Origin of the sequence: Terrabacter carboxydivorans (assembly GCF_039532035.1) — a bacterium.
GTDB lineage: Bacteria > Actinomycetota > Actinomycetes > Actinomycetales > Dermatophilaceae > Terrabacter > Terrabacter carboxydivorans.
In genome coordinates this window covers 1-55,653 of record NZ_BAAARE010000022.1, presented here as the reverse complement: position 1 = coordinate 55,653, position 55,653 = coordinate 1, and the positions used below count along the sequence as shown (strand labels likewise).

53 protein-coding genes and 3 tRNA genes (1 of these 56 only partly in view) are annotated in these 55,653 nt (G+C 72.2%); 29 read left to right on the top strand and 27 right to left on the bottom strand.

What is annotated here, in order from left to right; genetic code table 11:
• Positions 1-157, top strand: partial view of a hypothetical protein gene (locus tag ABD297_RS19810; RefSeq protein WP_344256826.1) — the 3' end only. The gene continues 776 nt to the left of window position 1, outside the view; the window shows 157 of its 933 coding nt (coding positions 777-933); its start codon lies off the left edge, out of view; it ends in the stop codon at positions 155-157.
• A 57-nt stretch (positions 158-214) separates the two neighbouring features.
• Here ABD297_RS19810 and ABD297_RS19805 read toward each other — a convergent pair whose 3' ends face one another.
• The 3 genes from ABD297_RS19805 to ABD297_RS19795 all read right to left on the bottom strand — a co-directional run bounded on the left by ABD297_RS19805 (position 215) and on the right by ABD297_RS19795 (position 3,215).
• Positions 215-589, bottom strand: a complete 375-nt coding sequence (locus tag ABD297_RS19805; RefSeq protein WP_344256825.1) for a hypothetical protein — start codon at positions 587-589, stop codon at positions 215-217.
• Positions 590-699: 110 nt separating this feature from the next.
• The gene (locus tag ABD297_RS19800) at positions 700-2,421 is read right to left on the bottom strand and encodes an LTA synthase family protein (RefSeq protein ID WP_344256824.1); all 1,722 of its coding nucleotides are present in this window, start codon (positions 2,419-2,421) and stop codon (positions 700-702) included.
• Positions 2,418-3,215 carry a CDP-alcohol phosphatidyltransferase family protein gene (locus ABD297_RS19795; RefSeq protein ID WP_344256823.1) on the bottom strand — a complete coding sequence of 266 codons (798 nt, stop codon included), beginning with the start codon at positions 3,213-3,215 and terminating at the stop codon, positions 2,418-2,420. The genes ABD297_RS19800 and ABD297_RS19795 overlap by 4 nt, the downstream gene beginning before the upstream one ends.
• A gap of 83 nt (positions 3,216-3,298) precedes the next feature.
• On the opposite strand from ABD297_RS19795, the gene ABD297_RS19790 reads away from it, so the two are divergent.
• The 10 genes from ABD297_RS19790 to ABD297_RS19745 all read left to right on the top strand — a co-directional run bounded on the left by ABD297_RS19790 (position 3,299) and on the right by ABD297_RS19745 (position 14,468).
• Complete coding sequence (locus tag ABD297_RS19790) at positions 3,299-4,303, top strand: zinc-dependent alcohol dehydrogenase (RefSeq protein ID WP_344256822.1); 1,005 nt, start codon at positions 3,299-3,301, stop codon at positions 4,301-4,303.
• 12 nt (positions 4,304-4,315) lie between these two features.
• Positions 4,316-4,714, top strand: coding sequence for a 6-pyruvoyl trahydropterin synthase family protein (locus ABD297_RS19785; RefSeq protein WP_344256821.1), 399 nt, complete (start codon positions 4,316-4,318; stop codon positions 4,712-4,714).
• Positions 4,702-5,763, top strand: coding sequence for a glycosyltransferase family 4 protein (locus tag ABD297_RS19780; RefSeq protein WP_344256820.1), 1,062 nt, complete (start codon positions 4,702-4,704; stop codon positions 5,761-5,763). Before ABD297_RS19785 ends, ABD297_RS19780 begins: the two co-directional genes overlap by 13 nt.
• Positions 5,764-5,823: 60 nt before the next feature.
• The gene (locus ABD297_RS19775) at positions 5,824-6,837 is read left to right on the top strand and encodes a lysylphosphatidylglycerol synthase transmembrane domain-containing protein (protein WP_344256819.1); all 1,014 of its coding nucleotides are present in this window, start codon (positions 5,824-5,826) and stop codon (positions 6,835-6,837) included.
• A complete protein-coding gene (locus tag ABD297_RS19770; protein ID WP_344256818.1) occupies positions 6,830-7,525 on the top strand; it encodes a RibD family protein in 696 nt (231 codons plus the stop codon). Before ABD297_RS19775 ends, ABD297_RS19770 begins: the two co-directional genes overlap by 8 nt.
• A gap of 80 nt (positions 7,526-7,605) precedes the next feature.
• A complete protein-coding gene (locus ABD297_RS19765) occupies positions 7,606-8,241 on the top strand; it encodes a GTP cyclohydrolase II (RefSeq protein WP_425581203.1) in 636 nt (211 codons plus the stop codon).
• 94 nt (positions 8,242-8,335) lie between these two features.
• A complete protein-coding gene (locus tag ABD297_RS19760; RefSeq protein ID WP_344256816.1) occupies positions 8,336-9,826 on the top strand; it encodes a xanthine dehydrogenase small subunit in 1,491 nt (496 codons plus the stop codon).
• Complete coding sequence (gene xdhB / locus ABD297_RS19755; RefSeq protein WP_344256815.1) at positions 9,819-12,308, top strand: xanthine dehydrogenase molybdopterin binding subunit; 2,490 nt, start codon at positions 9,819-9,821, stop codon at positions 12,306-12,308. Before ABD297_RS19760 ends, xdhB begins: the two co-directional genes overlap by 8 nt.
• A gap of 1 nt (position 12,309) precedes the next feature.
• On the top strand, positions 12,310-13,161 hold the full coding sequence (gene xdhC, locus ABD297_RS19750) for a xanthine dehydrogenase accessory protein XdhC (RefSeq protein ID WP_344256839.1): 852 nt from the start codon (positions 12,310-12,312) through the stop codon (positions 13,159-13,161).
• Positions 13,158-14,468, top strand: a complete 1,311-nt coding sequence (locus tag ABD297_RS19745; protein WP_344256814.1) for a guanine deaminase — start codon at positions 13,158-13,160, stop codon at positions 14,466-14,468. The genes xdhC and ABD297_RS19745 overlap by 4 nt, the downstream gene beginning before the upstream one ends.
• A gap of 81 nt (positions 14,469-14,549) precedes the next feature.
• Here the strand turns inward: ABD297_RS19745 and ABD297_RS19740 are convergent, their stop codons facing one another.
• Together ABD297_RS19740 and ABD297_RS19735 are read right to left on the bottom strand one after the other, a co-directional pair.
• Positions 14,550-15,878, bottom strand: a complete 1,329-nt coding sequence (locus tag ABD297_RS19740) for a nucleotide disphospho-sugar-binding domain-containing protein (protein WP_344256813.1) — start codon at positions 15,876-15,878, stop codon at positions 14,550-14,552.
• Positions 15,875-18,106, bottom strand: a complete 2,232-nt coding sequence (locus ABD297_RS19735; protein ID WP_344256812.1) for a glycosyltransferase — start codon at positions 18,104-18,106, stop codon at positions 15,875-15,877. The genes ABD297_RS19740 and ABD297_RS19735 overlap by 4 nt, the downstream gene beginning before the upstream one ends.
• Positions 18,107-18,323: 217 nt before the next feature.
• On the opposite strand from ABD297_RS19735, the gene ABD297_RS19730 reads away from it, so the two are divergent.
• Positions 18,324-18,599 (top strand): hypothetical protein, encoded by a 276-nt coding sequence (locus ABD297_RS19730; RefSeq protein ID WP_344256811.1) that lies wholly within the window; start codon positions 18,324-18,326, stop codon positions 18,597-18,599.
• Positions 18,600-18,605: 6 nt separating this feature from the next.
• Positions 18,606-19,322, top strand: a complete 717-nt coding sequence (locus tag ABD297_RS19725) for a DUF6338 family protein (protein ID WP_344256810.1) — start codon at positions 18,606-18,608, stop codon at positions 19,320-19,322.
• Positions 19,323-19,367: 45 nt separating this feature from the next.
• Here ABD297_RS19725 and ABD297_RS19720 read toward each other — a convergent pair.
• A tRNA-Phe gene (locus ABD297_RS19720) sits at positions 19,368-19,441 on the bottom strand.
• A 222-nt stretch (positions 19,442-19,663) separates the two neighbouring features.
• On the opposite strand from ABD297_RS19720, the gene ABD297_RS19715 reads away from it, so the two are divergent.
• On the top strand, positions 19,664-20,230 hold the full coding sequence (locus ABD297_RS19715) for a YceI family protein (RefSeq protein ID WP_344256809.1): 567 nt from the start codon (positions 19,664-19,666) through the stop codon (positions 20,228-20,230).
• Positions 20,231-20,296: 66 nt separating this feature from the next.
• Here the strand turns inward: ABD297_RS19715 and ABD297_RS19710 are convergent, their stop codons facing one another.
• Complete coding sequence (locus ABD297_RS19710) at positions 20,297-20,818, bottom strand: hypothetical protein (RefSeq protein ID WP_344256808.1); 522 nt, start codon at positions 20,816-20,818, stop codon at positions 20,297-20,299.
• 146 nt (positions 20,819-20,964) lie between these two features.
• Here ABD297_RS19710 and ABD297_RS19705 point away from each other — a divergent pair, with 146 nt between their 5' ends.
• Positions 20,965-22,401, top strand: coding sequence for a GuaB1 family IMP dehydrogenase-related protein (locus ABD297_RS19705; RefSeq protein WP_344256807.1), 1,437 nt, complete (start codon positions 20,965-20,967; stop codon positions 22,399-22,401).
• A 158-nt stretch (positions 22,402-22,559) separates the two neighbouring features.
• Here ABD297_RS19705 and ABD297_RS19700 read toward each other — a convergent pair whose 3' ends face one another.
• From ABD297_RS19700 to ABD297_RS19690, 3 genes are read right to left on the bottom strand one after another with little or no spacing between them, the layout of a single operon-like run.
• A complete protein-coding gene (locus ABD297_RS19700; RefSeq protein ID WP_344256806.1) occupies positions 22,560-23,261 on the bottom strand; it encodes an HAD family hydrolase in 702 nt (233 codons plus the stop codon).
• Positions 23,251-24,531: a fatty acid desaturase family protein gene (locus tag ABD297_RS19695; protein ID WP_344256805.1), complete on the bottom strand. Its 1,281-nt coding sequence runs from the start codon at positions 24,529-24,531 to the stop codon at positions 23,251-23,253. The genes ABD297_RS19700 and ABD297_RS19695 overlap by 11 nt, the downstream gene beginning before the upstream one ends.
• Positions 24,532-24,544: 13 nt before the next feature.
• Positions 24,545-25,615 (bottom strand): ferredoxin reductase, encoded by a 1,071-nt coding sequence (locus tag ABD297_RS19690; protein WP_344256804.1) that lies wholly within the window; start codon positions 25,613-25,615, stop codon positions 24,545-24,547.
• Between the two features lie 99 nt (positions 25,616-25,714).
• On the opposite strand from ABD297_RS19690, the gene ABD297_RS19685 reads away from it, so the two are divergent.
• Positions 25,715-26,905 carry a PucR family transcriptional regulator gene (locus tag ABD297_RS19685; protein WP_486388996.1) on the top strand — a complete coding sequence of 397 codons (1,191 nt, stop codon included), beginning with the start codon at positions 25,715-25,717 and terminating at the stop codon, positions 26,903-26,905.
• A gap of 149 nt (positions 26,906-27,054) precedes the next feature.
• Here the strand turns inward: ABD297_RS19685 and ABD297_RS19680 are convergent, their stop codons facing one another.
• The 11 genes from ABD297_RS19680 to ABD297_RS19630 form a co-directional block, all read right to left on the bottom strand.
• Entirely contained in the window at positions 27,055-28,011 is a 957-nt protein-coding gene (locus tag ABD297_RS19680) for a D-2-hydroxyacid dehydrogenase family protein (RefSeq protein WP_344256801.1), read from the bottom strand.
• A gap of 79 nt (positions 28,012-28,090) precedes the next feature.
• A tRNA-Asp gene (locus ABD297_RS19675) sits at positions 28,091-28,164 on the bottom strand.
• A gap of 32 nt (positions 28,165-28,196) precedes the next feature.
• A tRNA-Glu gene (locus ABD297_RS19670) sits at positions 28,197-28,269 on the bottom strand.
• A gap of 92 nt (positions 28,270-28,361) precedes the next feature.
• On the bottom strand, positions 28,362-29,408 hold the full coding sequence (locus tag ABD297_RS19665) for a PHP domain-containing protein (protein ID WP_344256800.1): 1,047 nt from the start codon (positions 29,406-29,408) through the stop codon (positions 28,362-28,364).
• A gap of 39 nt (positions 29,409-29,447) precedes the next feature.
• Entirely contained in the window at positions 29,448-30,326 is an 879-nt protein-coding gene (locus tag ABD297_RS19660; RefSeq protein ID WP_344256799.1) for a hypothetical protein, read from the bottom strand.
• Positions 30,323-30,826 carry a SigE family RNA polymerase sigma factor gene (locus ABD297_RS19655; RefSeq protein ID WP_344256798.1) on the bottom strand — a complete coding sequence of 168 codons (504 nt, stop codon included), beginning with the start codon at positions 30,824-30,826 and terminating at the stop codon, positions 30,323-30,325. The genes ABD297_RS19660 and ABD297_RS19655 overlap by 4 nt, the downstream gene beginning before the upstream one ends.
• A 133-nt stretch (positions 30,827-30,959) precedes the next feature.
• Complete coding sequence (locus ABD297_RS19650; protein ID WP_344256797.1) at positions 30,960-31,505, bottom strand: NUDIX domain-containing protein; 546 nt, start codon at positions 31,503-31,505, stop codon at positions 30,960-30,962.
• A 106-nt stretch (positions 31,506-31,611) separates the two neighbouring features.
• On the bottom strand, positions 31,612-32,220 hold the full coding sequence (locus tag ABD297_RS19645) for a methylated-DNA--[protein]-cysteine S-methyltransferase (RefSeq protein ID WP_344256796.1): 609 nt from the start codon (positions 32,218-32,220) through the stop codon (positions 31,612-31,614).
• Positions 32,213-32,713 carry an RNA polymerase sigma factor gene (locus ABD297_RS19640; protein WP_344256795.1) on the bottom strand — a complete coding sequence of 167 codons (501 nt, stop codon included), beginning with the start codon at positions 32,711-32,713 and terminating at the stop codon, positions 32,213-32,215. The genes ABD297_RS19645 and ABD297_RS19640 overlap by 8 nt, the downstream gene beginning before the upstream one ends.
• Before the next feature lie 203 nt (positions 32,714-32,916).
• Positions 32,917-33,429, bottom strand: coding sequence for a methylated-DNA--[protein]-cysteine S-methyltransferase (locus ABD297_RS19635; protein WP_344256794.1), 513 nt, complete (start codon positions 33,427-33,429; stop codon positions 32,917-32,919).
• Positions 33,426-34,457 carry a cation diffusion facilitator family transporter gene (locus ABD297_RS19630; protein WP_425581202.1) on the bottom strand — a complete coding sequence of 344 codons (1,032 nt, stop codon included), beginning with the start codon at positions 34,455-34,457 and terminating at the stop codon, positions 33,426-33,428. Before ABD297_RS19630 ends, ABD297_RS19635 begins: the two co-directional genes overlap by 4 nt.
• A 131-nt stretch (positions 34,458-34,588) precedes the next feature.
• Here ABD297_RS19630 and ABD297_RS19625 point away from each other — a divergent pair, with 131 nt between their 5' ends.
• Both ABD297_RS19625 and ABD297_RS19620 read left to right on the top strand, forming a co-directional pair.
• On the top strand, positions 34,589-34,783 hold the full coding sequence (locus ABD297_RS19625; protein ID WP_344256793.1) for a CsbD family protein: 195 nt from the start codon (positions 34,589-34,591) through the stop codon (positions 34,781-34,783).
• Between the two features lie 180 nt (positions 34,784-34,963).
• A complete protein-coding gene (locus tag ABD297_RS19620; RefSeq protein WP_344256792.1) occupies positions 34,964-37,405 on the top strand; it encodes a phosphoketolase family protein in 2,442 nt (813 codons plus the stop codon).
• 81 nt (positions 37,406-37,486) lie between these two features.
• On the opposite strand, the gene ABD297_RS19615 is transcribed toward ABD297_RS19620, so the two are convergent.
• Genes ABD297_RS19615 through ABD297_RS19605 form a run of 3 tightly spaced genes read right to left on the bottom strand, consistent with a single transcriptional unit; the run spans position 37,487 to position 40,639 of the window.
• Positions 37,487-38,275 carry a DeoR/GlpR family DNA-binding transcription regulator gene (locus ABD297_RS19615; protein WP_344256791.1) on the bottom strand — a complete coding sequence of 263 codons (789 nt, stop codon included), beginning with the start codon at positions 38,273-38,275 and terminating at the stop codon, positions 37,487-37,489.
• Between the two features lie 10 nt (positions 38,276-38,285).
• Positions 38,286-39,293 carry a 4-hydroxythreonine-4-phosphate dehydrogenase PdxA gene (gene pdxA / locus ABD297_RS19610; RefSeq protein ID WP_344256789.1) on the bottom strand — a complete coding sequence of 336 codons (1,008 nt, stop codon included), beginning with the start codon at positions 39,291-39,293 and terminating at the stop codon, positions 38,286-38,288.
• Positions 39,290-40,639 carry a four-carbon acid sugar kinase family protein gene (locus ABD297_RS19605; protein ID WP_344256788.1) on the bottom strand — a complete coding sequence of 450 codons (1,350 nt, stop codon included), beginning with the start codon at positions 40,637-40,639 and terminating at the stop codon, positions 39,290-39,292. Before ABD297_RS19605 ends, pdxA begins: the two co-directional genes overlap by 4 nt.
• Positions 40,640-40,887: 248 nt before the next feature.
• On the opposite strand from ABD297_RS19605, the gene ABD297_RS19600 reads away from it, so the two are divergent.
• The 9 genes from ABD297_RS19600 to ABD297_RS19560 are packed head-to-tail and all read left to right on the top strand — an operon-like array spanning position 40,888 to position 49,919.
• Positions 40,888-42,516: an ABC transporter substrate-binding protein gene (locus ABD297_RS19600; protein WP_344256787.1), complete on the top strand. Its 1,629-nt coding sequence runs from the start codon at positions 40,888-40,890 to the stop codon at positions 42,514-42,516.
• 37 nt (positions 42,517-42,553) lie between these two features.
• Entirely contained in the window at positions 42,554-43,486 is a 933-nt protein-coding gene (locus ABD297_RS19595) for an ABC transporter permease (RefSeq protein ID WP_344256786.1), read from the top strand.
• Positions 43,483-44,433 (top strand): ABC transporter permease, encoded by a 951-nt coding sequence (locus tag ABD297_RS19590; protein WP_344256785.1) that lies wholly within the window; start codon positions 43,483-43,485, stop codon positions 44,431-44,433. The genes ABD297_RS19595 and ABD297_RS19590 overlap by 4 nt, the downstream gene beginning before the upstream one ends.
• Entirely contained in the window at positions 44,433-45,284 is an 852-nt protein-coding gene (locus tag ABD297_RS19585; RefSeq protein WP_344256784.1) for an ABC transporter ATP-binding protein, read from the top strand. The genes ABD297_RS19590 and ABD297_RS19585 overlap by 1 nt, the downstream gene beginning before the upstream one ends.
• Positions 45,277-46,125 (top strand): ATP-binding cassette domain-containing protein, encoded by an 849-nt coding sequence (locus tag ABD297_RS19580; RefSeq protein WP_344256782.1) that lies wholly within the window; start codon positions 45,277-45,279, stop codon positions 46,123-46,125. The genes ABD297_RS19585 and ABD297_RS19580 overlap by 8 nt, the downstream gene beginning before the upstream one ends.
• On the top strand, positions 46,122-47,141 hold the full coding sequence (locus tag ABD297_RS19575; protein ID WP_344256781.1) for an aldo/keto reductase: 1,020 nt from the start codon (positions 46,122-46,124) through the stop codon (positions 47,139-47,141). Before ABD297_RS19580 ends, ABD297_RS19575 begins: the two co-directional genes overlap by 4 nt.
• Positions 47,138-47,953 (top strand): HpcH/HpaI aldolase family protein, encoded by an 816-nt coding sequence (locus ABD297_RS19570; RefSeq protein WP_344256780.1) that lies wholly within the window; start codon positions 47,138-47,140, stop codon positions 47,951-47,953. Before ABD297_RS19575 ends, ABD297_RS19570 begins: the two co-directional genes overlap by 4 nt.
• Positions 47,950-49,176, top strand: coding sequence for a sialidase family protein (locus ABD297_RS19565; protein ID WP_344256779.1), 1,227 nt, complete (start codon positions 47,950-47,952; stop codon positions 49,174-49,176). The genes ABD297_RS19570 and ABD297_RS19565 overlap by 4 nt, the downstream gene beginning before the upstream one ends.
• The gene (locus ABD297_RS19560) at positions 49,173-49,919 is read left to right on the top strand and encodes an SDR family NAD(P)-dependent oxidoreductase (RefSeq protein ID WP_344256778.1); all 747 of its coding nucleotides are present in this window, start codon (positions 49,173-49,175) and stop codon (positions 49,917-49,919) included. Before ABD297_RS19565 ends, ABD297_RS19560 begins: the two co-directional genes overlap by 4 nt.
• A gap of 123 nt (positions 49,920-50,042) precedes the next feature.
• Here ABD297_RS19560 and ABD297_RS19555 read toward each other — a convergent pair whose 3' ends face one another.
• Together ABD297_RS19555 and ABD297_RS19550 are read right to left on the bottom strand one after the other, a co-directional pair.
• On the bottom strand, positions 50,043-50,723 hold the full coding sequence (locus tag ABD297_RS19555) for an ABC transporter ATP-binding protein (RefSeq protein WP_344256777.1): 681 nt from the start codon (positions 50,721-50,723) through the stop codon (positions 50,043-50,045).
• A complete protein-coding gene (locus ABD297_RS19550) occupies positions 50,720-51,805 on the bottom strand; it encodes an ABC transporter permease (protein WP_344256776.1) in 1,086 nt (361 codons plus the stop codon). The genes ABD297_RS19555 and ABD297_RS19550 overlap by 4 nt, the downstream gene beginning before the upstream one ends.
• Before the next feature lie 247 nt (positions 51,806-52,052).
• On the opposite strand from ABD297_RS19550, the gene ABD297_RS19545 reads away from it, so the two are divergent.
• On the top strand, positions 52,053-53,399 hold the full coding sequence (locus ABD297_RS19545) for a sensor histidine kinase (RefSeq protein WP_344256775.1): 1,347 nt from the start codon (positions 52,053-52,055) through the stop codon (positions 53,397-53,399).
• Positions 53,396-54,040, top strand: a complete 645-nt coding sequence (locus tag ABD297_RS19540) for a response regulator (RefSeq protein WP_344256774.1) — start codon at positions 53,396-53,398, stop codon at positions 54,038-54,040. The genes ABD297_RS19545 and ABD297_RS19540 overlap by 4 nt, the downstream gene beginning before the upstream one ends.
• 641 nt (positions 54,041-54,681) lie before the next feature.
• On the opposite strand, the gene ABD297_RS19535 is transcribed toward ABD297_RS19540, so the two are convergent.
• The gene (locus tag ABD297_RS19535; RefSeq protein WP_425581201.1) at positions 54,682-55,197 is read right to left on the bottom strand and encodes a magnetosome magnetite crystal formation protein family; all 516 of its coding nucleotides are present in this window, start codon (positions 55,195-55,197) and stop codon (positions 54,682-54,684) included.
• Between the last annotated feature and the right edge of the window lie 456 nt (positions 55,198-55,653).

Sequence of the window (55,653 nt, the reverse complement as noted above, 5' to 3'; positions counted from 1 at the left end):
CGGGCTCGTGCTCGGTCAGGGGGAGCCGGTCGACCTGGCGGCGGCGATCACCAAGGCCGCTGAGCTGACGAGTCTCGGCCTCGCGCTGCTCCTGCTGCGTCGCGGCACCAGGGCCGGCGAGGGCGCATCCCCACGCCACCGCGTCCGACCCTCATGACCTGACCGCCGCACGGCCTGGGCTGCCGCGTGCGCAGCGGCTCGGGCCGGGTGGGCGTCAGGACGCGTGCCGCCGGGGAGGACTCGCCAGCGGCGAGGTCGTGGGCAGCGCCCGCAGCAGCAGGAAGCCGCCGACGACGATGCAGACGACCTCGGCCGCGGCCGCGGTCCAGACCGACCCGCCGGCCCAGACCGTGTGGACGCCGAGCAGCCCGACGGTCGAGGCGATGACGAACGCCCCGAGGGTCGCCACCCCGAACCCTGCGGTGAGGAAGGCCGGGAGCCAGTGCTCCCAGCGCAGCAGCATCGCCGCGATGGCGACGCCGGCCACGACGTTGACGAGGAACATCGGCCCCACGCTCTGGTGACGCACCCCGTCGAACCACAGGTAGAGGTGGACTCCCGCCGACACCAGCAGTGCCGCTGCTCCCACGCCTCGGAGTCTCATGATGACGCTCCTGTCGTCCGGGTCGCGCCGCGTCGTCCCGTTGGCGTCGCGGTGTTGGACTCTCTCCCCGAAGACGACGTGCCGCAGTCGGGGGTTCAGCCCCGTGCGCCCCGGCCGAAGGCGGTGAGGAAGTGGTCGCGGAAGCGGTCCATCGGCCAGACGGGCGCGGCCGACCCGGGCCGCAGGCCGTCCTGCCACTCCCAGCCGGCGACGCGGTCGAGGACGGCCGGGTCCCGGGCGATGATGCTGACGGGGACGTCGTGGCTGGCGTGGTTGCCGGAGACGAGGCTGATCGGCTGGTGGTCACCGAGCACGACGGTGACGAGGTTGTCGTCGCGGGTCGCCCGGAGGAAGGAGACGACGCTGTCGAGGGAGTAGGCGACGGTCTGGCCGTATGCCGTCCGCACCCCTTGCGGGGTCGACCAGACGACGTCGCGTGGTGTCGCCCGGCCCGCCTGGGCGAGGTAGACGGAGCCGTCGCCGACGGTCTGCCAGTCGACGAGTCGGGGCAGGGGAGCCCAGGGGACGTGGCTCGACACGAGGTCGATCTCGGCCATAACCGGAGCGCGACCCCCCGGCGGGTGGCGCTGGAGCTCGAGCCGGTCGAACGCGGACAGCGTGTACTCGTCGGGCATGGGGGCGTAGCCGAACCCAGGCCCGGCATAGCCGAGGGTGCGTGCGTCGTAGACCGTGTCGTAGCCGTAGAAGGCCCTTCCCTCGGGCCAGTCGCGACGGTTGGCCGGGATGACGTCGACGGTGCGCCACCCGGCGTCGGAGAAGGCGCGGGCGAGGGTCAGCCGCGACGCGGCGGCGGTGCCGGACGAGGCGGTGTCGAGCAGCTGGTCGTAGCGCTGCTGGCTGCTGACCCATAGTCCCGACTGGAGCGTCGAGTGGGCGAGCCAGCTCACCCCGCCGAACGTCGGTGACGTGAGCCAGGCGCTGCGCACGGCATAGCCGGAGGCGCGCAGCCCGCTCGTTCCCGCCGCGAGCGCCCTTGCCACGTCAGGACTTTGGTCGACGGCGACCTTGCCGTAGCTCTCGACGAAGATGACGACGACGTCCTTGCCGCGGAGGGCCGTCAGCAGGTCGCCCGGTGGGGTGGCGCGGTAGGCGTCGACGGGGATCTGGGCGGCGAAGGCCTCACGGTCCCGTAGGCCGTCACGGACCGTCGTGACCTCGTGGGCGGTCAGGGCTGCCGCGCTCGACGACGCCACGGGCAGGTCGGGTGCCACGTGGACGCCGAGGGACGCGCAGACCGCCCACAGGAGCGAGGCGGCGACGACGACCCTCACGGCGGCGCCACGGTGCCGGTCGACGAGTCGTCCGAGCCGGCGCAGCGCGAGAGGGGTCAGGGCGACCAGGGCGACGACGAGCAGCCCTGTCGCTGCGACCGCCAGCACTGCCGTGACCGGTCCCGCCGAGTCGCCGAGCAGCTGGGTGGCCGATCCCGCGTAGCGCCAGTCGGTCAGCGGGTTGAACGGCCGGTAGAGCGTCGCGAGGAAGGCGGCGTCGAGGATGCGCACGACGAGGAGGACCCCGAGGACGAGGCCCGCCGCGGTCGCGAACCACCCGGCGGCAGCGCCGCGCAGGAGCAGCAGGACGACGGCGACGGCGAGGCCCTCGACGGGAATCCGCAGCAGCGACAGGGGCGTCGGCGACCAGCCGAGGGTGGGCGCGGGCGCGGTCAGGGCCACCCAGACGAGCAGGGCCGCCAGGACGGTCAGCGTGTGCCGGACCGCACGGCGTCGCGACGACGGGGGCGCTGAGGAAGCCGGGGACGTCGGGGGCGGCCGCGTCGTCGAGGGCGGCGAGGTCATGGCACGACGCCGGCCTCGACGGAGGGTGACGGCATACCGGCTCGGCGGACTGCGACCTCGGCGCCGTGCCTCACCGTCAGGGCGCTCCGACGCAGCGTCAGGACCTCGGTGCCGAACGACACCACGAGCAGTCCGAGCCCCGCCGCGACGGCCACGGTGACCACGGGCGTCGGCAGCAGGTGGCTCGTCGCCGCCGTCAGGACGATGCCCTGGTAGGCGGCGACCGCCTTGCGCCACCGGCGGGCCGGCACCTGTCCCCGCAACCACGAGGCCCACCGCGAGAGAGCGGCGAGCAGCAGCAGGACGTAGCGCGCGAACCCGATGCCGAGCACCCACCAGCCGAGGTCTGCGGCGACGTGCGTGCTGAGCACGAGGATGAGGAAGGCGTCGGTCTCCATGTCGAAGCGCGCCCCGAGCGGGTGGACCGTGCCGGTGCGGCGCGCGACCCGGCCGTCGACGGCGTCGAGGACCAGCGCGACCGAGGCGAGGGCGACGAGGACCCCCGGGGCGACCCCATGGCTCGGTGCGGCGACAGCGCTCCCGGCGACGAGAGCGGCCACACCGCACGAGATCACGGCTCGGGTCAGGGTGATGCGGTCGGCCGGGGTGAGCCGGTCCCGCGAGGCACCGCGCAGGCCTGCGGTGAGCAGCGTGACGAGGGTGAGGGCGGAGGCGATCCCGACGAGCCACGCTGCCGGGCCGAGGCCGTCTGACGTCGTCGTCTCGAGCGCGCCGAGCAGCACCACGACACCGACGAGCCCGACGCTGGGGCCGGGAGGGATCACCTGACGCACCGCGGGCCACCTCACCGATTGGGGTTTGACCCAAGGACGCCGTCGTCCCCGTCGGAGTTCACGGGGCGATCTAGTCTGGTCGCGTGTCCACCGGTGCGCGGGCGTTCTGGGTGGTCGAGCCCGGCAGGGGCGAGATCCGCCCGGCCGTCGTGCCTGCGCCCGGTCCGGACGAGGTGCTCGTGCGAGCCCTGCACTCGGGCGTGAGCCGCGGCACCGAGACCATCGTCTTCCGCGGCGGCGTCCCCGAGGACCAGAAATCCGTCATGCGGGCGCCGCACCAGGAGGGCGACTTCCCGGCCCCGGTGAAGTACGGCTACCTCGCCGTCGGCACGGTCGAGGAGGGGCCGCCGGACCTGCTCGGTCGCACCGTCTTCTGCCTCCACCCGCACCAGACGGCCTACGTCGTCCCCGTCGGGTCGGTGGTGGCCGTCCCCGACGGCGTGCCGCCCCGGCGGGCCGTGCTCGCCGGCACGGTCGAGACGGCTGTCAACGCGCTCTGGGACGCGGCGCCGCGCGTCGGTGACCGGGTCGCCGTGGTGGGCGCCGGGATGGTGGGCTGTTGCGTGGCTCGACTGCTCGCAGGGATCCCGGGATGTCGGGTGACGCTCGTCGACGTGGACCCGGGCCGCGCCGAGGTGGCGGCCCGTCTCGGCGTCGCCTTCGCCCGGCCCGACGGGGTCGGGGAGGGTCGCGGGGACCACGACCTCGTCGTCCACACGAGCGCGACCGGCGCCGGTCTACAGCTCTCGCTCGACCTGCTGGCGCCCGAGGCGACGGTGCTCGACCTCAGCTGGTACGGCGACTCGACGGTCGAGCTGGCCCTCGGAGGCTCGTTCCACTCGTCGCGCCTGCGCATCCGGGCCAGCCAGGTGGGTTCCGTTGCGGCAGCGCGGCGTTCGCGCTACACGTATGCGCAGAGGCTGGCGCTGGCCCTCGAGCTGCTGCGCGACGACGCCTTCGACGCCCTCCTCACCGGCGACTCGCCGTTCGAGGAGCTGCCCGAGGTCATGCCCCGGCTCGCGGACGGCTCGCTGAGGGCCGTCTGCCACACCATCTCCTACCGACCTCCCACCGACCCGACCCACTGAAGCGGAGAGCCGATGTTCAGCGTGACCGTGCGGGACCACATGATGATCGCCCACAGCTTCCGTGGGGAGGTCTTCGGCCCGGCCCAGCGGCTGCACGGCGCGACGTTCGTCGTCGATGTGACCTTCCGGGGCCCGGAGCTCGACGACGACGGCATCCTCGTCGACACCGGGCTCGCGACGGAGCACGTGCACGAGGTCGTGGGGGCCCTCGGCTACCGCAACCTCGACGACGAGCCGGCCTTCGCCGGGGTCAACACCACGACCGAGGTCCTGGCTCGCCACGTCGCCGACGCCGTCGCCGGACGGCTGCGCGGCGGCGAGCTCGGCGCCGCGACCGAGCGCGTCACGGCGCTCGCGGTCACCCTCCACGAGTCGCACGTCGCGTGGGCGACCTACGAGTGCGACCTCTGAGGGAGGTCCACGCTGTCGTCCCGGCCGGGATCGACGACCCCGACCTCGTGAGCGGGGGCAACGCCTACGACCGGCACCTGCTCGACGGGCTGCGCAAGACCGGCTGGGCGGTCGACGAGCACCCCGTGGCGGGCACGTGGCCCCACCCGGACGCCGGCTCGCTCGAGCGCCTCGCCGCCGTCGTGGCCGACGTGCCGCCGCACGGGCTGCTGCTCGTCGACGGGCTCGTGGGGTGCTGCGCCGCCGACGTCCTCGTGCCGGCCGCGGCGCGTCTGCGGCTCGTGGTGCTCGTGCACCTGCCGCTCGGTCTGGCGGATCCTGCTGCGGCACGGCAGGAACGGCGGGTCCTGAATGCGGCGTCACTCGTCGTCGCGACGAGCGACTGGACGCGTCGGGCCTTGTTCGACGCCTACGCCCTCGATCCGGACACCGTGCAGGTGGCACGTCCGGGAGTCGGACGGGCGTCGCCGGCGCTCGGCACCCCCGAGGGCGGCCGTCTGCTGTGCGTCGCCGCGGTCACCGCCCACAAGGGGCACGCCGACCTCGTCGCGGCCCTCGCGCTCGTGGCCGACCTGTCGTGGTCATGCACCGTGGCCGGGTCGCTCGACCGTGAGCCCGACGTCGTCGCCGGTCTGCGCCGGGAGCTCTCGCGGAGTGGTCTCGAGGAGCGGGTGCACCTGGTCGGCCCCCTGCACGGCGCCGACCTCGAGCGGGCGTATGCCGGCTCCGACCTGCTCGTGCTGCCCTCGCACGTCGAGACCTACGGGATGGTCGTCACCGAGGCGCTGGCGCACGCCCTGCCGGTGGTGGCCACCGCCGTCGGCGGCGTGTCCGAGGCGCTGGGCGACACCGACGACGGGCCACCGGGCCTGCTCGTCCCGGCCGGGTGTCCCGAAGCGCTGACGGACGCCCTCCGCTCCTGGCTGGGCGACGGGGGGCTGCGCGGCCGGCTGCGCCGTCGAGCCGCGCGGCGCCGGCTCGACCTGGCGCCGTGGTCACGGACGGCGGAGCAGGTCTCGGCCGCGCTCGCCGGGGTACGGGACGCCTGAACCCGACCGTGACGGCGCACGTCGTCACCATCGGGGTCATCGCAGAGAGGGGCGGAGCAGATGCAGCGCGACCGGTCATGGGTGAGCCCGCTGGTGGGCCTGTGCATCGTCGCGCTGCTCGTGCAACGCCTCGGAGCCGGACCGTTCCTCGACGCACTGCACCGTCTCGACGCGCCTTCGGTCGCGGCTGCCGCCGCCATCGCAGTCCTGACCACGGTGTGCGGGGCCTGGCGCTGGGTCCTCGTGGCCCGCGGCCTCGGTGCACGGCTGAGCCTGCCCGCGGCCGTCGCGGCGTCCTACCGCTCGCAGCTCCTCAACGTGACCCTCCCGGGAGGCGTGCTCGGTGACGTGGACCGCGGCGTGCGCCACGGCCGCTCCGGAGGCGACCTCGGTCGCGGCCTGCGCTCCGTCGTCTGGGAGCGCACGGCGGGGCAGGTGGTCCTTGCCGTCCTCACGGCCGGCGTGCTGCTCGTCGTGCCCGTGGCGGCCGGACGCACGCCCGGACTCCCTGAGCCGACAGAGGTGCTCAGCGTCGTCGCGCTCGTCGTCGGGGCTCTCGGGCTCGTCCTGGCCAGCGTGTGCGCGTGGGCCTGGGCCGCTGCTCGCCGGGGGCACCACCGCGCCGCCGACAGGACCGTCCGTCTGCTCCGCACAGCGGGAGCCGACCTCCGCGCGGGACTGCTCGCACGGCATACGTGGCCGGGGGTCGTTGGCAGCTCCACGGTCGTGGTGCTCGGGCACGCCGCCACCTTCGTCGTCGCCGCACGCGCTGCGGGCGTCACGGCCCCGGTCACCCAGCTGCTGCCGCTGGCCCTCGTCGTGCTCGTCGCCATGGGGATCCCCCTCAACGTCGCCGGCTGGGGGCCCCGGGAGGGGGCTGCCGCGTGGGTGTTCGGCGCCGCGGGCCTAGGCGCCGCCGGGGGAGTGACCACCGCGGTGGTCTACGGCGTCATGGCGCTCGTGTCCAGCCTCCCGGGTGCGGCGGTCGTTGTCCTGTCGCGCAGGGATCGCTCCCGGGCGGCGCGCTCCAGGGCGGAGCGCCTCGTGCCGGTCGGAGGTGCCGCCCGTGGCTGACCGCCCCTACACCCTGCTCAGCTGCGGCATGTCGATCGACGGCTACCTCAGTGGTGGGACCACGGACCGGCTGCTGCTGTCCAACGACGCCGACTTCGACCGGGTCGACGCCGAGCGCGCTGCGAGCGACGCGATCCTCGTCGGGGCGGTCACCATCCGTCGGGACGACCCGCACCTGCTCGTCCGGTCTCAGGAACGGCGTGCCGCGCGAGTGGCCAGGGGACTCCCGGCGTCTCCCGTGAAGGTGACGGTGACGCGCGACCTCGAGATCGACTGTGCCGCAGCCTTCTTCGCATCCGACGGAGCGGACAAGCTCGTCTACTGCCCCAGCAGTGCGGTTCCCGCGGCGCGGGAGCGGCTCGCGACCGTCGCGACCGTCGTCGATGCCGGCCAGCCGCCGACGATGCGGCGCGTGTGCGAGGACCTGGGCGAGCGCGGGATCGATCGGCTCATGGTCGAGGGTGGGGGCTCCGTCCACACGCAGATGTTGACCGACGACCTCGCCGACGAGCTCCAGCTCGTCGTCGCGCCCTTCTTCGTCGGGGACTCCAAGGCGTGCCGTTTCGTGGGGGACGGGCGCTACCCCTGGCACCCGGGACGTCGTGCGACCCTCGCCGAGGTGCGCCAGATCGGCGACGTCGTGCTCCTGCGCTATGCCCTGTCGTCCCGCTTCCGGGAGGCGCCATGACGGGCGGGAGGCAGAAGGACGTGGCTGGGGAGCCGACACCGCAACGGGGCGCTCCCAAGGAAGCCCGGATCCGCACCCAGGTGCTCGTCCCGGTCGGCTTCGCCGACGGGTTCGCCACCACCGCAAGGGTCTTCACCTTCGACGGTCTCGCCGACGGGCGCGAGCACCTCGCGCTCGGCCTCGGTGACCGCGCCGCCGTGCCGCAGCCCACGGAGGGGCAGGACGGTCCGACGCCGACGCGGCTGCACAGCGAGTGCCTGACCGGCGACGTCTTCGGCAGCCGCCGCTGCGACTGCGGCGCCCAGCTGCGCGAGTCCGTCGAACGACTCGACGCCTCAGGCGGTTTCCTGCTCTACCTGCGGCAGGAGGGGCGCGGCATCGGCCTCTATCCCAAGCTCGACGCATACGTGCTCCAGGACCGCGGGCTCGACACCTACGAGGCCAACCTCGCCCTCGGCTACGGCGAGGACGAGCGCGACTACACCGTGGCTGCCCAGATGCTCATGGCGCTCGGCGTCAGCCGGGTCTCGCTGCTCAGCAACAACCCCGACAAGGCCGAGCAGCTGCGACGGCTCGGGGTGACCGTGGCCCGACGGGTGCCCACGGGCGTGCACCTCTCCGACGCCAACGCGCACTACCTCGCCACCAAGGCCGAGCGCGGCGCCCACACCCTCGACCTGCCGGCCGAGGGGTGGTTCGGGGCGCCGCTGCGTTGACCGCCGAGCGTGCCGCGCGTCCGCCGCTGGGCGAGGGCGGCGGCAGCGAGCGCCCCGCAGTGCATCATGGTGCCGTGGACCACGGGACGATCGGATGACGGCGGAGCAGCCGCACACGGCGCAGCACCACACGGTGAGGGTCAACGGCGCCGACCGCAGCCTGTCCGGGGTCGAGCCGGCGACCAACGCCCTGGACTGGCTGCGCGGCCAAGGCCTGACGGGCGCCAAGGAGGGCTGCGCCGAGGGTGAGTGCGGTGCCTGCGCAGTCCTCGTCGCCCGGTCGGACGGCGCCACGGGCACCGAGTGGACCGCGCTCAACGCCTGCCTCGTCCCGGCCGCAGCCCTCGACGGGCAGGAGGTCGTCACCGCGGAGGGACTCGGCACCCCCACCCGGCTGCACCCCGTGCAGCACGAGATGGCCGTCCGCGGCGGGTCGCAGTGCGGCTACTGCACGCCCGGCTTCGTCTGCTCGATGGCTGCCGAGTACTACCGTGACGGCCGCGTGGCAGCGGCCCGGCCCGCCGGACCGGGGGCTCACGCGCTGCAGGCCTGCGGCCCCAACGGCTTCGACCTCGAGGCACTGTCGGGCAACCTGTGCCGCTGCACCGGCTACCGTCCCATCCGCGACGCGGCGTGGGCCCTGGGTGAGCCGCGCGCCGACGACCCCCTGGCCGTGCGACGCGCGGGGTCGCCTCCCGAGGCGACCGCGACCCGGCTCGAGGGGCGGAGCGGCACCTACGCCCGGCCCGCGGACCTCGCCGAGGCACTCGCGCTGCTCGCCGAGCACCCCGAGGCCGTGCTCGTCGCCGGGTCGACCGACCGCGGAGTCGAGGTGAACCTGCGCGGCGCCCGGTCGCCGTTCGTCATCGGGATCGACCGGCTGCCGGAGCTGCGCGGGCTCACGGTCACGACGGATGCCGTCGAGATCGGCGCGGCCCTGACCCTCACCGAGGTCGAGCGCGCCCTGGCGGGACGGGTCCCGCTGCTGGACGAGGTCTTCCCCCAGTTCGCCTCCCGGCTGATCCGCAACGGGGCGACCATCGGCGGCAACATCGGCACCGGCTCACCCATCGGTGACCTGCCTCCGGCGCTGCTCGCTCTGGAGGCCGTGGTCGTGCTCGTCGGCGCCGAGGGGGAGCGGGAGGTCGCGATGGCGGACTACTTCACCGGCTACCGGCAGAGCGTCCGGCGAGCCGACGAGCTGGTCCGGGCGGTCCGCATCCCCCTCCCGCTCGCCGGCACGACGGCCTTCCACAAGATCGCCAAGCGCCGCTTCGACGACATCTCCAGCGTCGCCGTCGCCTTCGCCCTCGACGTCGTCGACGGCGTGGTGCAGCGGGCCCGCATCGGGCTGGGCGGCGTGGCGGCCACCCCGGTGCGCGCCCTGGCCACCGAGGCGGCCCTCGAGGGACGCGCCTGGTCCGCTGACACGGTGCAGACGGCGTCCGAGGTCATGGAGACCGAGGGCACGCCCCTCGACGACCACCGGGCCAGCGCCGCCTACCGCCGAGCGGTGCTCGGCACCGCCCTGCAGCGCCTGCACGCGGAGACCGCCGCGGACGCTGTAGGAGCCACGCATGAGTGAGCTCTCGCTCCGACCCGCCGACCCCGTGGTCGGACAAGCCATCCCGCACGAGTCGGCCGGCCTGCATGTGACGGGCGTGGCGCTCTACACCGACGACCTCACGGTGCGCACCCGCGGCATACTCCATGCGCATCCCGTCCAGGCGCCGCACGCGCACGCGAAGGTCACCCGGCTGCACACGGGGCCCGCCCTGGGCGTCCCCGGAGTCGTCCGGGTGCTCACGGCCGCCGACGTGCCCGGGGTCAACGACGGCGGGGTCAAGGGCGACGAGCCGCTCTTCCCGTCCGAGGTGATGTTCTTCGGGCAGGCCGTGTGCTGGGTGCTCGGCGAGACGCTCGAGGCGGCCCGGCTGGGGTCGCTGGCCGTCGAGGTCGACTACGAGCCGCTGCCCGCGATCATCACGGTGCGCGAGGCGATCGAGCGCGACTCCTTCCAGGGCGGCGCGCCGAGGCTCGAGCGCGGCGACGTGGACCACGCCCTCGCCGGCGCTCCGCACGTCTTCAGCGGCGAGCTCGACCTCGCCGGGCAGGAGCACTTCTACCTCGAGACGCAGTGCGCCGTCGCCCACGTCGACGAGGCCGGCCAGGTCTTCGTCCAGAGCAGCACCCAGCACCCCAGCGAGACCCAGGAGATCGTCGCGCACGTGCTCGGACTGTCGAGCCACGCCGTGACCGTGCAGTGCCTGCGGATGGGAGGAGGCTTCGGGGGCAAGGAGATGCAGCCGCACGGGTATGCCGCCGTGGCCGCCCTCGGAGCGAGCCTGACCGGCCGGCCGGTGCGCCTCAGGCTCACCCGCAGCCAGGACCTCACCCTGACGGGCAAGCGCCACGGCTTCCACGCCCAGTGGCGTGCCGGCTTCGACGCCGACGGTCGGCTGCTCGCGCTCGACGCGACGCTGACGTCGGACGGCGGGTGGAGCCTCGACCTCTCCGAGCCCGTGCTCGCCCGGGCCCTGTGCCACGTCGACAACGCGTACTGGATCCCCGACGTCCGGGTCAACGGACGGGTCGCCTTGACGCACAAGACGTCCCAGACCGCCTTCCGCGGTTTCGGCGGACCCCAGGGGATGCTCGTCATCGAGGACGTCATCGGCAGGTGCGCGCCGCGCCTCGGAATCGACCCCGCCGTCCTGCGACGCCGCAACTTCTACGCCTCGGGCCAGGAGACGCCGTACGGGCAGCCCGTGCGACACGCGGAGCGCGCGATCGCGTGCTGGGAGCAGGTGCTCAGCACCGGCGACGTGGCGCAGCGCTCGGCGCAGATCGCCGCCTACAACGCGAGCCACCCGCACACGAAGCGCGCGTTGGCGATCACTCCCGTGAAGTTCGGGATCTCCTTCAACTTCACGGCCTTCAACCAGGCCGGCGCGCTCGTGCACGTCTACAAGGACGGCTCGGTGCTCGTCAACCACGGCGGCACCGAGATGGGCCAGGGCCTGCACACCAAGATGCTGCAGGTCGCCGCCACCTCGCTCGGCGTGCCGCTCGAGTCCGTGCGCCTCGCGCCCACGCGCACCGACAAGGTGCCCAACACGTCGGCGACCGCGGCCAGCTCGGGCGCCGACCTCAACGGCGCAGCGGTCAAGAACGCCTGCGAGCAGGTCGTCGGGCGACTGCGGGTCGTCGCGTCGGCTCGGCTCGGTGTGCCGCCCGACGAGCTGCACTTCAGCGGTGGGTTCGTGCGAGGTCCCGGCGAGGACCAGTCGGTCGCCTGGGCCGACCTGGTGGCCGAGGCCTACGTCCAGCGGGTCCAGCTCTGGGCGGCCGGCTTCTACCGGACCGAGGGGCTGCACTGGGACTCCGCCGCGATGGAGGGCTCGCCCTTCAAGTACTTCTCCTACGGCGCCGCCGCGACCGAGGTCGAGGTGGACGGCTTCACCGGTGCCTACCGGCTGCTGCGCGTCGACATCGTGCACGACGTCGGTGACTCGTTGTCCCCGCTCATCGACATCGGCCAGGTCGAGGGTGGCTTCGTGCAGGGCGCCGGCTGGCTCACCCTCGAGGACCTGCGCTGGGACGAGTCGGGGGGGCCGACGAGGGGACGGCTCGCCACCGCGTCGGCCAGCACCTACAAGCTGCCGAGCCTCTCCGAGATGCCCGACGTCTTCAACGTGGCGCTGCTCGAGCGCGCCCACGAGGACGGCGTCGTCTACGGCTCCAAGGCCGTCGGCGAGCCGCCGCTCATGCTCGCGATCTCGGTGCGAGAGGCGCTGCGCCAGGCCGCGTCCGCGTTCGGTCCGGCCGGCACGGTCGTCGACCTCGCGTCGCCGGCGACCCCCGAGGCGGTCTTCTGGTCCGTGCGCCAGGCCCGCGGCGGCGAGCAGCCCCCGCACACGGTGCCGGTGCTCGAGGGCGTCTGCGTCGTCCCGGAGCAACCCGGAGCCGGCGCCCGGCCGTTGCAGCCGCGCTCCGAGCAGGTTGCGCAGGACGAGCGGGTCGGGCAGGTCGCGCAGGCCGCACCGTCGTCCGGTGGGAGAGGCTGACGTGCACTGGCTCGCGGCGGTCGAGCAGCTCCGCACGGATCGGGTGCCCGGCGTCCTCGTCACTCTCGTGTCGGTGCGAGGGCACGCGCCTCGGGAGGCCGGCGCCAAGATGGTCGTCTCCGCCGAGCGCACGTGGGGCAGCATCGGGGGAGGCAACCTCGAGGCGACCGCCGTCGCCCGTGCCCGAGAGCTGCTCGGGCGGCTCGGGCGGTCCGGCGCAGAGGGCGGCGCCGTCGCTGCCGTGCCGACCCAGCTGTCGCTGTCGCTCAACGAGCACGCGCCCGTCGAGCACGGTCAGCAGTGCTGCGGCGGCGAGGTGTCCGTCCTGCTCGAGCCGCTCGCCGTCGTGCCCTCGGTCGCCGTCTTCGGTCTCGGCCACGTCGGGACCGAGCTGGCACGCATCCTCAGCCGCCACGACCTCGAGCTGCACCTCGTCGACGGCCGCAAAGACCGTTTCGAGCCGGAGCACCTCGCGGGTCTGGACGACGCCGTGGCGCGCATCCACCTCCACCATGCACCGGTCCCCGAGCTGGTGCTCGGGGAGGTCCCGCGCGGCACCCACGTGCTCGTCATGACCCACGACCACGCCGAGGACGTCGCCCTGTGCGACGCCGCCCTGCGGTGCTCCCACCTCGGGTCGATCGGCCTGATCGGGTCGTCCGCCAAGTGGCGCCGCTTCGAGCAACGCCTTGCGGCAGAAGGACATTCGCCGGACGCGCTGCGTCGAATCCGGTCGCCCATCGGTCTGCCCGGCCTCGCCGGCAAGAGCCCGGCCGTGATCGCCGTCGCCGTCGCCGCTGACCTGCTCGCCACCTTCGACCGCGAGCAGGCCGTTCAGGACGCGCCCTCGTGACACTCTTCCGTGCATCCGTCCTCGACACACCGGCCAGCCCCTTCACCGGCGGCCGCCTGCGCTCTGACGAGGACTGCGGGCTCCTCGTCGAGCAGGGCGTCATCGTCGCGCGTGGACCGTTCGAGACCCTGCGGCCGGCGCACCCGGACGAGCCGGTCCTCGACCTGCGCGAGGGCGTCCTGTTGCCGGGGATGGTCGACACCCACGTCCACTTCCCGCAGGTGCGCATCATCGGGGGACTCGGTCTGCCGCTGCTCGACTGGCTCGACCAGTGCGCGCTCCCGGAGGAGATGCGCCTGGCCGACGTCGACCACGCGCGCGGGGTGGCGCACGACTTCGTGGCCGGACTCGTCGACGCCGGCACGACGACCGCTCTCGTCTTCGGGGCGCACTTCGCCGGAGCGGTCGACGCGATGTTCGAGGCGGCCGACCAGTGGGGTTTGCGCGTGACGACGGGGCTCGTCACGTCCGACCGCCTCCTGCCCGAATCTCTCCTCACCACACCGGAGCGCGCCCGGGTGGAGTCATGCGAGCTCGCCGGCCGTTGGCACGGCAAAGGACGCCTTCGGTATGCCGTGACGCCGCGCTTCTCTCTGTCGGCGAGCGACGCTCTCCTCGAGTCCTGCGCTCAGACCCTCGCAGAGGTACCTGGTGCGTTCTTCACCTCGCACGTCAACGAGAACGTCCACGAGATCCGTGAGGTCGCAAGCCTTTTCGACGGCGAAGCCTACGTCGACACCTACGACCGGCGCGGCCTGCTCACCCCCCGGTCGGTGCTGGCCCACGACGTGCACCCGACCGACCGGGAGCTGGCGACCCTCGCGGCGCGTGGGACGGCGGTCGCGCACTGCCCCACGAGCAACGCGGCCCTCGGTAGCGGCCTGTTCCCCCTGCGTCGGCACGTCGAGGCCGGGGTGCGGGTGGCCCTCGGCTCCGACGTCGGCGCGGGCACCGGCTTCTCACTCTTCAAAGAGGGCCTCCAGGCCTACTTCGCGCAGCAGCTGCTCGGCGAGCAGGGCATGCCGCTCACCTCGGCGCACCTGCTCTGGCTGTCCACGGCCGCCGGCGCGGACGCCCTGGGGATGGCCGACGAGGTGGGTGTGCTGTCGGTGGGGCGGCAGTTCGACGCCATCTGGGTGCTGCCCGAGCCCGGCGACCCGCTGGCCGTCGGCCTGGCCAATGCCGCGTCCGCCGACGATGCGCTGTCCAAGGTCTTCGCCCTCGGCACCTCTTCCGACGTGGGCGGCGTGTGGGTCGGCGGTGACCAGATCGCAGCCGGTCGCTGGCGCCGGCCCCGCCACCGCTGAGACCGACTGCGCCCCGCTGGTCTGAACTGCTGTCCCGCGAACCGAGGCGCGGGCGCGGACCTCGACACACGGCATACGGCATCAGTCGAGTGGACGAACCACCATGTCCGACAAGGCAGCCCGCGCCCGGTGAGGACCCGGACGCTCGCGCAGGGACGCGCTGAGACGGGTGAGCTCGGCTGTGCGGTCGGCGTGGTCCGGCCCGGCGCCGAGCAGTCGCTCGGCCGCCGCGCGCAGCTCGGAGGCGTCGACCCGGTTGGGGTCGAGCACCTCGCCGAGCCCGCGCCGCTCGACGGCGGCGCCCCCCGCGAACTGGTCGGTCGACAGGGGGAGCAGGAGCAGCGGCACGCCCGCGGTCAGGGCCTCGGTGACGCTGTTGTTGCCGCCGTGCGAGACGGCGAGCGACGCGTGCCCCAGGAGCGTGACCTGCGGGAGCATCTCGCGCACCAGCCACGAGTCCGGCACGGGCCCGAGCAGCGACCGGGGGGTCGAGCCGTTGGCGAGGGCGACGCGCACGTCGAGGCCGCGCAGCGCGTCGACGATCCGCGCGAGCAGGTCGGAGCGGGCCGAGAGGAAGCTGCCGAGGCTGACGTAGACGACCGGCCCGTCGCCGCTCGCCAGCCAGGACTCGACCTGCTCGTCGGGCGCCTCCTCGCGCACTGCCGACCCGAGGAAGGTGTGGCGCGGCAGCAGTGCCGTGCGGTGCGACTCGTGCAGCTCCTCGGGGTAGTTGAGCAGGAGGACGTCGCCGGTCTCGGCGAACGCGTCGGCACTGGGCGTCGCATCCGGGTTCAGCTGTGCCAGAGCGGAGTTCCACTGCGAGGTGAACTCGTCACGCACCTGCTCGGACAGCTGCCGCAGCTCCTCGAGCGCGACGGGGTCGGGCTCGAAGGCACGCGGCCACGAAGGTGGGTAGCCGTAGACCTCGTCACCGAGCGTCAGCGCCGAAGGGTGGCCGAGGACGACGTCGGCGTGGCTGATGCCGCTGCTCGCGAGTCCGAGCCGGGCGCCGAAGGCGAGGTGGTCGACGATGATCGCGTCGGGGCGCACCCGCTCAACGACGTCGTGCACCGCGCGGGCGACGCCCACGGCGTTCCAGAGCAGGTCGTCGCCGCGAGCGCGGGCCTGGTAGGCGAGCGTCTCGACGGCGCCCACGCGTGTCGCCTCGAAGAAGCCACGGAGAGAGTCGTCCTCACCGGCGGGCTGCTCCTCGGCGCGGATGACGCCGGGGTTCGAGCCGCGGCCGAGCTGCAGGTGCTCGCGGGTGAAGCCGAACTGGCGCACGAGGGTGTCGGTCGCGGGGCCGGTGGCGACGACGACGCGCTCACCTGCGTCGCGCCACGCGGTGGCGAGGGTGGCGAGCGGATAGAGGTGCGAGGCGTAGTCGGGACTGATGACGAGCAGCGTCACGACGCCCCCTCCTCGGCGACGGGCGATGATAGGTCACCGGGCACGGTCCGGGAGCCGCGTCGGGCGTAGACGGCGGTGAGCTCCGCGGCCATGGTGTCGATGCCGAACCTCGCGTGGATCATGTCCTGAGCCTGCCGCACCCGCGCCGGGGCGTCCGGCGAGGCGGCCAGGTCGAGCGCCGCCCGGGTGGCGGCGGCGACGGACGGCGCGCTGGTGGTGTCGGTGAGGATGCCGGTCTCGCCATGGGCGACATAGGTCGCCGGGCCGCCGCCCGCGGGTGCGACGACGACCAGTCCGGCCGCCATGGCCTCGAGGATGGCGATGCCGAACTCCTCCTTGAGGCTGGCGCTCACGTAGACGCCGCGCGGGCTCCGGGGGGCGGCAGCGACGCCCAGGGCCGCGAGCCAGGCGGTCGCGGTGGCGTTGGGGCGGTGGCCGGCGAGCAGCAGCCCTGCCGAGGCCGCGTCGTCGGCCGGGACGACGGCGTGGATGCGGGCCAGCTCGGCCGCCTCGTCGTCGTTCGGCTCGTCCAGGTCGCCGCCGACGACGAGCACGTTGCAGCGTGCGGCCAGGTCGGGGTCCTCCCGCCAGGCACGCACGAGGGTGGCCATCCCCTTGACCGCGTTGAGGCGGCCGACCGACACGACGACGGGTAGGTCGCGACGTTCGGCGGGGAGCGTCTCCAGGAGACTTTGGAGCTCCTGGACGGCGGTCGAGACGGCGGGACCGCGCACCGTGTCGTCGCGCACCTCCCGGACGACGCCCTCGAGCGCCGAGACGTCGATCCCCTCGCCGACGACCGTGGCCTGCTGCGCCGTGAGGTCGAGCCCGAGGAAGCGGTGCAGGTCGCGCTCGACGTCGGGCCGCGGGAAGAGCACGAGGTGATCGGCCTGGCCGGCCAGGTCGAGCAGGAGGCGGTCGCGGAACCACAGGTGCTCGACGAGGTCGGCCTCGCCGAACGTCGTGCGCGTCAGGGTCCCCGCCGTGTTGCGCGCCTCGATGAGGGCGTGGGGGTCGGGGGCCAGGGTGAGCACGACCGGGATGCCGAGCTCGGCCGCCACCTCGGCCGCAGCCATCGACCCGACGTCGGCCATGCGCAGGTGGATGGCGTCGACGTGCCCTGCGGCCCGCAGGATCCTGCGTATGCCGCGTCGTGTCGCCACGCGCGTCGGCCAGGCCTGCGAGACGCCGAGGGCTGCACCCGAGCGTGGCACGTGGGCGTAGTGGTGGCCGGCCGCGAGCAGGCCGGAGGAGGGGGCCTGGCCGGCGGTCGGTCCACCGCGCCCGAGGGGGAAGTGCGTGGGGTCGGGGGTGCCACCCGAGATGGTGATGACACGCCCGACGCCCGGCTGCCGCAGCAGCGCGTCACCGAGGTGGACGAGCAGCGTGGCGATGCCGCCCGTGTCGCCACGCCCCGAGTGGTTGAGCTGGCCGTCGATGTCGGAGTGCAGGAAGAGCTGGGCGATCGTGAGGCCGGCGCGTCCGGGTGCCGCCGGGGGAGCGGCCGCAGGTCTCGAAGCCGTCGGCGATGGCCCTCTCGGTGCCACGGAGAGGTCGTGCAGGGCGAGTCTGGCGGTGCGGGCCAGCGGGCCGACGGTGCGGGTCAGGGCGACGAGAAGCTGCTCCGCGCTGCGGTGGGCTGCCGGACCGGCGCCCAGGGCGGCGAGCGCCGTGGTGCGGACGGCGAGGGGCTCCGCGTCGTTGCCGGCGAGGTCGAGCAGCACCTGCGTCGAGGCCGCGCCGGGCACCAGCCCGAGCGTCTCGACCAGGCGCGCGCGGGCTGTTGTGTCGACGGCACCTGGCAGTGCGCCGCTGAGGGCCGCACGCACCTGGTCCGGAGCGGCAGTGGCCCACCGTTCGAGGGTGCGCTGGGCCAGCATCCCGGTGAAGCCGCCGTCGTGGCAGGCGCCCACGAGGACGGGGAGGGCCGCGTCGTCGAGCGGCACGTGCCGCAGCGCATCGATGCCGTGCTCGGCGACGAAGCGACGCTCATCGGTGAGCAGGTCGCTGAGGGCTCGCGCTGCTGACCAGGCGCCGGTGGCGCCCAGCGCCTGTACGGCAGCGATGGCGGTGAGCGGGTCACCCGTGCGCGCCTCGCACGAGAGCAGGGCAACTGTGGTCTCATCAGAGTCGGCAGCGGCCGCGTCAGCCAGGAGGCGACCAGCGCGCAGACCCTCGAGGATCGTCGGGACGGTGCTGACCGTGGCGAGCGCGGGGCCGACGTCCATGTGGACAACCCTAGGTCGGTGTCGGCTTTCGCGTCGGCGCGCTGTCCAACGTTGGCAGCGGCCGGCCGGCCGGCCGGCGATGCGTGCCCCGAGTCGGTCCCGCGTCCGACCCGGTGGGCCCCAGCACCCGTCTCGTGGCATCCGTCCGCATTTCGCCACCGACGTCACGGGACGGGAGGACGATGGTGGAAGGAGCAGCGCGAGAAGGGGGGACCCGATGACCGAGCAGCACCAAGGGTCGGCGAGCGACGCGCTTCGACAGGCCCGCGAGGCCACGAAGGACGCCGTGGAGGCCGCGCAGACGGCAGAGCAGCGAGTGGCCGCCGCCCAGCAGGAGCAGCAGGTGGCCGACGAGCCCAGCGAGGACGATGCCGAGCTGTCCCGCGACCTCGACGAGTTCTCGACGTCGTGGGGCACGCGCCGCCCGGACGTCGAGGGCATCGACTCGGGCGGCGGGGGCGGTTCCTCCGCCGGCGGCACGACCGACGACTGACGCGACATGGTCCCCGAGACGCTCGGCGCGATCCTCGTCTTTCTGGCGTTCATCGCTCCGGGTCTCGCCTTCGAGCTGCTGCGCGAGCGTCGGCGTCCCTTCATCGAGGAGACCGCCTTTCGCGAGGCGAGCCGGATCGCCCTGACCAGCATGCTGTTCAGCCTCGGAGGGCTCTCGGTCCTCGCGGTGGCGCAGGCGCTCGGCGCGACGTGGGTGGTCGACAGCAGCCGGTGGCTGACCGACGGACAGGCCTACGTGTCGGCCCACTTGGGACAGGTGACGGCGAGCGTGCTCGTCTTCGTCGGCATCTCGCTCGGGCTGTCGCTGCTGGCGGACTGGCTGCTGCGCCGCTCGGCGCCGGGACGCATCGTGCCGGGGAGCGTCTGGTTCGCCCTCTTCCGGCAGCACCGTCCGGAGGGCGCCACGCCGTGGGTCCACCTGCGCCTCAAGGACGGGACGGAGGTGTGGGGATTCGTGGGGGACTACACGCCCGACCAGAGGCTCGAGAACCGCGAGCTCGTCCTGGAGCAGCCGCGCCTGCAGTACCGCCGTCCGGGGCAGGACCAGAACGTCATGTTGCCGACCTGGTCGTTCATCTCCGTCCGTGGCGAGGACATCGCCTGGATGAAGGTCCAGTACGTCGAGGACGGCCCGCGGGGCGGCATCGTGCCGGCCCGCTACGCGCACCCGCCCGCCACATCGCACGGCCAGCGCGGGAGATGACGAAACCGCCGTCCGGACGGGTCCGGACGGCGGTTCCATGTGTTGTGGCCAGGGGCGGGGTCGAACCGCCGACCTTCCGATTTTCAGTCGGACGCTCGTACCAACTGAGCTACCTGGCCGGGACAACGAGTGGAACTATAGCCGACCGCTGCGCCGATCCCGCAAACCGTCTGCGGTGGTGCCGCCGCGGGCGGCGACCCGTGACGGGGTATGGGCAGGACGGCCGTTCGGGGGCCGCGAGCCAGGCGTACTTGCGATCACCTCGCGGGAAGTGAAGGATTCAAGCATCCCGGTCGTGAGAGGATGCCGCGACTCATCAACCGACCCGCAGGGGAGAGATCATGACCGACCACGGATCCGCGCTCAGCGGGGACTGGGACTTCGACCCGGCCCACACCCGTATCGGGTTCTCTGCGCGCCACGCGATGGTCACGACGGTGCGTGGCTCGTTCAACGACGTGACCGGCCGCTTCTACGCCGACCTCGACGACATGTCGAAGTCCTACGCCGAGGTGGTCCTCAAGGTCGCCAGCGTCGACACGCGCAACCAGCAGCGCGACGACCACCTGCGCAGCGGCGACTTCTTCGACGCGGAGAAGTGGCCCGAGATCCGCTTCGAGAGCACGCGCATCGAAGAGGTCGAGGACAACGCCTACATGGTCACGGGCAACCTCTCGATCCGCGACGTGACCAAGCCGGTCACGATCCCGATCGAGCTCGTGGGTGTCCAGGCCGACGCGCAGGGCGCCCTGCGCGCGGGCTTCGAGGGGTCGCGACGGATCAACCGCCGCGACTTCGGTCTCGAGTGGAACATGCCGCTCGACGCCGGTGGCGTCCTCGTGTCCGAGAAGATCTCGCTCGAGTTCGAGATCTCCGCGGTCAAGCGGGACGGCGACCAGCAGGGCTGAGCCCACCCCGAGGTATGCCGTGTCGCCGGGTGGCGCGCGGACACCTGAGGCCCGTGGTTCGTCGTCTCAGGCCGACGGTCCCTTGGTGCGCACGTCGGCGACGTGCGACATGGCTTCGCGCAGCTCCCCGAGCCAGTCGCTCTCGTGCTGTCCGACGAGCTTGACGCACCAGGCCAGGGCCTCGGCGCGTGACCGGGCGACGCCTGCGTCGACCAGGGTGTCGAGCACGAGCCGCTCGGGCTGGCGCAGCCGCGTCATCGCCGGGGCGGCGACGTGGGTGAACAGCTCCGTGCGGTCGCCGACGCGCACGGCCCAGGAGACCTTGCGCTCGAAGCGGTGCTCGGCCTCGCGAGCGATCTCGATGCGTCGTCCGCGGGTGTCCTCGCGGAAGGCCTTGGTGCGTCCGGCGCGGGCCTCGTCGCGCTCGGCGTCGCTTGACCCGTCGGGCAGGTCGACGTCGGCGACCGTGAGCACGACCGTGATCTCCTCGCGGTCGACGGTGATCTCGGGCGCCGTGACGCGCCACTCCTCGGGCAGGCGGCCGACGAACCAGCCGCGCACCCGCTCCAGTGCTTCGTTCGTAATCATGTAATCAGGATTACGCCGTTGCAGCACCAAGGTCAACGGGTTACGCCGGGGGCGAAGCGCGAGGGCGGGTCCGTCTCGGCCGGCAGTGGACGGCATACGTCGTCGGTGGGGGTCTGCGTGCGTGCGGGCGCCTAGAGTTGGTGACCGTGCAGTTCCTCAACGGCCTCCAGCCCTCGCTCGACCTCACCTACGACGACGTCTTCATGGTCCCGAGCCGCTCGTCCGTGACGAGCCGACTCGACGTCGACCTGTCGACCGTCGACGGGTCGGGCACCACGATCCCGCTCGTCGTGGCCAACATGACGGCCATCGCCGGCCGCCGCATGGCCGAGACGGTCGCGCGCCGCGGCGGCATCGCCGTCATCCCGCAGGACATCCCCGTCGAGGTCGTGCGCGACGTCGTCGGCTGGGTCAAGCAGCGCCACCTCGTGCACGACACCGCGATCACGCTGGAGCGCCACGTGACCGCCGGGGAGGCCCTCGTGCTCATCGGCAAGCGTGCCCATGGCGCCGCCGTCGTCGTCGACGGGCCCAAGCCGGTCGGCATCGTCACCGAGAAGGACCTCACCGGCGTCGACCGCTACACGCAGGTTCACGACGTCATGCACGAGGAGATGCTCGTGCTGCCCGACTCCATCGACCCGCAGGAGGCCTTCGAGCGGCTGTCGGCGGCGCGTCGCAAGGTCGCGCCCGTCGTCTCCGAGCACGGTGAGCTCGTCGGCATCCTCACGCGCGGCGGCGCGATCCGCGCGGGCCTCTACGACCCCGCCGTCGACGACGACCGCAGGCTGCGCGTCGCCGCGGCCGTCGGCATCAACGGTGACGTCGCCGCCAAGGCTGCCGAGGTGCTGGCCACCGGCGCCGACGTGCTCGTCATCGACACCGCGCACGGGCACCAGGACAAGATGATCGAGGCGCTGCGGGCCGTGCGCGCCCTCGACCCGCGCGTCCCGGTGGTCGCGGGCAACGTCGTGTCAGCCGCCGGCACGCGAGAGCTCATCGAGGCCGGCGCCGACATCGTTAAGGTCGGCGTGGGTCCGGGCGCCATGTGCACGACCCGCATGATGACCGCCGTCGGTCGTCCGCAGTTCTCGGCAGTGCTCGAATGTGCCACGGCCGCAAGGGAGCTCGGCAAGCACGTCTGGGCCGACGGAGGCGTCCGTCACCCGCGCGACGTCGCCCTCGCCCTGGCCGCCGGCGCCTCCAACGTGATGATCGGGTCGTGGTTCGCCGGGACCCTCGAGTCGCCCGGCGACCTCTACACCGACAACGACGGACGGCAGTACAAGGAGTCGTTCGGCATGGCGAGCAGCCGGGCCGTCCGCAACCGGACCGCCACCGACACCGAGTACGACCGCGCCCGCAAGGCGCTCTTCGAGGAGGGCATCAGCACGGCCCGGATGTACGTCGACCCCTCGCGCCCGTCGGTCGAGGACGTCATCGACGAGATCGTCGCCGGCCTGCGCAGCAGCTGCACGTATGCCGGTGCGCGCACTATGGAGGAGTTCCACGAGCGGGCGGTCGTCGGCCTCCAGAGCACGGCCGGCTTCGCCGAGGGGCGCCCGCTGCACACGTCCTGGTGATCTCTCGGACGTGGCGGGCTGTCCGGTTTCGGTCCGGCGATCCGACTCCGGTCGGCTGACAGGTCACCGGACCGAACCCGGCGGGCCGGCATGACCGCCGTAAGGGGATGTGGCCCCCCGGGCGTCAGGGTGCACACGGCATACGTCCTCGGTGGACGTCAGTGGCGCTTGCGGCCCACCTCGACGACGCGCCAGCCCCGCTCCCGGGCGAGCTCGCGCAGCTCACCGTCGGGGTTGACGGCGACGGCGGTGCCGACCCGCTCCATCATGGGCAGGTCGCTGACCGAGTCGCTGTAGGCGACGCTGCGGTCGAGGTCGTAGCCCCGCTCGGCAGCGAGCTTCTCGATCTCGATGACCTTGCCTGCGCCGTAGCAGAACTCACCGGTCAGGTGGCCGGTGTAGCGGCCCTCGTCGTCGAGCTCGCTGCGCGTGGCGACAGCACCCTCGAGCCCGAGCGCGGTGGCGATGCGGCTGACCAGCTCGATGGGAGAGGCCGACACGACGATGCGGTCGTGCCCGACCTCACGCGCCTCCGCCAGCAGGCGCATCGAGGTGGGGATCGCCTTGCGCACGATGCCCGGCACGATCGCGTCGGTCAGGTGGATGATGTCGGACTGCGGGATGCCCGCGACGGCCCGGAGGATGCGCTCGCGCAGCGCCTCCGAGCCCTCGTCGGTGGATCCCTTGCGGTGGAAGGAGATCGCGTTGGCGGTGTCCTTGACGAGGTCCTTCCAGGGCACGTGACCGCCGCGGAAGGCAGCGATCGCGAGCGGGTAGTTGGCAGACCCGCGGATGAGGGTGCGGTCGAGGTCGAAGAACGCGGCCGTCGGCACGGGTCGTGCCGCCGCGTCACCCGACACGCGCCACCATCGGCAGGGCGGCGCCGCGGCGCGGCGGGACGGCAGCATTCACGCCGTCCTTGGGCAGCGACTTCGGTCGGTTCGGCAGCGCCAGGCGGAAGACCTTGGCCCAGGCCTGGTAGACCTGTTTCGGCAGCGGGCCGGTCGTGTAGGGCAGGCCGTAGCGCTGGCAGATCTCGCGCATCTCGACGGCGACCTCGTGGTAGCGGTTGCTCGGCAGGTCGGGGAAGCAGTGGTGCTCGATCTGGTGGCTGAGGTTGCCGGTCATCAGGTGCATGAGCTTGCTGCCGGAGATGTTGGCCGAGCCGAGCATCTGGCGGATGTACCAGTCGCCGCGGGTCTCGCCCTCGATCTCCTCCTCGGTGAAGGTGTCGACACCGTCGGGGAAGTGGCCGCAGAAGATGACCGAGTGGGCCCACACGTTGCGGATCGCGTTGGCGGTGAAGGTGCCGAGGAGGGCCTGCTTGCCCGAGCCGAACGGGACGGCGGCAAGGGGGGTCGCGGCGTAGTCCTTGGTGAACTGGCGGACCACCTTGCGGCCGACGGCCTTGAGGTCCTTCTTGAGGTCCTCCTTGGACTTCTCGCCGTCCTTGACCGCCTCGAGCTCGAGGTCGTAGATGGCGATGCCCCACTCGAAGAACGGCGCGAGGATCATGTTGTAGAGCGGGTTCCCGAGGTTGCCGGGGTGCCACGGCTGGTCCTCGTCCATGCGCAGGATGGAGTAGCCGACGTCCTTGTCCTTGCCCAGCACGTTGGTCCACGTGTGGTGCAGGTCGTTGTGGGTGTGCTTCCAGGCGGCGGCGGGCGTGACGAAGTCCCACTCCCAGGTGGTGGAGTGGATGTCGGGGTCGCGCATCCAGTCCCACTGCCCGTGCAGGACGTTGTGGCCGATCTCCATGTTCTCGAGGATCTTCGCGACCGAGAGCATCGCGGTGCCGGCGACGAACGCCGTCTTCTTCCGTGACAGCAGCAGGGTGGCGCGACCGGCGACCTCGAGGGTGCGCTGCACGCGGATGACGCGACGGATGTAGGCCGCGTCCGTGGCGCCGCGCGAGGCGATGATGCGGTCTCGGATCGCGTCGAGCTCCTGGCCGAGGCGCTCGACGTCGGCGTCCGACAGGTGCGCAGCGGCGCTGGGACGCTTCAGAGGACCACCGGACGCAGCGAGGACGGGCTTCCTGGGCCGGATCGTCGCGGCAGTGCCTGCAACGGCACCGACGGAGCCGGCGCCGGTGGGCGTCGTCGTGGGTCGGTTCGTGGTGGCTGTCATGGTGTTTCCCTTCCTAGATGTCCAGGTGGACGGGTCCGGCGGCCGCGTTGACGCAGGTCTGGATGAGCTCGCCCTCGTCGCCGTGGACCTCGCCGGTGCGAAGGTCGCGGACCTTGCCGGCCACGAGCGGGACGAGGCAGCTGCGGCAGATGCCCATGCGGCACCCGCTCGGCATGACCACGCCGCACTCCTCGCCGGCCTCGAGGAGGGGGACGTCGCCGCCCACCTCCAGCTCCTTGTCCGACTTCTCGAACGTCAGCAGGCCGCCCTCACCGCCGGATCCCTCCAGCAGCACGGGGGCGAAGCGCTCGATGGTGAGGTGGGGGTGGGCGGGGTCCTCGCCGTCGCGCAGCCACAGCTCGGTCGCCGCGTCGAGGAAGTCCGTCGGACCGCAGGCGTATGCCGCCCGCTCACGCCAGTCGGGACAGAGCGTCTCGAGGTCGGTGACGTCCGAGAGGTCGAGGCGCCGGCCGCCCTCCTCGCGGGTGAACCAGTGGCGCACGGTGAGGCCGGGGAACTGGTCGGCCAGCTCGAGCAGCTCGTCGTGGAAGAGCGCCTCTTCGCGGGTGCGTGCAGAGTGGATGAGCACGACGTCGGCGTCGGGCCGGCGCGGCACGAGGGTGCGGATCATCGACATGACCGGTGTCAGGCCGCTGCCGGCCGTGAGCATCAGGAGCGGGCGCGGGTGCTCGGGGAGCACGAAGTCGCCCTGCGGGGTGTCGAGGAAGAGGATGTCGCCGACCTTGGTGTCCCGGGCCAGCGCGGTCGAGACGACGCCGATGGCGGTGACCGTGATGGCCGGGTCGTGGCCGACGGCGGCGGACAGCGAGTAGCTGCGCCACTGGCGCACGCCGTCGATCTCGACGCCGATGCGGGCCCACTGGCCGGCGGCGTGGGGGTTCCAGCCGCGACCGGGCCGGAAGTGGATCGTCGTCGAGTCGGCGGTCTCGCGGACCACCTTCGTCACGACGCCGCGCAGCTGCCGGGCCGACGCCAGCGGGTTGACGAGGTTGAGGAAGTCCTCGGGCTCGCGCGGGGTCGTCAGGAGCGACGCCACACGCCGGAGAGCACGGAACTGAGTCATGGTTCCATCATGGTCTTCACAGGGTCCGCGCGTCTTGGGGCGACGCGTACTCTTTGAGTCAAGAAACTGTTGCGTCACGACAATTTGCTGGAGGCCGACGTGGCACAGGACACATCAGACCCACCGTGGTTGTCTCTGCCCGCCGAAGTGGCGGTCGTGCTCCGACCGGTCGTGCGCGACATCGTCGAGGCCATCATCGACGGCATCCCCCGCGACGTCCCGGTCTACGCCATGCCGATGGAGGGGCGCTTCGGGCAGGGGGTGCGCCAGGGCGTGACGATCGCGCTCAACCGCTTCCTCGACCTGCCCGGGACGCGTCTGCCGGCCCTGTCCGACGACGGGAAGTGGGTCTACGAGAACCTCGGCCGCGGCGAGGTGCGCTCGGGCCGCAGCCTCGAGTCGCTGCTCGCCGCCTACCGCTACGGGGCACGGGTCACCTTCCGCGCGATCTCGCGCACGGTGGACGTCTCGCAGATGCCGCCCGATGCGCTGCTCGCGCTGGGGGAGTCGCTCTTCGCCTACATCGACGAGCTGTCGGCGGCGAGCGCGCAGGGCTATGCGCAGGAGCAGTCCGAACGCGCCGGCGAGCAGGTGCGGCTGCGTGGTGAGCTGCTCGAGATGATCCTGCGCGGGGACTCCAGCGACGGCGGCGTGCCGCGCCTGGCCGCTGCCGTCGGGTGGACGCTGCCGGAGGTCGTCGGCGTCGCGCTCGTGCCGTTCCCGCACGTCGACGGTCTGCGGACGGCTCTGGGGCCCGACGCTCTCGTCGCCGAGCGGGGCACCGACGTCGTCGTCGTCTTCCCGTATGCCGCGCGCTCGGCTCGGCGTCGTGACCTCGACCGCGCCCTGCGGGGTCGTCGGGCCATCGTCGGGCCGCCGCGGCCGTGGCAGCAGGCGGGGGAGTCGCTGCACCTCGCGACGTCCGCCGGCGCGCACGGCGTCGGGCCGGCCCCGGACCAGGCCGACGCCGAGACCTCACCCGTCTGGGTCGAGGACCACCTCGCCGAGCTCGTCGTGCACGCCGAGCCGCTCGCCACCGACGACCTCGCCCGCACGCGCCTCGCACCGCTCGACGGCCTGCGCCCGGCCGCCCGCGAACGCCTCACCGAGACGCTCCTGGCCTGGCTGCGGCACCAGGGCCAGCGCGCCCCGATCGCCGAGGACCTCTTCGTCCACCAGCAGACCGTCGGCTACCGCGTCGCCCAGCTCAAGGAGCTCTTCGGTGACGCGCTCGACGACCCCGAGGTGCGGTTCGAGCTCGAGCTCGTCCTGCGCGCCGGACACCGCTGAGCGGGACGCGGCCACACGGCATACGCCGTCGTGACGGGGGAGCCCGTGCGCGAGATCGTGCACCTCGGGTCGCCGGGGCGCACCAGGCGCCCGATCTCGCGCCCGATCTCGCGCCCGATCCCGCGCGCGATCTCGCGTCCGGTCTCGCGTCAGAGCAGCCGGATCGGGGACCCGTCGAGGTATGCCGTGACGTCCTCGACGACGCCGCCGAAGAACGTCGCGTAGACGTCGCGCGTCACGTAGCCGAGATGAGGCGTCAGGAGCGTGCGCGGCGCGGTCCGGAGCGGGTGGTCGGCCGGCAGCGGCTCCTCGTCGAAGACGTCGAGGCCGACGCCGCCGAGGTGGCCCCGATCCAGGGCGGCGAGCAGGGCGCGCTCGTCGACGATGGGCCCGCGCGAGGTGTTGACGAGCAGGGCGTCGGCTCGCATCAGGGCGAGCTCGCGGTCTCCGACGAGCCCGCGGGTGCCGTCGGCGAGCGGCAGGTGGACCGAGACGACGTCGGAGGTGGCGAGCAGCTCGTCGAGCGCGACGGCCCGGGCGCCGGCAGCCTCGGCGCGGTCGGGCGTGAGGTTGCGGCTCCAGGCGACGACGTCCATGCCGAAGGCGCGCCCGACGGCCGCGACCTGCGAGCCGATCCGGCCGAGTCCCAGCAGGCCCAGCGTGTGGCCGCTCAGGTCACGGCCGACCGTCGTCTGCCAGCCGCCGCCTCGCACGGCCGTGGCCTCGGGGACCAGATGCCGAGCCAGGCCGAGGACGAGGGCCCAGGTCAGCTCGGCCGGAGCCGTCGCCAGGCTCTCGGTGCCGCAGACGGTGATGCCCGAGGCGGTTGCGGCAGCGACGTCGATGCTCGGGTTGCGCCGGCCGGTCGTGACGACCAGCCGCAGGTGGGGGAGGGCGGCCAGCACGTCCGCCGGGAGCGGCGTGCGCTCGCGCATGACGACGATGGCGTCGAAGGGGGCCAGCCGCTGCACCAGGGCGTCCGGCTCGCTCACGTGGTCACGGAAGACCTCGACGGTGCACGGCGTGCGTGGGTGGTCGGTGACGGCCGACCAGTCGGCACTGGCCAGAGCCACACCCTGGTAGTCGTCGAGCACCGCGATCCGCACGCGCCCACCCTAGGAGACGGGCCGGCCCCCGACACGGCAGAAGCCCCGCTCTCTGGTGAGAGCGGGGCTTCTGTGCGAGCGACCCCGACCGGGCTCGAACCGGCGACCTCCGCCGTGACAGGGCGGCGCGCTAACCAACTGCGCTACGGGGCCTTACTGGGTGGTGCGTGTCGAACTGTACTGCGTATCCCCAACGGGATTCGAACCCGTGCTGCCGCCGTGAAAGGGCGGAGTCCTAGGCCGCTAGACGATGGGGACCTGCCCGACCTATCCGTTGGGACGTCGAAACTATATGGGAGTTTCTGGCACCGACCAAATCGGCTCCCGGGGCCCCTCCGACGGCGTTCGGATCACCCCTTCGCCCAGGCTCGCACGTCCTCGACCGGCCACGTCGTGACGATGCGCTCGGCGGCGATGCCGAGGCGTTCCGCCCGCTCGCAGCCCAGCGACTTCATGTCGAGCTGCCCGGGGGCGTGGGCGTCGGAGTCGATGGTGAAGAGGCACCCGAGGTCGCGGGCCAGCTCGATGAGCTCGTCCGGCGGGTCGCACCGCTCGGGGCGGGAGTTGATCTCGACGGCGACGTCGTTCTCGAGGCAGGCGCGGAAGACCTTCTCGGCGTCGAACTGCGACGGCGGCCGTTTGCCGCGCCCGCCGGTCACGAGCTGTCCGGTGCAGTGCGCGAGGACGTTGGTGCGCGGGTTGCGCACGGCGGTCACCATGCGCGGGGTCATCTCGAACGACGGCTGGCGCAGCTTGGAGTGGATCGAGGCCGTCACCACGTCGAGCTGCTCGAGCATGTCCTCGTCCTGGTCGAGGCTGCCGTCGAGGTGGATGTCGACCTCGATGCCCTTGAGGAGGGTGAACGCGTCGCCGAGGCTCGCGTTGATCGCCTCGACGCGCTTCAGCTGGTCGGTGAGGCGCTCGCGGCTCAGGCCGTTCGCGATCGTCAGCCGGGGGGAGTGGTCGGTCAGGGCCATCCACTCCTGGCCCAGCTCGACCGCGGCGAGGACCATCTCCTCGATGGGGCTGCCGCCGTCGCTCCAGTTGGAGTGCGCGTGCAGGTCACCGCGCAGGGCCGCATACAGCTCGGCGCCGCCGCTGGTCAGCGGCTCGCCGTGCTTCTCCTCGGCCGACACGAGGTAGGCGGGCAGTACGCCGCGCACCGCCTGTCCGATGATGGCTGCACTCGAGTCGCCGATTCCCTTGATCTGCTTGAGAGTTCCCGCCTCGACACGCTCCTGGAGCTCCTCGTCGCTGATGAGCGTGATCGCCTCGATCGTCTTGCGGAACGCATCGACGCGATAGCTGCTCTCCCGGCCGCGTTCGAGCAGGAAGCAGATGCGGCGGAGCGCGTCGAGCGGGCTGATCGGTGCCTGCGGAGGGGTCGGCTGCTCCATGCCGTGCAGCCTAACCGGGCCGACCGACCGCGTGCGGTCTCACTGCTGCAGGGTCGGCAGCGTGCTCCCGTCCGGCAGCTTCCCCGGCGCGGTCTGGGTGGACGGGACGACACGGACGATGTCGCCGTACTGCTGGGCGAGGAGACCGGGTGCGCTGCCCTCGTCGGCCATGACGACGACCTGGTCGGCGCGGGCGTCCTGCATGACCGCGATGATCTGGACTCCCTTGGAGCGCCACAGCATTCGCTGGTCGATGATCTCCTTGGCGACCTTCTGCTTCTCCTCGAACGTGTGACTCATGACGACGAACTCCACATCGGTCGGGGACGGCATCGCCCGTGAGACGAAGGACTCGAGAGCCGGGTCGTGCCGGGTGACCACGACGGCCACGTGGGCACCTGCGGCGTCGACGGCATACGCCCCCGAGAAGACCTGCGGCCAGCGGGAGGACACCGTCGACTCGATGGCGGTGAAGGCGTTCGTCTGCGGGGTCGAGAGGGTGCCGAACCAGCGGGTCGTGTCGCGGGCCGAGGGGACCGACGGTGCCGAGCCCGAGCCGCTCGAGACCCCCGGTCCGGCGAGCGACTCGGGGCCGCGGGCGCCGTTGCCCTGCCCGGCGCTGGACGAGTCCTTGAGCGCCTCGCCCGCCGAGCCGGCGCTCGCGGTGGTCGAGGTGGCGCCGTGGTTCATCGACACCCACGCGCCACCGACGGCTCCCACGACGACGGCCGCGGCCGCGGCACCGAGCAGCGTCGAGCGCCGGCGAGAGGTGCGGGCGCGCCCGCGCACCAGGGCTCGCTGGGCGAAGAGGTCGTCGCGCGGTGGCTGGAGGTCGTTCATCGTCGACAGCGCCTTTCGCAGCTGCAGCTCGGCATCCTCAGGAGCCGCGCCCCGACCCGGTGTCGTGTCGTCGCTCATGGGAAGGCTCCTGCCCCGGTCAGTGGTGGTTCGGCGAGACGGCCGCGCAGGGCGGCGAGGCCCCGCGAGATCTGGCTCTTGATGGTGCCCTCGGCCACGCCGGTGCACTCGGCGATCTGGGGCACCGTGAGGTCCTCCCAGAAGCGGAGCACGAGCACGGCCCGCTGCTTCTCCGGCAGGTCGCTCAGCAGGTCGGTCAGGGTCATCGCGAGCTCGCGGTCGTGGTCGGTCGTCGCCGGCTCGGGCGCCTCGTCCGTGAGGACCTCGCGGCGGCGCTTGCGCTGGTCGTTGAGGTAGAGGTTCATCATCGTGCGTCGCGTGTAGGCCGTCTCGGCGCCGGAGGCGATCCGCGGCCACGCGACGTAGACCCGCGCCAGCGCCTCCTGGACGAGCTCGTCGCCGTCGGCCCAGTTGCCGCAGAGCAGGTAGGCGCGTCGGCGCAGCATCGTCTGCCGCTCCTCCACGAAGCTGCGGAACGCCGCCTCGTCCCTGCGTCTCATGAGCTCCCGCCGGTTCGGTCGTCAGGTGTGAGTCTCTCGTACACCCCTATGGACACGTGGCCGCGGCGATCCGTTGCAGGCCCGGGCGACTTCTTTCGTATGCCGTGTGCCGGGCTCGCGCCGGCGGGTGCCCTCAGCCCACCCGACCGAGGGCGAGGAGCGCGAACATCAGGGCCGCGACCGTCTCACCGTCGTCGATGACGCCGTCGCGGACCATGCCCAGGACCTCACCGACGGGGACGCGCCGGACCTGACCGATGCCCTCCTCGGCGCGGGCGGCCTCGTCGTCGACGGCAGCGGGCGACAGCCCGGTGGCGAGGTAGACGACCTCGGGCGCCCGGCAGATGCCGTTGAGGGCGTTCATCGTGCCGACCTGCTGCCAGTGCTCGGCCCGGAGCCCGGTCTCCTCGGCGAGCTCGCGGCGGGCGGCGACGAGGGGGTCCTCGCCGTCGGTGCCGCCGGCGGGGACCTCGACCGAGGGACCGACCGTGTGGCGGTCGACCGTGACGAGGACGACCTCGTCGTCGTCGGTCAGGGCCACGACGAAGACGGCGGGCCGCAGGACCTCGACGACCCCGAAGATGCCGTCGCCGCCGTCCGGTCGGGTGACGGCATCTTCGCGGACCCGGATCCACGGGTTCTCGTAGACGACGCGGGTCTCACGCACGGGCCAGGTCACGACGGCTCTCCGGGACGCATGCCCCGATCGTGCCACCCCGAAGTCGAGTGGCCCCGTCGTCCCACGATCCTGGGTCGAGGAAGCCACCCGTCCCGGGCGGGAGTGGTCAAGCCGCCCGCTCGAGGGCGAGGAGGCGTTCCTTGGTCGGCAGGCCGCCGAGGTAGCCCCCGAGGGAGCCGTCCGAGCGCACGACGCGGTGGCAGGGGACGACGATCGGGAGCGGGTTCGTCGCGCAGGCAGAGCCGACGGCCCGCACGGCCCTGGGGCTGCCGGACGCCACCGCCACCTCGCCGTAGCTCTCGGTCGATCCGTAGGGGATCTCGCTGAGGTGCCGCAGCACCGTGAGCCGGAACCCCTTCGCGAGACGCAGGTCGAGGGGGATGTCGAACCCGTGCCGTCGCCCCGCGAAGTAGTCGTCGAGCTCGCGGGCCAGCGGGTCCAGCCGGTCGCCGCCTCGGAGGATCCGCGACCCGACGGACGTGCCGAGCGACTCGAGCACCCGGTCGTGGTCCTCGACCTCGAAGGCGACGCGGACGACGCCCTCGTCGGTCGCCGCGAGGAGCAGCGGGCCGACCGGGGAGTCGACGACACGGTAGGTGGCATCGACCGACGAGTCGGCGGAGGCGCGGGCGACGAGGGCTGCATGGAGGTCCGCGAGGTGCTGGTCCTCATCGGTGGATGCAGTGGCCAGGAGCTGGATCGTGCTGTCAGACATGGGCGCTCACCCTTCCTTGGGGTGCGTAGGTGGACCGGAGTCGAGCGATGCCGTCGGCTGCGGCGCGGCGTGCTGCCGCTGGCGTGCCGCCGACGATTCGGGCGACCTCGGGGTGCGGCAGGCCGGCGACGTGGTGATAGGCGACGCAGAGTCGCTGCTTCTCCGGCAGGGCGGCGACAGCGCGCCAGAGGTCCCCGTCGCGCAGGGCCTCCTCGGGCTGGTCGCCTCGTGGGGCGGTGGAGTCCGGCACCTCCGCGACCGGAAACGGTCGGCGGGCGCCGGCTCGGGCGACGTCGACGGCTTTGCGGTGCGCGATGGTGACGAGCCACGCCCGGACGTTCGCGTCGTCGGGCAGGTCGGGCCAGGCACGCAGGGCCGAGAGGAAGGTCTCGGACCACGCGTCGTCGGCCTCGGACGGGCCGAGCACCGCGCGACACACGCGCAGCACGACGGCGCCGTGCTCGGTGACGGCCTGCTCGAACGGTCGCTTCATGTCCTGTAGACGCTCCGGCCCGCGGAAGTGTGAGGTCCTCAGTGTGGCGGACGGGACGACCCGCTCACTCGGGACGGGGAGGCGTGGGGTCGCGGGGCCACGCGAATGTCGTGGGGCGCTCACTCCACCTGGGAGGCGTCGGGTTGCGTGGCCACTCGAGTGGCGTTGGTGTGGGGTTGCGGGGCCACTCGAGTGGGGTCGTGTCAGAAGAGGCGGCCGGACTGGTCGGCGGGAGGCTCCTCGAGCGCGAGGAGGTAGCGCTTGCGGTCCAGCCCACCGGCATACCCCACGAGGGAGCCGTCGGCGCCGATGACGCGGTGGCAGGGCACGACGACGGCGATCGGGTTGCGGCCGTTGGCCGTGCCCACGGCCTGCGCCAGGTTGCGGTCGCCGAGGGCCCGCGCGAGGTCGCCGTAGCTGCGGGTCTCGCCGTAGGGGATCGTGCGCAGCAGCGCCCACACCCGCTGGTGGAAGTCGTCGCCGCGCGGGGCGAGCGGCAGGTCGAACTCGGTCAGGGCGCCGCTGAAGTACGCGGCGAGCTGCACGCCGGCCGCCGCGAACGGCTCGTCGGCCGGGTCGCCGGGCGCCCCGAGGACGTCGGGGTCCTCGGGGCGGTACTTGGCGGCATCCATGAGCAGGTGCGTGACGGCGCCGTCCTCGGCCACCACGGTCAGGTCAGTGATGGGCGAGGGCACGACGACGTGCGTGGGGCTCATGCGTCGTCGTCGCCCCGACCCGGCTGTGGCGGCACGCTCCCGTGCGCAGCGAGGATCTCGTCGTGCGTCGGGATCGGGAACTCGGCGGTGTAGTCGCCGTAGGCACGGGGGTCCTCGGAGGGCTCGAGGTGGCAGGTGAGGGCGATGTCGCCGAACTCCTGGTGCACGGTCTGCTCGACCTCCTCGACGAGGTCGTGGCCCTGCTGGACGGTCCACGCGCCGGGCACGAGGACGTGGACCTCGGCGAAGCGGTGGTGGCCGGACACGCGGGTGCGCAGGGCGTGGAAGTGGACCTCGCGGGTGACGAAGCGCGAGAGGATCTCGGCGATCGCGCTGTTGTCCTCCTTGGGCATGGAGATGTCCATCAGGCCCTCGGTGGACTCGCGGATCAGCTTCCACCCGGTCCAGACGATGTTGACGCCGACGAGGAAGGCGATGATCGGGTCGAGCCGCTCGACGTGGGTCAGCCCGACGAGGAGCACGCCGACGACGACGCCGGCCGAGGTCCACACGTCGGTCATGAGGTGCTTGCCGTCGGCGGTCAGCGTCAGCGAGCGGTAGCGACGACCGGCTCGCAGCAGGACGACCGCGACCGCGCCGTTGACGGCCGAGGCGACGACGGAGATGGCGAGGCCGAGGCCGACGTTCTCGATGGGCTGCGGGTTGAGGAAGCGCTCGACCGCGGTGTACATGATCACGAGGGCGGCGACGAAGATCATCATCCCCTCGATGGCCGCCGAGAAGTACTCGGCCTTGGTGTGACCGAAGTGGTGGTTCTTGTCGGCGGGCATGGCCGCCACCTTGAGCGCGATGAGCACGGCGATCGCGGCGACGAGGTTGACGACCGACTCGGCGGCGTCGGACAGCAGGCCGACCGAGCCGGTGATGCGCCAGGCGATGACCTTGAGGGTGATCGTGACGATGGCGGCCGCGATGGACAGGTAGGCGAACCGGCTGAGGTCTCGCGTCTGCGGCCCACGGGAGGGCGGCGCAGGGGGCTCGGAGGCGGGATTCGGGATCGTGGTCACCCCCCAAGTGTCGCAAAGAGCACCGACGACGTCGGCGCGTGACCACCGTCACCGCCCACGGGGTGTGGTGGCGAACCACTGCGAGCGGGTAGGGGCAGAGGTATCCGATCGAAGGCGAAAGGGGTCCCGACATGGGTATCGAAGACAAGGCCAGCAACATGGGTGAAGACCTGAAGGGCAAGGCCAAGGAAACCGCCGGAAAGGTCACCGACAACGAGCGACTCGAGGCCGAGGGCGAGCGTGACCAGGCCTCGGCGGACCTCAAGCAGCGGGGCGAGCAGCTCAAGGATGCGGGCAAGGACGTCAAGGACGCCTTCGACCGCTGACCTTTCCGGAGTGGGGTGGGCCGGTCCCGACGGGGGCCGGCCCACTGCTCTGTCCGCTCGGGCCACCGATGGCGTATGCCGTGTGTCCCGGTCGGGAGGCGCCGACCCCTTGCCAGCCCGGCCGGCGTCCGTGAGGCTCGACGAGGACGACGATCACCGACCCCTCGAGAGGCGCCCGCTGTGACGACGACGAGCCAGACGACGAACCAGACGACGAACCAGACGACGAACCAGACGACCACGACCTCCGTGCTGCCCCCCACCGCCGACGAGATCGCGGCGATGGACGCGTGGTGGCGCGCCAACAACTACCTGACGATCGGGCAGATCTACCTGCAGGACAACGCGCTGCTGCAGCGTGCTCTCGTCCCCGACGACATCAAGCCGCGGCTGCTGGGCCACTGGGGCACGAGCCCGGGCCTGTCCTTCGTCTACACGCACATGTCGCGCGTCATCCGGCACACCGGCCAGGAGACGATCTACCTCACCGGTCCCGGGCACGGCGGCCCTGCTCTCGTCGCCGCCGGCTACCTCGAGGGCACGTACTCCGAGATCTACCCGAAGGTGACGACCGACGCCGACGGCGTCCGACGCCTCTTCCGCCAGTTCTCGGCGCCGGGCGGCATCCCGAGCCACGTGTCGGTGACGACGCCGGGCTCGATCCACGAGGGCGGCGAGCTCGGCTACGTCCTCGTCCACGCCTTCGGGGCCGTCATGGACAACCCCGACCTGCTGGCGCTCGCCGTCGTGGGTGACGGCGAGGCCGAGACCGGCCCGCTCGAGGGCTCGTGGAAGGGCATCTCCTTCCTCAACCCGCGTCGTGACGGCGCCGTCCTGCCGATCCTGCACCTCAACGGCGCCAAGATCGCCGGCCCCACGGTGCTGGGACGCAAGGACCCTGCGGAGGTCCGCAGCCTGCTCGAGGGCCACGGCTACGACGTCCTCGAGGTCGAGGGTGACGACGTGCCGGGCATGCACGAGCGTTTCGCGCAGACGCTCGCGACGGCATACGACCGCATCCGCGCGATCCAGGCCGAGGCGCGCGCGGACGGCTGGACCATGGGGGAGCGGCCGCGGTGGCCGCTCATCGTGCTGCGCACCCCCAAGGGCTGGACCGGGCCGGCCGAGGTCGACGGCGTCAAGGTCACCGGCACGTGGCGCTCGCACCAGGTGCCGCTGTCGGGGGTCAAGGAGAACCCCGAGCACCTCGCGCTCCTCGAGAGCTGGATGCGGTCCTACCGCCCCGAGGAGCTGTTCGACGACGAGGGACGACCCAGCGAGCTTGTGCTTCAGGCGAACCCGGAGGGCGACCTCCGCATGAGCGCGTCGCCGCACGCAAACGGCGGCCTCCTGACGAGTGACCTCGACCTGCCCGACTTCCGCGACTACGCCCGCGACGTGCCGTCGCCGGCGAGCGTGCGCGAGGAGTCGACGCGCGCGATCGGCGAGCTCATGCGCGATCTCTACGTGCGCAACCCGACGACGTTCCGGCTCTTCAGCCCCGACGAGACCAACAGCAACAGGGTCGGCGCGGTCTTCGAGGTGTCCGACCGGATGACCGCCGAGCGGGTCACCGACGACGATGTCAAGCTCTCGCACGACGGCCGGGTCATGGAGGTGCTCTCGGAGCACTCCTGCCACGGCTGGCTCGAGGGCTACACCCTGACGGGTCGGCACGGGCTCTTCGCCACCTACGAGGCCTTCGCGATGGTGAGCGCGTCGATGACCGTGCAGCACAGCAAGTGGCTGCAGGAGTCCAACAAGCTCGAGTGGCGCGCCAAGGTGCCGAGCCTCAACATCCTGCTGACGTCGACGGCGTGGCGCAACGACCACAACGGCTTCTCGCACCAGGGCCCCGGCCTCATCCAGACGGTCCTCAACGCGCGCGGCGAGGTGTCGCGCATCTACCTGCCGCCGGACGCGAACTGCCTTCTCTCCGTTGCCGACCACTGCTTCCGGTCCAAGAACTACGTCAACCTGATCGTCATCGACAAGCAGCCCCAGCCGCAGTGGCTGAGCATGGACGACGCCATCGCGCACTGCGCCGCGGGGGCCGGCATCTGGGACTGGGCCGGCACCGACGACGGCGACCGCGACCCCGACGTCGTGCTCGCGTGCGCGGGGGACGTCGTGACGATGGAGGTCGTGGCGGCGGCGCAGATCCTCAAGGAGAAGCTGCCGCAGCTGCGGGTCCGTGTCGTCAACGTCGTCGACCTCATGACGCTGCCGCGGGCGCGCAGCCACCCGCACGGCATGGACGACGTGCGTTTCGGCGAGCTGTTCACCGACCACGTCGACGTCGTCTTCGCCTTCCACGGCTACCACGGCGCGATCCACCAGCTCGTGCACGGCCGCCCCGACGCCGACCGCTTCCACGTGCGCGGCTTCAGCGAGGAGGGCACGACGACGACGCCCTTCGACATGGTCGTGCGCAACGGCGTCGACCGCTACTCCCTCGTCATGGACGCCATCAACAACGCAGGTCGGCAGGTGCGTGGGTCGAGCGAGGTCAAGGCGTGGTGCGAGGCGCAGCTGGCCGAGCACCAGGCCTACATCGTCGAGCACCTCGAGGACATGCCGCAGGTGCGCGACTGGGTCATGACGACCGTCGTCGAGGACTGAGCCACAGCAGGAGCGGGCGTATGCCGTCGGCCCCGACCACGGCATACGCCCGCTCCTCGTCGGGTGGGGTGACGAGAGAGCTCAGTCGCGTCGCGGCGCGATGACGACCTCGACGCCGTTGTCGCGGAACGCTTGCAGGGCAACGGGATCGGCGGACTCGTCGGTGACGAGGGTCCACCGCGAGGGCATGACGGCCCAGGCGTGGAAGGGGGACTGGCCGAGCTTGTCGGCGTGGGCGAGCACGTAGGTGTGCTCGGCGCGGCTCATCATCAGCTCCTTGAGGCGCGTCTGCTCGAGGTCGGCCTCGCAGATGCCGCGCTCGGCGTGGACGCTGTCGGCCCCCATGAAGGCGCGGTCGAACGACATCCGCTGCACGGCCGCCTCGGTGAGCGGGCCGACGAAGGCTTGGCTGAGCGGCCGCAGCCGGCCACCGAGGGCGATGACGTCGATGCCGACGCTGTCGGTCAGGGTGGCCATGGCGCTGATGCCGGCGGTGACGACCGTCAGCTCGGTCAGCTCCGGCGTCTTGGTGATCGCGTCGGCGAGGGCGCCCATCGTCGAGCCGGCGTCGAGCAGCACGGTCTCGCCGGGCTCGATCTGGTCGGCGGCCCACCGCGCGATGTCCCGCTTGGCGGCGTGGGCCTCGCCGAGGCGCTGGCGCAGCGAGGCCTCGGGGTGGTGCGCGAGGCTCATGACACCGCCGTAGGTGCGGGCCAGCTTGCCCTGCGCCGTCAGCTTGGCGAGGTCACGCCGGATCGTCGACGCGGTGACGCCGAGCTGGTCGGAGAGCTCCTCCACGCTCGCGAGACCACTGGTCGTGGCGAGGCGGACGATCTCGCCCCGACGCGTCTGTGCGGTGTGCTTCGCCACGCTGGGCACCTTAGGCGTCGACGGGCCGCGGCGCCATCTCCGCGCCGAGTCGCAGGGCCTCGATCATCGAGCGGTGGTCGGCGATGCCGGTGCCGGCGATGTCGAAGGCCGTGCCGTGGTCGACGGAGGTGCGGATGACCGGCAGGCCGATCGTGACGTTGACGCCCGCCTCGAGGCCGAGCACCTTGACGGGACCGTGCCCCTGGTCGTGGTACATCGCGACGACGAGGTCGTAGTCGCCGCGCCCGGCGAGGAAGAAGAGGGTGTCTGCAGGGAGGGCGCCGTGGACGTCGATGCCGTCGGCGCGCGCCGCCTCGACGCCGGGGTTGATCTTGGACTCCTCCTCGCCGTAGCCGAAGAGGCCGTTCTCGCCCGCGTGCGGGTTGATGCCGCACACGCCGATCTTGGGGTTGGGGTTGCCGGCGTCGACGAGGGCCTTGTGGCCGCGGCGGATGACGCGCTCGACGAGACCGGGCTCGATGCGGTTGACGGCATCGATGAGACCGATGTGGGTCGTCACGTGGATGACCTTGACCCGCTCGGTCGAGAGCATCATCGACACCTCGGGGGTGCCTGTCAGGTGGGCGAGCAGCTCGGTGTGGCCGGGGAAGACGTGACCGCCGGCGTGCAGCGCCTCCTTGTTGAGCGGCGCCGTGCAGATCGCCTGCACCTTGCCGGCCATCGCGAGCTCGGCCGCGACCCGGATGTAGTGGTATGCCGCGTCGCCGGCGACCGCGGACAGCCGGCCGAAGGGCAGGTCCTCGGGGAGCAGGGCCAGGTCGATGACGTTGATGCGACCGGGGATCTCGCTCGCCTGCTCGACCTCGTCGATGGTGACGATGTCGACGGCGACCCCGGCCACCGCGGCGGCCTGCTTGAGGCGCAGCGCGTCACCGACGACGACGGTGCGCGCCATCGTCGCGACGTGCGGGTCGGCGAGAGCCTTGACGATGATCTCGGGGCCGATGCCGGCGCCGTCTCCCATGGTCACGGCGATGCGGGGAAGGGCGGCGCTCATGAGTTCTCCTCGGTGGTCGCGTCGTGGACGGCGCGGGTTGCGGTGTGAGTCGGTTCGGGCGGGCAGGACGTGGGGTCGTCGAGCAGGTGGGCGGCGACGTCGACGAGGGAGGACGCGGAGCCGAAGCTGCCGGGGCGCGTCACGACGAGCCGGCCACCCGGGCGGCAGCTGACGACGGTGCCCGGCTCGATCTCGTCGAGGACCTCGAGCGCATGGACGCTGAGACGGTCGAGGACGGCTCGGGCGGTCTCGCCGCCGGAGAGGAAGGCCGCGTCGTAGCCGTCGAGCAGAGGTGCGACCGCGTCGGCGAGCGCCTCGCCCAGGGCTCGGGAGCGGGTGGGGTCGGCGGGAGCGGCCGGGTCGAGGGCCACCACGACGACTCCGTCACGCGGCAGCCCGGCGAGCTCGACGCGTACGGCCTCGGGGTCGTCGAGCAGGACGCCGGGACGGACGAGCAGGGTCTGCGCGGAGCGCGCAGCCGTCAGGTGCTCGAGCTGGGTCGGGAGTGCCGGGGCCCGCGTCCCGAGCACGAGGAGCAGCGACCGGGTCCCGGTGGTTCGAGGGTTGCGTCCCTCGAACGGTCGAGCCTCGTTGGGATCGGCGATGGTTCGAGCGCCCCGGCCCCGGTCCGGCTCCCGGCGCTGGTCGGCGAGGGCGCGCGTGGCGACAGCCGCCAGGGCGCCGGAGCCGACGAGCAGCACGTCGGAGCTGCCCCTGGTGGCGGCCTCGTGCACGATCTCGAGGTCTCTCTCCGTGACGGCGTCGCAGACGGCGACGAGACCCGACCCGGCCGCGTCGGACAGGGCGGCGGCGACGGCGTCGACGCCGAGCGCCACGACGGTGTGCGGCACGAGGACGGTGGCCAGCGGGTGCAGGGCCTCGGCGACCCGGGAGGGCGCGGGGGTGGGCTCGACGGCCCACAGGTCCGTCTCGTGCAGGGGGGTGCCGCCCACGTGGAGCACGCCGTCGCGGACGACGCGGTCGAGGGCGGGGTTGGCGACGGCCACCACCGCGGTGCGGCCCAGCTCGGCTGCGAGCGCGGCGACCTCTGCGGCGAGGTGGCCGCGCAGGAGGGAGTCGACCTTCTTGACGACGACCGGCGCGCCGGACACCAGCGCTGCTGCCGCGCGCACGGCGCGCACCGCGTCGTCGCGCTCGAGCCGGCGGGAGTCCGTGTCGACCGTGACGACGGTGTCGAGCCGCTGCCCGGGCGTCGGGTCGGGCGGGGAGGCCGGGTCGCCGACGAGGAGGACCGTGCTGCGCGAAACGCGCATCAGTGCGTGGACGGCGCACTCCGCAGCACCGCTGAGGTCGTCAGCGACGATGCCCAGGGCCGGGTCGGTCATGGCTCCTCCTCACTGCGCTCATGGTTGTGCTTTCGCTGTGGCAGCAAGGGTTTTGGCGACCTTGCCGGTGGTGGTGAAAGGAGGTGCGGGAACCTTCGGGACTGAGCCGGACGGCATACGCCGAACCGTCCTTTCACAAAAAACGCTACAGGTATTGCGCACATCGCGCAATGGTGCGAAGGTTGGTCAACCCGAGGGGCGCAGCGTGCGCCACCGACGGGGAGGCCACCGCTCAACGAGGAGTCCCGATGCCCCAGCAGCCTGCACTGCTTCCCACGTCTGACCAGCCGACGCGTGAGGTCTCGCGTCGCTCGATCCTCAAGCTGGCCTCGCTGGCCGGCGCCGGAGCGCTCTTCGCTCCCGCACTCGCCGCCTGTGCCGGGCCCAAGACCGCCAACACGGCGAGCACTGCCGGGGCGGGGGCTGCAGGGGGCACACTGAGCATCGTGCTCAACCGCAACCTGGTCAGCCTCGACAACAAGCTGAACCAGTACGACGCGGCCGTCACCGTCCAGCGCGCCGTGCGCGAGGCCCTGACGAAGATCGGCGACGACCTCAAGCCCCAGCTCGTCCTCGCCGAGTCGTTCGAGCAGACGAAGCCCACCGAGTGGACCGTCAAGCTGCGCAGCGACATCCACTACTCCGACAAGTCGCCGGTCACCGTCGAGGACGTCGAGACCGCGCTCAAGCTCTACTTCCAGGTCAAGGCCGGCTACGTCGCCTCGCAGTTCCCGGAGCAGCCGAGCTTCAAGAAGGTCGACGACAAGACGTTCACGCTCACGACCAAGGTCCCCGTCGTCACGCTCAACTCCCTGATGTCCAACATCCTCATCACCCCGGCCAAGGACAACAAGGCCGAGGAGCTGAGCAACGGCCTCGGCACCGGACCCTTCGTCATCGCGAACGCCGACACCGGCACCGGCACCTACAAGCTGACGCGCAACGACAACTACTGGGGCGAGAAGGCCAAGCTGCAGGAGGTCAACGTCAGCTACCAGGAGGAGGAGGGTGCGCGCGTCATCGCCATCACCTCCGGCCAGGCCGACGTCATCGACACCATCACCCCCGAGTCGGCGGCCGCGCTCAAGACCAACGCCGACGTCGACGTCATCGAGACGCCGGGCACGCGCCTGATCCACCTGTTCTACAACTTCCGCAAGCCCTCGAGCAGCCCGCTGTCCAAGCCGGAGGTGCGCGAGGCGCTCAGCTACGCGATCGACCACGCCTCGCTCATCAAGGCGCTGATGAACAACCAGGTGACCTCGGCCGAGGGCGTCGTGCCCAAGACCCTCGCCGGCTTCGCCCGTACGGGGGAGTACACCTACGACCCGGCCAAGGCCAAGCAGATGCTCGCGGCCGCCGGTGCGAGCGACCTCAAGCTCACCTTCATCTGGGAGGACTCCGAGTTCGCCGGTGCCTCGCGGGTGCTCGAGGCCATCTCGCAGATGCTCGCCGCGGTCGGCGTCACGGCCACCCTCAAGATGATCCCCAAGGGCGGCGAGATCAACGCGTGGCGCCGTGGCGAGGCCGGCGACTGGGACGTGCTGGCCAACGGCTACGGCAACCAGACCGGCCTGGCCCTGACCAACCTGCAGGGGCAGTACGGCGGCACGGCGGAGAAGGAGAAGACGCGCGACACCTACCAGGGCTTCGTCGCGCCCGACATCTCCTCGCTGCTGGACCAGGCGGGCGCCGAGGCCGACGAGGCCAAGCGCGACGACCTGCTGAAGCAGGCCCAGGAGAAGATCTGGGCGCTCTGGCCGGCCATGTGGGCCTGGACGCCCAACAACGTCCTCGCCAAGCGCAAGCGCGTCACGACCCTCAAGCTGCGCGCCATCAACTCCTACGACCTCGGATCCGTGACGGTCTCGGCCTGACCGGGTCCGCCCCGACCCACCACCTCCAGGTGATCCCATGTTGACCTACGTCCTCAAGCGCATCGGGCAGACCGTGCTCACCGCGTTCCTCGCGACCGCGACGGTGTTCGTCCTGCTGCGGATGGCTCCGGGTGACCCGGCGGCGAACTACGCGCCGCCGAACCCCACGTCGGAGCAGCTGGCCGCGATCCGTGAGCAGTTCGGGCTCGACCGTTCGATCCCGGTGCAGTTCGTGACCTTCCTGCAGCACCTGTTCCAGGGGGATGTCGGGACCTCGTTCTTCTTCAAGCGTCCCGCGCTCGAGGTCGTCATGGAACGCCTGCCCTACACGATCACGCTGGCGGTGGCCGCGATCGTCGTCACGGCGGTGGTCGCGATCCCGCTCGGCGTGTGGATGGCCCGACGGGCCGACACCGCCAAGGAGCTCGGGGCCAACATCGCGACCATCGCCGGCCAGTCGATGCCGGACTTCTGGATCGGCTTCGTGCTGCTCATCCTCTTCGCCGTGCAGCTCGGCTGGTTCGAGCCGGCCGGGTTCACCTCGGCGAGCTCGATCGTGCTGCCGACGGTGACGATCGCGATCCTCCAGGTGGCCCTCATCAGCCGCCTGGTGCGCCGCGAGATGGTCGTCAACCTCGCCTCGCCCTACCTGACGGTGGCGCGCTCGCGCGGCATCTCCGAGCGGGCCCTCACCTGGCGCTACGCGTTCGGAAACTCGGCGATCCCCGTCGTCACGGCGCTCGGCACACGCTTCGCGGCGATGCTCAACGGTGTCGTCATCGTCGAGGTCGTCTTCAAGTGGCCGGGTGTCGGTGAGCTCGTCGTCAACGCCCTCAAGCAGCGCGACTTCCCGCTCATCCAGGCCACGGTGCTCGTGACGGTCGTGCTGGCCCTCGTGGTCCAGCTCCTCGTCGACCTGCTCTACCCGCTCATGGACCCGCGGGTCCGACTCGGAGAGGCCAGCTCATGACCACCTCGACGAACCTGCCCGGCCACCCGCAGGTCCCGAACCTCAGCGAGGTCCCGGGCTCGATCCTGGGCCGAGACTCGGCGGTCACCAAGGTGCTGCTGCGCCGGTCCGCCGCCGCCCGGCGGGCGCGCTACAGCACGATCAAGATCTGGGTCGGCGCGATCTGCGCCGGCGTCGTCGTGGTCCCGGTGGCGCTCGCCCAGCTGCTGCCGCTGCCCGACCCGATCATCGGCCAGCTCTCCGAGTCGTCCCTGCCGCCGTTCAGCGCCGGCCACCTCTTCGGTACCGACCCCAACGGCCGCGACCTGCTGAGCCGCGTCCTGCACGGTGGACAGACCTCGCTCGTCATCGGTGTGCTCGCGATCTTCGTGTCCGGCCTCGTCGGGATCATCGCCGGGGCCGCCGCGGGCTACTTCGGGGGGTGGGTCGACACCATCGTCTCGCGCCTGCTCGAGGCGCAGATGTCGCTGCCGCTGCTGCTCATGCTGCTGCTCGTGGTGGCGCTCTTCGGGCCGTCGATCCCCGTCATCACGCTCGTCATCGCCTTCGCCCAGTGGCCGGAGCCCGCGCGCATCACCCGGGCGCTCGTGCTCGTCGAGCGGGAGAAGCCCTACGTCGCGGCGGCTCGCGTGCTCGGGCTGCACCGCATCTCGATCATCACCCGCCACCTCATCCCCAACATCCTCCAGCAGGTGCTCGTCGTCGTCCTGCTGCTGCTCGCCCAGGCCGTGCTCCTCGAGAGCGCCCTCAGCTTCCTCGGCGCCGGCGTCCAGCGCCCCTACCCCACGTGGGGCGGCATCATCTCCGACGGTCGCGAGCTCTTCGTCACCGGCAAGTGGTGGCTCGTCACGATCCCGGGCGTCGTCATCGCCCTGCTCGTCGTCGGCGTCAACCTCGTCGGGGACGGCCTGCGCGACCGCGTCCGTCGTGCGAAGGGAGACCAGTGATGAGCGTCCTCGAGGTCAAGGACCTGCAGGTCGAGCTGATGACCGGCAACGGCACGGTCGTGCGGGCCGTCGACGGCGTCAGCTTCCACATCGACGCGGGCGAGACCGTGACCATCATCGGCGAGTCCGGCTCGGGCAAGTCGACGACCGCCATGGCGATCCTGCGGCTGCTGCCCGACGACCTCGCCGTCATCTCGGGCGAGGCCCGCATCGGCGGCCAGGACGTGACGGGCGACCGCAAGGTCATCGACAAGCTGCGCGGCCGGGCGGTGGCGCTCATCCCGCAGGACCCGATGACGGCCCTCAACCCGATCCGCACCATCGGCCGCCAGATGACCGAGGCCGTGCGCATCAAGTACCCCGACCTCGGCAAGGCCGAGACGAAGGCGCGGGCCCTGTCGCTCATGGAGCAGGTGCACATCCGCGACCCGAAGAAGCAGTTCGACGCCTACCCGCACCAGCTCTCGGGAGGCATGCTCCAGCGCGTGCTCATCGCCATGGCCGTCTCGGCCGACGCCGACCTCATCGTCGCCGACGAGCCGACGAGCGCCCTCGACGTCACGGTGCAGGCCGGCATCCTCGACCTGCTGCTCGAGCTCCAGGAGCAGACCGGCATCGCGCTGCTGCTCATCACCCACGACCTCGGCGTCGCGCGCCTCATGAGCGACCGCATCCACGTCATGAAGTCGGGCGTCTTCGTCGAGAGCGGCTCCGTCACCGACGTCGTCGACCACCCCCACCACCCCTACACCCAGAAGCTGCTCCGGGCGATCCCCGAGCTCGGCCCCTGGGAGGACCCGGCGCTCGCCGCGCCCGCGCCCGAGCTCGTGAAGGAGGCCAGCCATGGCTGAGGACCTGCTCACCGTCAGCAACCTCGTCGTCGAGTACCGCAGCGGCAAGGAGGTCTTCCGCGCGGTGGACGACGTGTCGTTCAGCGTCCCCCGCGGGGGCACCCTCGCCATCGTCGGGGAGTCCGGGTGCGGCAAGTCGACGATCGCCAAGGCCCTGGTGCGGCTGCTCAAGCCGACGTCGGGCGTCATCGACCTCGACGGCACCGACCTGGCCCAGCTCGCCGAGAAGCAGCTGCGCCCGATGCGCCACCGCGTGCAGATGGTCTTCCAGGACCCGTACGGCTCGCTCGACCCGCACCTGACGGCCCAGGAGATCGTGGCCGAGCCGGTCCGCGTGCGCGGCGAGAAGTCTCGGAAGGTCCAGCGCGACAAGGCCGCCGAGCTCATCGACCGCGTCGGTCTGCCGAGGACGGCACTGGAGCGCAAGCCGCCGGAGTTCTCGGGAGGGCAGCGCCAGCGCATCGGCATCGCCCGGGCGCTCGCGTCCGGCCCGGAGCTGCTCGTGTGCGACGAGGCGACCAGCGCCCTCGACGTCTCGGTGCAGGCCCAGGTGCTCGAGCTGCTCGCCGACATCCAGGCCGAGACGGGGCTGACCTACCTCTTCATCTCGCACAACCTCGGCGTCGTGCGCGCCATCTCGCAGGACACGATCGTCATGCGGGCCGGCCGCATCGTCGAGAGCGGCCGCACCGACGACCTGCTCTCGCGACCGCAGGAGGACTACACCCAGCGCCTGCGCCGCTCCGCCCTCGAGCCGGGGCTCATGACGGGCATCAAGCCGCGACACCTCATCCGACACATCGCCGCCTCGCGCGCGGCGGAGACCGAGAAGGCCTCATGACGAGCCCGACGAGCCCGACGAGCACGACGAGCACGACACTGCCCACCCTCGACCTGCCCGGCCTGGCGCACCCGCTCTCGCAGCTCGTGCTCGGGACGATGACGTTCGGCGACACCGTCGACCTCGACACCGCGCGCACCATGGTCGACACCGCGCTCGACGCGGGCATCACCTCGATCGACACCGCCAACGGGTATGCCGCGGGGCGCAGCGAGGAGATGCTCGCCGAGATCCTCGCCGGTCGGCGGGACTCCGTGACCGTCGCGACCAAGGCGGGCATCTACCCCGGTGACGCGGGGGGCGCGCCGCTGCTGTCGGCCGCCGGGATCCGCGCGTCCCTCGAGGCGAGCCTGCGCCGGCTGCGCACCGACCACGTCGACGTCTACTACCTCCACCAGCCCGACCGGTCGGTGCCGATCGCCGAGACCGTCGCCGCCCTGGACGACCTCGTCACCGAGGGCAAGGTCCGGGCCATCGGGGTCTCGAACTTCTCCGCCTGGCAGATCGGCGACGTCTTCGCCGCCTGCGACGCCCTGGGCACCCCGCGTCCGGTCCTCGCGCAGCAGCTCTACAACCTCGTGGCCCGCCGCATCGAGGCGGAGTACGCCGAGTTCGCCACGACGAAGGGACTCGCGACCATCGTCTACAACCCCCTCGGTGGCGGCCTGCTCACGGGACGCCACTCGTTCACCGAGTCGCCGGGGGAGGGGCGCTTCGGCTCGTCAGCGCTCGCGACCATGTACAAGGACCGCTACTGGAACGCCGAGACGTTCGCGGTCATCGAGGCCCTCGGCGCGATCGCGTCAGAGGCCGGCATCACCCTGCCCGAGCTGTCGCTGCGGTGGCTGCTCTCCAAGCCCGTCGTCTCGTCGGTGCTGCTCGGCGGGTCCAAACCACACCAGCTGGAGGCCAACATCACTGCTGCACAAGCCGGTCCGCTCCCCGCCGACGTCGTCGCCGCGTGCGACGAGGCAGGCCTGGCCATCGCCGGGTCGATGCCGGGGTACAACCGATGAGCGCGCAGGGAGGCGCGGGCGCGACCGCGCTGGAGCGAAGCCGCGAGCGGGTCCTCGACTACGCCCGCCGGGTGCGGGCGCGCGAGACGATCCTCGGCTACTGGGTCATCATCGACTCGCCGGTCTCGACCGAGCGGCTCGCCCGCCTCGGCTACGACTACGTCTGCTTCGACGCCCAGCACGGGCTGCTCGACTACAAGGGCATCCTCGCCGGCATGCAGGCCATCGACGCCGGAGGCGAGTCCGTCGGCATGGTGCGCGTCGGCGCCAACGACCCGTTCCTCATCGGGCAGGCGCTCGACTCGGGAGCGGCGGGCGTCATCGTGCCCCTCGTCAACACCGCCGAGGACTCCGCCCGCGCCGTCTCCTACGCGAAGTACGGCCCGGAGGGCGTCCGCTCCTACGGCCCGATGCGCTCGCAGCTGCGGATCGGCCCCAACCCCGCCGACTCCAACGCGGCCACCGTCGTGCTCGCCATGATCGAGACGCCCCAGGGGCTCGAGAACGTCGAGGCCATCGCCGCGACGCCCGGCATCGACGGCCTCTACATCGGCCCCTCCGACCTGCGTCTCGCCGTCGGTGGCGCGACCTCGACCGACCCTGCCGTCGACGACGTCTTCGAGGCCGCCGTCGAGCGGGTCCTCAAGGCAGCCCAGGACGCCGGCATCGCAGCCGGGTTCCACACTCCCAGCGGGGAGGTCGCGGCCAAGCGCCTCGGCCAGGGCTTCACCCTCGCCACGGTCAGCTCCGACCTCATCCACCTCGAGCAGGCGGCCACGGCCCACCTCAGGGCGGCACGGGGCGAGTCGTGAGCGACGTCGTCGCGGAGGTGCTGCCCGCCGACGGCGTGCTGCGCGCGCGCGACGGAGGCGGCCACACGGCATATCTTCCCACCCCGACGGTGCAGTGCCACGCGGCCAACCTCGCGTGGCTGCCCGACGGCGACCTGGCATGCGTGTGGTTCGGCGGCACGCAGGAGGGCGTCAGCGACATCACCGCCTACCTCTCACGGCTACCCGCCGGCAGCGACACGTGGCTGGACCCGGTGCCGCTCAGCGACGACCCGACGCGCTCGGAGCAGAACCCGGTCCTGTTCACCGCTCCCGACGGCGACGTCTGGCTGCTCTACACGGCGCAGCTCGCCGGCAACCAGGACACCTCAGAGGTGCGTCGTCGCGTGTCGCGCGACGGCGGCCAGACGTGGGAGGCGCCGACGGTGCTCCTCCCGGCCACCGACGCCGGTGGCGTCTTCGTGCGCCAGCCGCCGGTCGTCCTCGCGAGCGGACGCATCCTGCTGCCCGTCTTCAACTGCGTGACCGTCCCGGGTGAGAAGTGGGTCGGCAACGAGGACACGTCGAGCGTCTGGTGGAGCGACGACGGCGGCGACTCGTGGACCGAGGCGCCCGTGCCCAGCTCGCTCGGCTGCGTGCACATGAACATCGTTGTGCGGCAGGACGGCTCGCTGTGGGCCTGCTTCCGCAGCCGGTGGGCCGACCACGTCTGGGAGACGACGTCGACCGACGACGGGGTGACCTGGGCCGAGCCCACGCCGACCGCGCTGCCCAACAACAACTCCTCGATCCAGGCGGTCGCCGTCGGTGGGGGAGAGGTCGCGCTCGTCCTCAACCGGAGCTCCGCGCTCGACGCGACCGAGCGGCGCGTGTCGCTCTACGACGAGATCGACGACGAGGGGGTGCGCGACGGCATCGACGGTCCGGTGCTGGCCGAACCCTCGCTCGACACGGACGACGGTCGGCCCAAGGCCTTCTGGGGTGCGCCCCGGGCGCCGATGACCCTGGGGCTGAGCCCCGACGACGGCCGCTCGTGGCCGGTGCTCGTCGACCTCGAGACCGGTGACGGCTACTGCATGTCCAACAACTCGCGCGACGGGCTCAACCGCGAGCTGTCCTACCCCTCGGTGCTGCCCGGACGCGACGGCGACCTGCACGTCGCCTACACCTACCACCGCCGCGCCATCAAGCACGTGCACCTGCCCAAGGACGTCGTCGACCGCCTCCGGAGCCCATCCCGGTGACGGCACCGACGGCACGCTCCGAGTCGGCCCCCACCACGACCGACGCCCGCGGGGCACGCACCGCGGTCGTCACGGGAGCCAGCTCGGGCATCGGACTCGCCATCGCCCACGACCTCGTCGGTGCCGGGTGGCACGTGCTAGGGCTCAGCCGCTCCCGCGGCGCACTGCCGGGCGCTGCCACGTGGGTGCCGTGCGACCTGGCTGACGTGATCTCGGCCGACGAAGCCGTCGGGGCGGTGCGCGAGGCCGCGGCCGGCGGCGTGGATGCGGTCGTCCACGCCGCCGGCCTGCAGTTCTCCGGACCGCTCAGCTCGCTCCACCCCGAGCAGGGCGAGCGGATGTGGGCCGTGCACGTGCGCGGTGCCGAGCTCGTCGTCGGAGGCCTGGTGGACGTGCTCGTCGACGGTGGCCGCGTCGTGCTGGTCGGCAGCCGCACCATGGTCGGCGTGCCGGGCAAGAGCCAGTACGCCGCGACGAAGGCAGCGCTCACGGCGATGTCCCGCGCGTGGGCGAGCGAGCTCGCGCCCCGAGGGATCACCGTCAACGTCGTCGCTCCCGGACCCACCCGCACGCCCATGCTCGAGGACCCCAACCGCGCGTCCGTGCCACCCGTCGTGCCACCGCTCGGCCGGCTCGTCGAGCCGGCGGAGGTGGCCGCGATGACCCGTTTCCTGCTCGAGCCCACCGGGGCGATGGTCACCGGGCAGACGTTGGTGATCTGCGGCGGTGCGTCGCTGCCCTGAGCGCTGCTCGGGCGCGGTCTGCGCGCCCGCCACGACGTCGCGGGCGTATGCCGCGTGGCCGGGAGCCTCGTGCACGTGACCTGCATGGTCGGCGGACGGCATACGCACGCGGGAGCCCGGGCGCTAGCGGGTGGCCAGCTCGCTCGTGCGTCCGTCGACGATGCGGACGACGTGGTCGGCGGCCTCGAGGTGCCCGGTGTCGTGGGTGACCATCACCGTGGTGAGTCCCCGCTCGGTGGTGAGCTGGCGCAGCAGGCCCAGGACCGCCTCTCCTCGTTGGCTGTCCAGCGCACTGGTCGGCTCGTCGACGAGCAGCAGGGACGGCTGGTTCATCAGGCCACGCGCGATGGTGACGCGCTGGCGCTGGCCCCCCGAGAGCTGATGGGGACGCTTGTCGGCCTGCGCGGCGAGCCCGACCGCGTCGAGCAGCTCGGCGGCGCGTGCCCGCGCGGCGGTGAGGTCGTCGCCCGCGAGGTGGGCGACGACGAGCAGCTGGTCGAGGGCGGTCAGCGACGCGAGCAGGTTGGAGCTCTGGAAGATGATGCCGACCTGCCCCCGGCGCACGGCTGCGGTGCCGGCGCGGCTCAGCCCGGTCAGGTCGCGCCCGTCCAGCACCACCCGGCCGGAGTCCGGGGTGATGAGAGTGGCGGCGACCGCCAGCAGGCTGGACTTGCCTGAGCCGGAAGGGCCGACGATCGCGGTGAGCGTGCCGGGCTCGGCGGTGAGGCTGACGTGGTCGAGCGCCGTGAGGCGCTGGTCCCCGTCGGGGAAGGCGAGCGTGATGTCGTCGAGGTGGAGGGTCATCGGGCACTTCCCAGGGCGGTGAGGGGGTCGACGGTGGTGACGGTGCGCAGGGAGACCGCTGCGCCGGCGAGGCCGATGGCGACCATGACCGCAGCGGGCACCAGCAGGGTGGACAGGTCGAGCACGAACGGCACGGCCGCGCCCGAGAGGCCCGTGACGGCGGCGCCGATCCCTGCGGCGAGGGCCGCGCCGAGCGTCGTGCCGATCGCGAGCAGCACCAGCGCCTGGCCGAGGGCGTCCTTGAGCAGGTAGGTCGTGGAGGCGCCGAGGGCCTTGAGGATGGCGATCTCGCCGCTCCGCTGCACGGTCCAGACGGTGAAGAAGGCGCCGATGACGAGTGCGGAGATGGCGAAGAGGAGGGCGCGCATCAGCTGCAGCGAGCCGTTCTCGGAGGTGTAGGAGCCGATGGCGGAGAGCGACTCGGCCGGGGTGAGCGTCACGGTACCCAGTCGTCGGTCCGTGGTGTCGAGCGCGGCCGGGTCGAGGGTGGCGGGGTCGGTCGTCAGGGCCAGGAACGTGGCGTTGCCGGCCGGCTGACCCGACACCGGCGCGTCGGCGTCGGCCGCCCAGACCACCGGGGCGTGGGAGAACTCGGCGTCGTCGCCGACGGCCGCGACGGTCACGGCTCGGCCACCGACGACGACGCGGTCACCCACCGCCGCCCCGATCGTGTGGGCGGCCTTGGACGAGAGCACCACCCGGCCGACGCCGACCGCCGGTGCGAGGGTTGATCCCGGCGGCACGGCGAAGACCGCGACCCCGGCCGTGCGGCCGGCGGCCTCGGCGCGGCTCATCGACACGGCGACGGGCTCGACCCGGGTGACCCCGGGGACGTCGGACCACTGGGCGCGGACCGACGGCGGGAGCGAGGAGTCGGTGAAGGCGAGCTTCGTGCCCGGCGCGGGGGCCGAGAGCACGAGGTGGTCGGCCGGCAGGTCGGTGATGGCCGAGGTGTTGCCCCGGCCGAGCCCCGCGGTGAGTCCGGAGAGGAGGACGACGAGAAGGGTGATGAGGGTGACGACGGCGCCCATGAGGGCGAACCGTCCTCTGGCGAAACGGACATCTCGGATGGCGACGAACACGCCGGTGGTTTCCTTTCTGGTGTCCCGGCCGTGACCTGCGCCTGTCGAGCAGGGCTGTCGTCGCCTGCTCGAGGGCCGGCGCCGGTCGGGGTGCCGCGGTCTGCGGCGTCGATCTCAACGGTCCTCGACGCGGGCAGGGTGCGGCATCGACCGCGCAGCGGGTTCCCGGGCACCGAAGGACCCACGGTCGTCTCCGTCTTTCGATGGATGCCGACGCCGTGGCGGCCGCCGTAACGTGGCTCCCGACATGTCTGCCATCTCCTCGCCGCCCCCGGACGCCCTGACCGTCGGCGACCCGTGGGAGCCGACACCGGTGTCGCCGGGACTTCGTGGAGCAGTCCACGTGCTCGTCTCGGCCCTGCTCGTCGTCGCCGTCCTGCGGAGCGTCCTCGGTGGGCTGCCGGGGTGGCCGTGGGTCGTGCTCTGCTCCGGTGCGGTCGGGATCGTGTATGCCGTGGGCGTGCGGTCGGCGACCGTGGCCCGTTCGTCGCGGGCTGCGGCCGTCTGGCTGGCGCTGCTGATGGTGGTCTGGCTGGCTCTGCTCCTCGTCAGCCCGGACGGGATCTACCTCGCGTTCCCGTGGTCCTTCCTGCTGCTGCACCTGCTGCGGAGGCCGGTGGGGCTGGCGGCGGTGGCTGCCGTCACGGTGGCCGCGATCGCCGGGTTCGCCTGGCACCAGGAGACGTTCACGGTCGCGATGGTGATCGGTCCGGTCATCGGGGCCGCGGTCGTCATCGCCACCGTGTTCGGCTACCAGGCCCTCCATGCGGAGTCGGAGCAGCGCCGCCGCCTCATCGTCGAGCTCGACCGCACCCGATCCGACCTGGCCGCGGCGGAGCGTCGCGCCGGCGTGCTCGACGAGCGGGAGCGCCTCGCCCGGGAGATCCACGACACCCTCGCCCAGGGGCTGTCCAGCATCCAGCTGCTGCTGCAGGCCGCGACCCGGTCGCTGGACCCCGCCCGGGGAGCCGACCCCTCGAGAGCAGGCGAGCTCGTCGAGCAGGCCCGCCGGGAGGCGCAGGAGAACCTCGCCGAGGCCCGGAGGTTCGTGCGGGCCCTGGCTCCGGGCGACCTCGAGCAGTCAACCCTCGCGGCGGCGCTGCGACGACTGTGCGAGGCGACCTCCGCACGCACGGGCACCCGGGTGGTCTTCCACGAGGAGGGACCAGCCGTGCCTCTCGCCACGGCGGTCGAGGTCGCGCTGCTCCGCATCGCGCAGGCCGCGCTCGGCAACACCACGCAGCACGCGGGGGCCACCCGCGCCGACGTCACGCTCACCACCATGGACACGGCGGTGACGCTGGACGTCGTCGACGACGGCATCGGCTTCGACGTCCTCGACCCGGCTGCTCCGACCCCGACGGACGACACGGTCGGCGGGTTCGGCCTGCGGTCCATGCGGTCCCGGGCCGCCGAGGTGGGCGGGGTGCTGACCGTCGAGTCCCGGCCCGGCCGTGGCACCGCGGTCTCGGTGAACGTGGGCCGGTCGGCGCCGTCGTCGACTGGGTCGGAGCACGGCCCCGGCGACGGGGCCGGCGACGGGGGCGGCGACGGGGGCGCCGACGGCGCCGGCGACGACGAGCGCCGGCCATGACGGCGATCCGGCTGCTCCTGGCCGACGACCACCCGGTCGTCCGCGCCGGCCTGCGGGCCGTGCTCGCGTCCGAGCCGGACCTCGTCGTCGTCGACGACGTCGCCACCGCCGAGGCTGCCGTCACGCGGGCGGGGGCGGGAGACATCGACGTCGTCCTGATGGACCTGCAGTTCGGGCCGGGTCTGGGTGGGAGCGAAGCCACCCGTCAGATCACGGCCAGGGCGGGCGCACCGCGCGTCATCGTGCTCACCACCTACGACACCGAGGCCGACATCCTCGCCGCGGTCGAGGCCGGCGCAGCCGGCTACCTCCTCAAGGACGCGCCGCCCGAGGCGCTCGTCGCCGCGGTCCGCGCCGCGGCGTCGGGACAGTCGGCGCTCGCACCCGCCGTCACCGAGCGCCTCGTGGACCGCATCCGCACGCCGGCGACCTCGCTGAGCGCCCGCGAGACGGAGGTCCTGACGCTGGTGGCGGACGGCCTGTCGAACGAGCAGGTGGCGCAACGGCTCTTCGTGTCGCAGGCGACCGTCAAGTCGCACCTCGTGCACATCTTCACCAAGCTCGACGTGGACTCGCGCACGCGGGCGGTCGCCGTCGCGCAGCAGCGCGGGCTCATCCGCCGGACCCGCCCACCGCAGTGACCACCGTGCGGGCGGCCCTCCGGCCGGACGATGTCACCGGGGCGCACCGTCGAGCGCGGTGTCCGGTCCAGCCAGGTGTGGTGGGCCCCGTCGGGCTCGAACCGACGACCGGCGGATTAAAAGTCGGTCCGAGGGGTGCGGCGCCTCTGGGTCGTGAGGACTTTCGAGCACGGATGTTCAGTGCTCGTTGCTGTGGGCTGCCGACGTCTTCCGAGCCAGCGTGCCCCTTTTGCGCCCCCAAGCGGCCGGACGAGGCGCACGGGAGGGCGACCGCCGCCTTGGCGGCCAGATACAGCGTGTTCTCGCCGGTTCTCGTGTGGGTGATGGTGTACGCGATCGCGTGTTGTTGGGGTCCCGCGGGCGACCTGTTCGGACGCCTTGCACGACGAATGTGCCACGCGGGTCTGCGCAGTCAGTGGGACGGGCTGGGCTGGGTGGTGCCGCGCAGAAGGCGCTTGTGGATGCCGGCCGCGCGGGTCGTCGACGCCGCCACGCGCTCGAGGCGGGCAGTGGTCCTCTGTGGGACTGAGCCCGAGCAGCGACGGCTGGGGCTCCTCTCGTCCCCAGCGCATGAGCCTCAGCCACGGGGAATGACGGCCCTCTGCCCACGTGCCGGTTCCAAGTCTCGCCCCTGCGCGTTCCTAGGACTCAGCTCCGCGCGCGCCGCGGACGAAGCGGATGGAGATCGGGTAGCGCCACCAGACGCGACGGCTGGCCTGGACCGCGCCTCGGATGGCCGTCCCGAGGAGCACTGCACCGGCGAGGAACGCGAGTGGAAAGGCGATGAAGAGGAGGGTCGGTGGGTTCGGGTCGTCGGGGTTCGCCGCCGTCGTGATGACCAGGCTGCCGATGAGGACGTTCCACAGGATGGCGAAGAGGATCTGTGCGTTGAGCGCTTCGGTCGCGTGGTGCTTGACGAAGGGATCCTGCTTGCCGGCCGTGAGTCGGATGATCAAGGGGGCGAACACGGGCATGGCGAAGAAGCTCAGGTGGGACAAGACCGCCCACGTCGTGTCCGGCTGGGCTTGAGGCATGGTGTTGCTCGTCCACGCGGCGCCGTCCCACCAGCGCATGTGTCCGGAGCCGTCGGGGTACCAGCCGGCAGGTGGAGCCGCCGGGTGTGCAGGTACGTCCGGACGAGGTGCGTCGTAGGTCACCGGGAGAGTCCGCCGCATGCGGGAGGGCGCTTCGGACAACTCAGGCGCGACCCGGGCAATTTGGCGCGGGGTGCGGTGGGGTGCGCGTAGGCGCGCCAGCGCCGGAGCGCGGGGTCCCCATCGCGGGGTCCCGCGCTTTTTCGCGCCGGAGGCGCGCTTGAGCCAGTACAGAAATTCCTCACGACATAAATCGCGGGTCCATGTGTCCTGTCTCGGGTGATGCTTGACAGTCGCGTGTCACCTGATGCTTGACGCCGGTCGCGCCGTCAGCGGCATGGTCGGGCGATCGTCGTTGGCCTCATAGCGGCATTGTCGGGCGATCTGCGTTCGGGTCTGCTGCACGGACGGGTGACAGTTTCGGTTAGGCCACCTGAGTGGCGGTTGTCGTCATGATCAACTCGTATTCGACCGGGGTCAACCGGCCGAGGCGGGGCTGTCTCCGACGGCGGTGGTAGG

Excerpts from the sequence above, each read along its gene's own strand:
- ABD297_RS19800 (WP_344256824.1), bottom strand. The coding sequence starts at position 2,421 with ATGACCTCGCCGCCCTCGACGACGCGGCCGCCCCCGACGTCCCCGGCT.
- ABD297_RS19785 (WP_344256821.1), top strand. The coding sequence starts at position 4,316 with ATGTTCAGCGTGACCGTGCGGGACCACATGATGATCGCCCACAGCTTC.
- ABD297_RS19775 (WP_344256819.1), top strand. The coding sequence starts at position 5,824 with ATGCAGCGCGACCGGTCATGGGTGAGCCCGCTGGTGGGCCTGTGCATC.
- ABD297_RS19760 (WP_344256816.1), top strand. The coding sequence starts at position 8,336 with ATGACGGCGGAGCAGCCGCACACGGCGCAGCACCACACGGTGAGGGTC.
- xdhB (WP_344256815.1), top strand. The coding sequence starts at position 9,819 with ATGAGTGAGCTCTCGCTCCGACCCGCCGACCCCGTGGTCGGACAAGCC.
- ABD297_RS19735 (WP_344256812.1), bottom strand. The coding sequence starts at position 18,106 with ATGGACGTCGGCCCCGCGCTCGCCACGGTCAGCACCGTCCCGACGATC.
- ABD297_RS19730 (WP_344256811.1), top strand. The coding sequence starts at position 18,324 with ATGACCGAGCAGCACCAAGGGTCGGCGAGCGACGCGCTTCGACAGGCC.
- ABD297_RS19725 (WP_344256810.1), top strand. The coding sequence starts at position 18,606 with ATGGTCCCCGAGACGCTCGGCGCGATCCTCGTCTTTCTGGCGTTCATC.
- ABD297_RS19715 (WP_344256809.1), top strand. The coding sequence starts at position 19,664 with ATGACCGACCACGGATCCGCGCTCAGCGGGGACTGGGACTTCGACCCG.
- ABD297_RS19710 (WP_344256808.1), bottom strand. The coding sequence starts at position 20,818 with ATGATTACGAACGAAGCACTGGAGCGGGTGCGCGGCTGGTTCGTCGGC.
- ABD297_RS19695 (WP_344256805.1), bottom strand. The coding sequence starts at position 24,531 with ATGACAGCCACCACGAACCGACCCACGACGACGCCCACCGGCGCCGGC.
- ABD297_RS19690 (WP_344256804.1), bottom strand. The coding sequence starts at position 25,615 with ATGACTCAGTTCCGTGCTCTCCGGCGTGTGGCGTCGCTCCTGACGACC.
- ABD297_RS19665 (WP_344256800.1), bottom strand. The coding sequence starts at position 29,408 with ATGGAGCAGCCGACCCCTCCGCAGGCACCGATCAGCCCGCTCGACGCG.
- ABD297_RS19660 (WP_344256799.1), bottom strand. The coding sequence starts at position 30,326 with ATGAGCGACGACACGACACCGGGTCGGGGCGCGGCTCCTGAGGATGCC.
- ABD297_RS19655 (WP_344256798.1), bottom strand. The coding sequence starts at position 30,826 with ATGAGACGCAGGGACGAGGCGGCGTTCCGCAGCTTCGTGGAGGAGCGG.
- ABD297_RS19645 (WP_344256796.1), bottom strand. The coding sequence starts at position 32,220 with ATGTCTGACAGCACGATCCAGCTCCTGGCCACTGCATCCACCGATGAG.
- ABD297_RS19640 (WP_344256795.1), bottom strand. The coding sequence starts at position 32,713 with ATGAAGCGACCGTTCGAGCAGGCCGTCACCGAGCACGGCGCCGTCGTG.
- ABD297_RS19635 (WP_344256794.1), bottom strand. The coding sequence starts at position 33,429 with ATGAGCCCCACGCACGTCGTCGTGCCCTCGCCCATCACTGACCTGACC.
- ABD297_RS19625 (WP_344256793.1), top strand. The coding sequence starts at position 34,589 with ATGGGTATCGAAGACAAGGCCAGCAACATGGGTGAAGACCTGAAGGGC.
- pdxA (WP_344256789.1), bottom strand. The coding sequence starts at position 39,293 with ATGAGCGCCGCCCTTCCCCGCATCGCCGTGACCATGGGAGACGGCGCC.
- ABD297_RS19605 (WP_344256788.1), bottom strand. The coding sequence starts at position 40,639 with ATGACCGACCCGGCCCTGGGCATCGTCGCTGACGACCTCAGCGGTGCT.
- ABD297_RS19600 (WP_344256787.1), top strand. The coding sequence starts at position 40,888 with ATGCCCCAGCAGCCTGCACTGCTTCCCACGTCTGACCAGCCGACGCGT.
- ABD297_RS19595 (WP_344256786.1), top strand. The coding sequence starts at position 42,554 with ATGTTGACCTACGTCCTCAAGCGCATCGGGCAGACCGTGCTCACCGCG.
- ABD297_RS19590 (WP_344256785.1), top strand. The coding sequence starts at position 43,483 with ATGACCACCTCGACGAACCTGCCCGGCCACCCGCAGGTCCCGAACCTC.
- ABD297_RS19585 (WP_344256784.1), top strand. The coding sequence starts at position 44,433 with ATGAGCGTCCTCGAGGTCAAGGACCTGCAGGTCGAGCTGATGACCGGC.
- ABD297_RS19580 (WP_344256782.1), top strand. The coding sequence starts at position 45,277 with ATGGCTGAGGACCTGCTCACCGTCAGCAACCTCGTCGTCGAGTACCGC.
- ABD297_RS19575 (WP_344256781.1), top strand. The coding sequence starts at position 46,122 with ATGACGAGCCCGACGAGCCCGACGAGCACGACGAGCACGACACTGCCC.
- ABD297_RS19570 (WP_344256780.1), top strand. The coding sequence starts at position 47,138 with ATGAGCGCGCAGGGAGGCGCGGGCGCGACCGCGCTGGAGCGAAGCCGC.
- ABD297_RS19555 (WP_344256777.1), bottom strand. The coding sequence starts at position 50,723 with ATGACCCTCCACCTCGACGACATCACGCTCGCCTTCCCCGACGGGGAC.
- ABD297_RS19545 (WP_344256775.1), top strand. The coding sequence starts at position 52,053 with ATGTCTGCCATCTCCTCGCCGCCCCCGGACGCCCTGACCGTCGGCGAC.
- ABD297_RS19540 (WP_344256774.1), top strand. The coding sequence starts at position 53,396 with ATGACGGCGATCCGGCTGCTCCTGGCCGACGACCACCCGGTCGTCCGC.